Here is a 56,442-nt window from a genome sequence, read left to right on the forward strand (position 1 = left end):
CCCTTTCAACGCCACCTTAACTATTTAACTCATTGAATATCAAGGAGTTTTTCGTTCCGATGTCGCTGGAAGTGGGGCGCATTATAAGGGGATTCGAAACCGCGTCAACCGTTAATTTCAAGAAACCTTAACATCGCTGAAAAGCAAAGCGGGGAGGCCTGACGGCCTCCCCGCTTTTCAGCAACACCGGACAGCTCTACAGCACGCCCGCATCACGCAAGCGCCGCACCTCTCCCGCTTGCAGCCCCAACACTTCCTCCAGCACCAACTCAGTGTGCTCACCCAACAGTGGCGGCGCCCGGCGATACTCCACTGGCGTCTCCGACAACCGTATCGGGCTTGCCACCTGCGGAACGCTACCCGCCAACGGATGGGGAATGCTCACCGCCAAACCCCGAGCCAGCACCTGAGGGTCCTGAAACATCTGCGCCAGGTCATTGATCGGCCCACATGGCACGCCCGCAGCTTCCAACTGGCTTACCCACTCCGCCGTGGTCTTGAACACCGTGGCCTGGCGGATCAAAGGAATCAGCTCCGCCCGGTTGGCTACCCGCAGCTTATTAGTGGCGAAACGCGGATCATCCGCCCATTGTGGCTGCCCGGCCACTTCGGCGAACTTGCGGAACTGACTGTCGTTGCCCACGGTAAGAATGAAGTCACCATCCGCCGTCGGGAAATCCTGGTAGGGCACTATATTGGGATGCGCATTACCTAGCCGGCGAGGCGGGACACCCGTAGTCAGGTAATTCATTGCCTGGTTCGCCAGGCAAGCCACCTGCACATCGAGCAATGCCATATCGACATGTTGCCCCACCCCGGCCTGATCCCGGTGGGCGAGGGCAGCGAGCATCGCCACCGTGGAATACAGCCCGGTAAGGATGTCGGTAAGCGCCACCCCCACCTTGACCGGCCCTGCACCTTCCTCGCCCTCCGGGCGACCGGTCAGGCTCATCAGCCCGCCCAACCCCTGAATCATGAAATCGTAACCCGCACGCTTGGCATAGGGGCCGGTCTGGCCAAACCCCGTGATGGAGCAATAGATAAGCTGCGGATTGATCGCCTTCAGGCTCTGGTAGTCCAACCCATAAGCAGCCAGACCGCCCACCTTGAAGTTCTCGATGACGATATCGGACTTGGCTGCCAGCTCACGCACCAGGCGCTGCCCCTCAGGCTGGGTGAAGTCGATGGTCACCGAGCGCTTGTTGCGGTTGGCCGACAGGTAATAAGCCGCCTCGCTGGTATTGTCACCCGCAGCATCCTTCAGGAAGGGCGGGCCCCACGCGCGCGTGTCATCACCACTGCCCGGGCGCTCGACCTTGATCACGTCAGCGCCCAGGTCAGCGAGAATCTGGCCAGACCATGGGCCAGCCAACACGCGCGAAAGGTCCAGCACCCGCAGATGTGATAGCGCGCCCATGGGCTGGCTCCTTATTAATAGAAGGCCTGGATACCGGTTTGCGCACGCCCCAGGATCAATGCATGCACGTCGTGCGTGCCTTCGTAGGTGTTGACGACCTCCAGGTTGACCAGGTGACGGGCCACGCCGAACTCGTCGGAGATGCCATTACCACCCAGCATGTCACGCGCCATGCGGGCAATATCCAGCGCCTTGCCGCAGGAGTTGCGCTTCATGATCGAAGTGATCTCCACCGCAGCCGTCCCTTCGTCCTTCATGCGCCCCAAGCGCAGGCAGCCCTGCAGTGCCAGGGTGATTTCGGTCTGCATGTCAGCCAGCTTCTTCTGGATCAGCTGATTGGCAGCCAGCGGGCGACCGAATTGCTGGCGATCCAGCGTGTACTGACGCGCAGTGTGCCAGCAGGCTTCCGCAGCACCCAGCGCCCCCCAGGAGATGCCATAACGGGCTGAGTTAAGGCAAGTGAACGGACCTTTGAGGCCGCGCACATCCGGGAAGATGTTCTCTTCTGGCACGAACACATTGTCCATGACGACTTCACCGGTAATGGAGGCGCGCAGGCCAACCTTGCCATGGATAGCCGGCGCACTCAGGCCTTCCCAGCCCTTTTCCAGCACAAAGCCGCGGATATCACCGGCATCGTCCTTGGCCCAGACCACGAATACATCAGCGATCGGGCTGTTGGTAATCCACATCTTGCTGCCGGTCAGGCGGTAGCCGCCATCTACCTTCCTGGCGCGGGTAATCATCGAGCCTGGGTCAGAGCCGTGGTTAGGCTCAGTCAGGCCGAAACAACCGATCCACTCACCACTGGCCAGCTTGGGCAGGTATTTCTGCTTTTGTGCTTCGGTACCGAACTCATTGATCGGGACCATGACCAGCGACGACTGCACACTCATCATCGAGCGGTAGCCCGAGTCGATACGCTCCACTTCACGCGCAATCAGGCCATAGCACACGTAGTTCAGGCCGCTGCCGCCGTACTGCTCAGGGATGGTGGCCCCCAGCAGGCCGACTTCACCCATCTCGCGGAAGATCGCCGGGTCAGTCTGCTCGTGGCGGAACGCTTCAAGTACACGAGGGGCCAGCTTGTCCTGGGCGAACTGATAAGCGCTGTCACGCACCATGCGCTCTTCTTCAGTGAGCTGCTGATCCAGCAGCAGCGGGTCGATCCAGTTGAAGCTTGCTTTACCGGCCATGAGCGAAATCCTCGAAATAGGGGGCAGTTTCTTGTGCCTTTGAGCCTAGGCCTGATCGGCCGCCGGGACAAACGAGGATTGCGCACCAATTAGTGATAATTTGTCACTTCGTAAATCGGCAAAACGCCATATTGACAGCCTTACAAGTGAGGTTGACGTACATGCGCCGCAAGATCCCCAGTACCGCCGCCTTGGTTTGCTTCGAGGCGGCAGCACGCAACGAGAGCTTTACCAAGGCCGCCCAGGAGCTGGCCCTGACCCAGGGCGCCGTTTGTCGCCAAATTGGCGGCCTGGAGGCCTTTCTCAATGTGGAACTGTTCCGACGCTCGCGCCGCGGCGTGAAGCTGACCGAAGCAGGCCTTTCCTATAGCCGTCAGGTTGCCACCCAACTGGACGCCGTGGAGCGCGATACCTTGTCGGTGATGGGCCAGCAGGGGGCCAGCGTGATCGAACTGGCAGTGGTGCCTACCTTCGGCACTCAATGGCTGCTTCCGCGCCTCAAGGACTTCCAGCAACGCCACCCGGAGGTCACGGTCAACCTCACCAACCGAACCCGACCATTCCTGTTCGCCGACACTTCGTTCGATGCCGCAATCTATTTCGGTGATGCTGACTGGTCCGGCACCCAGTCTCACCGGCTGATGGGGGAAAACCCGGTCCCCGTCTGCAGCCCGGCATTGCTGGCCGGGCAGGGCATGCTTGAAGCACAGCGCATCGCCCAACTACCTCTGCTGCAGCAAAGCACGCGCCCCTATGCCTGGCGGCAATGGTTCGGCAGCTTGGGGATGAATGTGGAGCGCGACATGACAGGGCCGCGCTATGAACTATTCTCGATGCTCGCCCAGGCGGCCATACATGAAATGGGGATCGCGCTGATTCCGCCGTTCCTGATCCAGCGCGAACTGGAGGAGGGTAGGCTGGTGGTCGCTAACAGGCATGCCCTCGATAGCGACAAGGCCTACTATCTAATGATTCCGGAGCGCAAGGTGGAATCGGCATCACTACGCGCCTTCCGGGACTGGCTGGTAAGCCAGGCTCACGCCTACACAGCAAGAAAATGAGCAGTGCGACAAATTGACCCTGTAGTCAATTATTTTAAACACCTACAGATATATGGATTTGTCGCATATCCGTAAACTGTTATGCAAGCCAGAAAATACCCTTTAACCCTGCTAAGCGCGCGGCCTTGCGGGTTATTTTGCGACACTCAGCGTGCCGTAAGCGAAATGACTGAAAAATTTTTGTTTTTTTCTCCTAATCTGCCAATAGCCCATGCTTGACGGGCTACAGCCTTACTGCTGCGACAAGCGGTCACAGGGTGACTTGTAGTTTTAACTTCGTTTCGCTCCAGAATCGGTTGAAGGCCCCTTGGTTCGTCTGCAAAATGCTTCGCCCGCCCGGGAACTGGCGGGTCGGCGCTCCACAACCGCCCCAGCGCACCATCCGAAGTGTGCTGGCTTTTACAAAGACAAAAGGTCACCGCAGGAGAAAAGTCGTGCACATTGGTGTTCCTCTCGAGACGCAGACCGGTGAGACAAGGGTCGCTGCGACCCCGGAAACCATCAAGAAACTGATTGGCCAGGGCCATCAGGTCACCGTCCAACGGGGGGCAGGGCTTAACGCCGCCATTCCGGACAGTGCCTATGAGGCCGTGGGTGCTTCCATGGGGAATGCCGCCGACGCCTACGGCGCCCAATTGGTACTCAAAGTGGTCGCCCCCAACGACCAGGAACTGACCCTGATCAACAGTGGCAGCCTTCTGGTGGGCATGCTCAACCCCTTCAACAGCGAACTGATCGGCAAAATGGCCGAACGCGGCATTACCGCCTTCGCCCTGGAAGCCGCACCGCGTACATCGCGGGCGCAAAGCCTGGACGTGCTGTCGTCGCAAGCCAACATCGCCGGTTACAAGGCTGTGTTGCTGGCGGCCCATCACTACCCGCGCTTCATGCCCATGCTGATGACCGCTGCCGGTACCGTTAAGGCCGCGCGCGTGTTGATTCTGGGTGCGGGCGTTGCCGGCCTGCAGGCCATCGCCACGGCCAAGCGCCTGGGCGCAGTGATCGAAGCGTCCGACGTACGCCCGGCCGTGAAAGAACAGATCGAGTCGCTGGGCGCCAAGTTCATCGACGTGCCCTACGAGACCGATGAGGAGCGCGAATGCGCCGAAGGGGTGGGTGGTTACGCCCGCCCGATGCCGGCCAGCTGGATGCAACGCCAGGCCCAGGCCGTGCATGAGCGCGCCAAGCAGGCGGATATCGTCATCACCACCGCACTGATCCCCGGCCGCAAGGCTCCGACCTTGCTCAGCGCCGAAACCGTCGCGCAAATGAAGCCTGGCTCGGTGGTCATCGACCTCGCTGCAGCCCAGGGTGGCAACTGTCCGCTGACGGTTGCTGACCAGGTCGTGCAGGAAAACGGCGTGACCATTGTCGGCCCGACCAACCTGCCTGCCCAAGTGGGTGCCGATGCCTCGGCGCTGTATGCACGCAACCTGCTGGACTTCATGAAGCTGCTGTTCGACAAGGACGGCGCACTGGTCATCAACCTCGAAGACGACATCGTCGCGGCCTGCCTCATGTGCCGCGATGGCCAGGTCGTCCGCAAGAACGGCTAAGGAGCACGACAATGGAAGATATGCTGATTTCCCACGGCATCTACAACCTGATCATCTTCGTGCTGGCCATCTATGTGGGCTACCACGTGGTCTGGAACGTCACCCCGGCATTGCACACCCCATTGATGGCGGTCACCAATGCCATCTCGGCAATCGTTATCGTCGGCGCCATGCTGGCCGCGGCCCTGACCGTTACCCCGGCAGGCAAGCTGATGGGCACCCTGGCCGTGGCCCTGGCCGCGGTCAACGTGTTCGGTGGCTTCCTGGTCACCCGCCGTATGCTTGAGATGTTCAAGAAGAAAGCCAAGAACGAGGGGCAGAAGTAAGCATGAGCATGAATCTGGTAACACTTCTGTACCTGGTTGCGTCGATCTGCTTCATCCAGGCGCTCAAGGGCCTGTCGCACCCGACCACTTCGCGGCGCGGCAACCTGTTCGGCATGATCGGCATGGGGATCGCCATCCTCACAACCGTCGGCCTTATCTATAAGCTGGGGGCAGAGCTTGCTACTGCCGGCATCGGCTACGTGATCGTCGGCCTGCTGGTTGGTGGTACCGCCGGTTCGATCATGGCCAAGCGCGTCGAAATGACCAAGATGCCGGAGCTGGTCGCCTTCATGCACAGCATGATCGGCCTTGCTGCGGTGTTCATTGCCATCGCCGCCGTGTTGGAGCCGCAGTCGATGGGCATCGTTGCCGCCATCACCGACCCGATCCCTACCGGCAACCGTCTGGAGTTGTTCCTGGGTGCTGCAATCGGTGCCATCACCTTCTCCGGCTCGGTAATCGCCTTCGGCAAGCTGTCGGGCAAGTACAAGTTCCGCCTGTTCCAGGGCGCACCGGTACAGTTCGCCGGCCAGCATAAGCTGAACCTGATCCTCGGCCTGACCACCATTGCCCTGGGCCTGCTGTTCACCTTCACCGGCCACTACAGTGCCTTCACCCTGATGCTGGTTCTGGCCTTCATCATGGGTGTGCTGATCATTATTCCGATCGGTGGCGCCGACATGCCGGTGGTGGTGTCGATGCTCAACAGCTACTCGGGCTGGGCTGCGGCCGGCATCGGTTTCTCGCTGAACAACTCGATGCTGATCATTGCAGGTTCGCTGGTAGGTTCGTCCGGCGCCATCCTCTCGTACATCATGTGCAAGGCGATGAACCGTTCGTTCTTCAACGTCATCCTTGGCGGCTTCGGCGGTGACACCGATACGGGTGCGGCGCAAGGCTCCAAAGAGCAGCGCCCGGTGAAGTCCGGCTCGGCCGACGACGCCACTTTCCTGCTCAGCAACGCCGACAGCGTAATCATCGTGCCGGGATATGGCCTGGCGGTGGCCCGTGCCCAGCACGCGCTGAAGGAGCTGACCGAAAAGCTGACCCACAACGGCGTAACCGTGAAGTACGCGATCCACCCAGTGGCAGGCCGCATGCCCGGGCACATGAACGTATTGCTGGCCGAGGCCGAAGTACCTTACGACCAGGTGTTCGAAATGGAAGACATCAACGCCGAATTCGGTCAGGCCGACGTGGTGTTGGTGCTGGGTGCCAACGATGTGGTCAACCCGGCGGCGAAGAACGATCCGAAATCGCCCATTGCCGGCATGCCGATCCTCGAAGCCTTCAAGGCCAAGACCATCATCGTCAACAAACGCTCCATGGCCAGCGGCTATGCCGGCCTGGACAACGAACTGTTCTACCTGGACAAGACCATGATGGTGTTCGGTGACGCCAAGAAAGTGATCGAAGACATGGTCAAGGCTGTGGACTGATACCCACGGCTGAAAACCAGCGGATATAAAGGAAGCCCCGGTCAGAATCTGCCGGGGCTTTTCTTTTATTGATCCGGATCAACGGCTCTACTTCAGGGCTTCTCATACGACCATGGTCGTGGGACGGCAATGGGCGAAATCTCTAGACTGCGCTGCAGTAGTTTCAGTAGCCCGAGATAACAATCCATGTACCGTGATCGTATCCGCTTGTCCTCCCTGCACAGCAAGGTAATGAGTGCGGCTGATGCCGCTGGTCTGATCGAGGACGGCATGACCGTCGGCATGAGCGGTTTCACCCGCGCCGGTGAAGCCAAAGCCGTACCGCATGCACTGGCCGAACGTGCCAAGCAGTCGCCACTGAAAATCAGCCTGATGACCGGCGCCAGCCTGGGCAACGACCTGGACAAGCAACTGACCGAGGCCGGCGTGCTGGCTCGCCGCATGCCATTCCAGGTCGACAGCACCCTGCGCAAGGCCATCAACGACGGCCAGGTGATGTTCATCGACCAGCACCTGTCGGAAACCGTCGAGCAACTGCGCAACCAGCAGCTGAAACTGCCGGACATCGCCGTCATCGAAGCCGTGGCCATTACCGAGCAAGGCCACATCGTGCCAACCACGTCGGTAGGCAACTCGGCCAGCTTCGCGATCTTCGCCAAGCAGGTGATTGTCGAGATCAACCTCTCGCACAACCCCAACCTGGAAGGCCTGCACGACATCTATATCCCGACCTACCGCCCGACCCGCACGCCAATCCCGCTGGTCAAGGTCGACGACCGTATCGGCAGCACCGCCATCCCGATCGACCCGGCCAAGATCGTCGGCATCGTCATCAGCGACCAGCCGGACTCCCCATCCACCGTGCTGCCGCCGGATGACGAAACCCAAGGCATTGCCGACCACCTGATCAACTTCCTCAAGAAAGAAGTTGAAGCTGGTCGCATGACCAACAAGCTCGGCCCGCTGCAGGCCGGTATCGGCAGCATTGCCAACGCCGTAATGTGCGGCCTGATCGAATCGCCGTTCGAGGACCTGACCATGTACTCCGAAGTACTGCAGGACTCCACCTTCGACCTGATCGATGCCGGCAAGCTGAGCTTCGCTTCGGGCAGCTCGATCACCTTGTCCACTCGCCGTAATGCCGACGTATTCGGCAACCTTGAGCGCTACAAGGACAAGCTGGTGCTGCGCCCGCAAGAGATCTCCAACCACCCGGAAGTGGTGCGTCGCCTGGGCATCATTGGTATCAACACCGCACTGGAGTTCGATATCTACGGCAACGTCAACTCCACCCACGTGTGCGGCACCAAAATGATGAACGGCATTGGTGGCTCGGGTGACTTCGCCCGTAACGCCCACCTGGCTGTGTTCGTCACCAAGTCGATTGCCAAAGGCGGCGCGATTTCCAGTGTGGTGCCGATGGTCAGCCATGTCGACCACACCGAGCACGACGTGGACATCCTGGTCACCGAGCAAGGCCTGGCCGACCTGCGTGGCTTGGCACCACGCGAGCGGGCACGGGCGATTATCGACAACTGTGTGCACCCAGACTACCGCGCTGCGCTGAACGATTACTTCGATCGTGCCTGCCAGCGTGGCGGCCATACCCCGCACATTCTGCGTGAAGCGCTGAGCTGGCACGAAAACCTGGAAGAAACCGGGCGCATGCTGGCTAGCTGATCAATTCGTGATCCGGAACAGCGTGTGCTGTTCCGGTCACGCGCTCTACAGGAGCGGCTTTAGCCGGGAATACCGGCACAGCCGGTGCCATCCTCCGTGTCGCCTGTTCCGCGGGCAAGCCCGATTCCGCAACACCCTTACAATCTCCATTAAAAACTGTTCTACTGTACTGGTATTTCTGCGAGTCCCTTCCTCCTGAAATCCCCCCATCAGTCAAAAACGCACCAATATCGTGCAGACCAGTACAGTTGCGCTTGTTTCGGGTGCAACAGTAGGGTTACACAGTTAACTGAGTCATCGTCTTTCAACTGAACTGTATCTACTGTTATGGACGACAGAGGAGGATCATTGGCATCAGTTAAATCACTACCTAATCCCGCCATAAGCGGAAGGATGAAGCATCATGGAACGTACCCTCAGTTCCGGTCTGGTTTTTGAAAGCAACGCCCAGCAATCCAACGCCTCGCTGCCGCTGCGCGCACTGTCCACCCTGCTGCTTTGGCAGCGCCGTATGGCTAGCCGCCGTCAATTGGCTCGCCTGGACGCCCGTCTGCTGGCCGACGCCGGTATCAGCGAGTCGCAGCGTTACGAAGAGCTGAGCAAGCCTTTCTGGCGCTAAGCACCGGCTTGCCGGCTTCGGCCGGCACCGCGAATTCCCGAAACCCGTTGCAGGTAACTGCAACGGGTTTTTTGCATTCAGGCCGCATGCTAGAACCTCTCGCAAACAAATAGGTACAGTTTTGATAATCCAAAAAAACATAGATACAGTTTGTTGGCGCGCTTTTCATTAACATCCAGAAACACCGGCGCGTGATACGCTTGGCTTCACAGTCTGGTAGAACCCACTGTTAAAAGTACCGTGACGAGCTGTGCGAGCGTCCGATAAGCAGAACCACCCGACCCTAGTCCAGGAGTCCACGATCATGTCCCGTAAATACCTGATTGGCGCCGCCCTGATGCTGAGCCTGGCCGGCACCGCAAACGCCACCAGCTTCGTTGTCACCACCGACGCCGTCGTTGGCGCGGTAGCCGCGTCCACCGATGCCACTTCCGATATCTCCTCCTCGTTCAAAGACGACAAGATCGTCAAGGCCGCCCGCGACGATGCCGCTGCCTTTGTTGGCAGCCAGGGCGACATCCGCGGTGCCAAACTGGAAAGCGCCTTCTTGCACATCCGCTCGCAAGCACCCGCGTTGCAGGCCAGCGATGCGCAACTGGCCCAGGCCATCCTGGCACTCTGACGCCAGCTGAGCCCTCTGGCTGTGCTGGTGGCTACCAGCACAGCCATCCAGCCTTTGCGCCCCACCTTTCCAGCTGTTGTAGAGCCCATGCGTTATCTGTTGCCGCTGCTGTTTTCTGTTGCAGGCATGGCCAGCGCCCATGCCATGGATACCACCACGCAAAGCCTGGTCATTACCGGCTATGTCACCAGCCAGGTCACCACTGCACCCTTCGATCGCAAACTGGTCCGCCAGGCGCGCGACGATGCGGCGGCCTTCGTGGCCAGCGACGGCCAGATCCGCGGTGTGCGGCTGGAAGCTGCGCTGGAATCATTACGCCACAATTGTGCACGGCACGCCGTCGGCGACCTGGAACTGGCGCAGGCAATTCTCGTCCAATAACTACACCTGACTCCCTGTATTTTTCGGAGATGCTCCATGCGTAAACCGCTGATTGCCGCTACCCTCGGCATGCTGCTGCTGGCCGACCTGGCCCAGGCACAGACCCTGGTGGCCACCAGCAATATCATCGTGCGTGCCTTTGGCCGCTCGATCGACTTCACCTCGGACACCACCACCTCGATTCGCGACTCCAAAGTGGTGCGCGAAGCCCATGACGACGCTGCAAGCTTCGTCGCCAGCAACGGTGACATTCGCGGCGCCCAGCTTGAGGCGGCCTTCAACACCCTGCGCGAGCGCGTGCCAGAAGCGCGTGGCGCCAGCGACCAGGTATTGGCCGAAGCCATCCTCGCACTGTGAAACGCGTGCGTGCCTGGCTGCTCGGCTGCGCCCTGACGCTGCCCGGCACGCCCGTATTGGCCGACCTGCAGCTTCAGCTGCAGGCAACCGGCCTGGACCCGCAGCAAACCCAAGCCACCCAGGCCCTGCTCGATGAGGCCTTGGGCAAGCTGCCCCCCCGATTCAAGCAGCAGCTGGACCGCCGCGTGCGGGTCAGCTGGAGCGACAGCATGCCGGCAGATGCCTACGGCCAGGCATCGCTGGTGTCCACCCTTGAGCTCAATCGACGCCTGCTGCCCGGTCTCACCGACGGCAGCGCTGCTACCGAACGCACCAACCGCCCCCATGGCACGGTGCGCGAAGAATTGCTGGCCACCGTGCTGCACGAGCTTACCCATATCTACGACCGTGCCCGGCTGTGGCCCGCTGCCGAGCATTCGCTGATTGCCCGCTGCAAGCGCCAGCAAGGCACGCTGGGCAAAATCGGCCTGCCCGAAGCGTGCCGGGGCCAGGCCGAACGCCGCTTCACCCTCAGCGACGACCCGCGTTTGCTCGACCTGGCGGGTTGGCAACAGTACGTAGGCCGTCGTGGCGAGCGCGAGCAGCACAATGGTCAGTTCGTGCGCAGCCCCGACAGTTATGAACTGAGCAGCCCCAAGGAGTACATCGCGGTCAACATGGAGTACTTCCTCCTCGACCCGAGCTACGGTTGCCGCCGCCCGGCGCTGAACCAGTACCTGCGCGAGCACTTCGGCTGGGCACCGCAACAGGACACCTGCGCCAAGGGCCTGCCGTTCATCAATGCCGGCAGCGACTTTGCCCGCCAGCCGCTGGGTGAAATCGACCCTGAGCGGGTCTATGAAGTGGACTACCTGCTGGCCGAAGCCAACCAGAATCTGGTCAGCCGCTGGGGCCACAGCATGCTGCGTCTGGTGATCTGCAAGCCGGGCCGCCCACGCGGGCCGGACTGCCGCCTGGACCTCGACCAGAGCCTGGTGCTGTCGTATCGCGCTTTCGTCAACGATGTGCAGCTGTCCAGCTGGGACGGCCTGGTCGGCAACTACCCCTCGCGGCTATTCGTGTTGCCGCTGGGCCAGGTAATCGACGAGTACACCAAGACCGAGCTGCGCAGCCTGGCTTCCGTGCCCTTGAGGCTAAACCGCGACGAAATCGAGCGCCTCGTACGCCAGGCCGCCGAAATGCACTGGAGCTACGACGGCAATTACTGGTTCCTGTCCAACAACTGTGCCGTGGAGTCGTTGAAATTGCTGCGCAGCGGTACCGCCAACCCACGCCTCAACGACCTCGACAGCATCATGCCCAACGGCTTGCTGGCAGTGCTCAAGGGCAGGGGGCTGGCAGACACCAGCGTGCTGGATGACCCGCGTGAGGCGCTGCGCCTGGGCTACCGGTTCGATTCCTATCGCGACCGCTACCAGGCCATGTTCGAGGTGCTGCGCAAACAGCTGCCGATCAAGCAGGCCCTGGTCGAAGACTGGCTGGCACTGGATGCCGAGCAGCGCCGTCCATGGTTTGCCAAGGCCGACCTGCGCACCAGCGCCGCGTTACTGCTGCTCGAACAGGCCAGCTTGCGCCGGCAACTGCTGCTGGCCCAGGACGAGGTCAAGCAGCGCTACCTGAATGCCGCTGCCTTGAAAGATGGCAGCGTCAGCAAGGCCGATGCGACCCTCAAGCAGATGCTCGCCAACAGCGGCTTTCTCAGCCGCCCGGCAGAACTGCTCGATGCCAAGGGCTACGGGCTGCCGCAGCCCGACGAGCGCAAGCACCTTGAGCAGGTGAGCAGCGAACGCCAGGCACAGTTGTTGCGTTTGAGCACCAGCCTGGACAAAGAGGTGAGGGCGCTGCTGGAGCCGTCTCGGGCCAAGGAAATTGCGGCTGTCGAGGCCAATGTGAAGCAGATTGGCGAACATTTGCGGGCACTGCACAAGGCAGCGGGAGGCCTGCAGCTGTGATGTTGCCTACAGTTTCTCTTCTGCCTCCGAAGGCAAATCCTCATCCAGGTGCAACCAAGGCAACCGGCTACCCACCCAGATATGCCGGTTGGCCCTGACCCGCTCCGGGTGATCTAGCGTCGCCACCGTCACATCGACCGTTTCCGGGCTATGGGTAGTCATCAGCGCCACATGCGCCCCGCACTGCCCACAGAAGTACCGGCTGCAACTGGCCGGCGCCACATAGCAGTTCGGCTCACCCGCCAACCACTGAAACCCCGCGCGGGGCAGGGTGAGCCAGGTCACCACCAACCCACCGCTTACCCGCCGGCAAATCGAACAATGGCAGTGGGCGATGTCTGTCAGGTCACCCACCAGCCGGTAACGCAAGGCGCCACAATGGCAGCCCCCTTCGGTCACATCCTGCATCACCTACCTCTCGTCGCCTTTGCTTCGGCGAAAGCTGGCTGAAAGCTTGCGCTCATAGGATAGCCCCCACTACCGGCACAAGACCGGTCAGCCAGGGCACCCGGTAATTACCGAGCCCGGCCCAATCAACAACAACAATGGTGATTCTGATGTATTCCTGTGCCCGCCTTTCTGCAGTCCCCCTCCGCATGCTCCCTGCGCAGCGCCCGACGCGCTGATCCGCCCGAATCGACATTCCTTTCGCCGCGCCACGCCTGGAGTATTGCCATGCTGACCTTCCTCGGCTTTGCCATGGTCATCACCTTCATGTACCTGATCATGACCAAGCGCCTGTCGGCCTTGATCGCGCTGATTCTGGTACCGATCCTGTTCGCCCTGTTCGGCGGTTTCTCCGCCAAGATCGGCCCCATGATGCTCGAAGGCATCAGCAAGCTCGCGCCCACCGGTGTGATGCTGATGTTCGCCATCCTCTATTTCGCCTTGATGATCGACTCCGGTCTGTTCGACCCGGCCGTGCGCAAGATCCTCAAACTGGTCAAGGGCGACCCGCTTAAAGTCTCTGTCGGTACCGCCGTGCTGGCCCTGGTGGTCTCGCTCGACGGTGACGGCGCCACCACCTACATGATCTGCTGCGCCGCCATGCTGCCGATGTACAGCCGCCTGGGCATGAGCCCGCGGATCATGGCCGGCCTGATCATCCTGGCCGGTGGGGTGATGAACATGACGCCGTGGGGTGGCCCGACCGCCCGCGCCGCCAGTGCCCTGCACGTAGACCCGTCGGACATTTTCGTACCGATGATCCCGGCCATGCTGTTCGGCGTGCTGGCAATTCTGGCCATCGCCTACATGTACGGTAAACGTGAACGTGCCCGCCTGGGTGAACTGCACCTGCCGACTGACGACATCGACCACAGCGAAATTACCGTTTCGCAGTACCCTGACGCGCGCCGGCCCAAACTGCTGTACTTCAACGGTGCCCTGACTGCTGCCCTGATGGTCGCACTGATTGCCGGTGTGCTGCCGCTGCCCGTGCTGTTCATGATTGCCTTCAGCATCGCCATGATCGTCAACTACCCGTGCCTGCAGCAGCAAAAGGATCGCATCGCCGCCCACGCTGGCAGCGTGCTGGCCGTGACCGGGCTGATCTTCGCCGCCGGTATCTTTACTGGCATCCTGTCGGGTACCGGCATGGTCGATGCCATGTCCAAGAGCCTGCTGGCCGTCATCCCCGAAGCACTGGGCCCTTACCTGGCGGTGATCACCGCGATCGTGAGCATGCCGTTCACCTTCTTCATGTCCAACGATGCCTTCTACTACGGCGTGCTGCCGGTACTGGCCGAAGCCGCCAGCCACTACGGCATCACCCCGGTGGAAATGGCCCGTGCATCGATCGTCGGGCAACCGGTTCACCTGCTTAGCCCCTTGGTGCCGTCGACCTACCTGCTGGTGGCCCTGGCCGGCATCGAGTTTGGCGATCATCAGCGCTTCACGCTCAAGTGGGCAGTGCTGGTATGCCTGTGCATAATGTTCGCCGCGCTGCTGATGGGCATTTTCCCGCTGTTCAGTAGTCTTTAATAAACGCGTATTAGTCTGACGCGACGCGCCTCGACAGGGGCGTGTCGCCTTTATCGTTCGAAGGAAAACACATGGAATGGCTGACCAGCCCGGAAATCTGGGTTGCCTTTTTCACCCTTACCGCGCTTGAGATCGTCCTCGGTATCGACAACATCATCATGATCTCGATCCTGGTCAGCCGCATGCCCAAGCACATGCAGCCACGCACCCGGATCTTCGGCCTGGCCCTGGCCATGGTCACCCGTATCATGCTGCTGCTATCGATTACCTGGGTCATGCGCCTTACCGCCGACCTGTTCGTGGTGTTCGGCCAAGGCATCTCCGGACGTGACCTGATCCTGTTCTTCGGTGGCCTGTTCCTGCTGTGGAAAAGCTCGCAAGAGATCTACCACGGCCTGGAAGGCGAGGACGAAAACGCCGAAGAGCCGAAAGGTGCGGGCGGCAAGTTCTTCTACACCATCATCCAGATCGCCATCATCGACATCGTGTTCTCGCTGGACTCGGTAATTACTGCGGTGGGTATGGTTTCCCACGTACCGGTGATGATTGCCGCCATCGTCGTTGCCGTGCTGGTGATGATGCTGTGCGCCGGCGCCATCAGCAATTTCATCGACAAGCACCCGTCGCTGAAGATGCTCGCGCTGTCGTTCCTGATCGTGGTCGGTACCGTGCTGATCGCCGAAGCGTTCGAGGTGCATGTGCCGAAGGGCTACGTCTACTTCGCCATGGCCTTCTCGCTGGCGGTGGAAGCCATCAACATCCGCATGCGCACCGCCCTGGCCCGCAAGGAAGGCAAAGAGCATGAGCCGGTGAAACTGCGCAAGGACATTCCGGGTCAGTAAGACCAGGAAGCGCAAACCACAAAGGGTCCTTCGCAGGGCCCTTTTTCATGTCTGATCGGTTTCAAACACATGACAGCCATGCGAAGCTGGCGACAGCTGCGCAAAACAACTAAAGCTTTGAGTGAGCACCGAAAATTCTTCAAACGCTCACGTTTCTTTTCTTGGCCCGCTGGGCCAGTGCAACAGGGGGCTTTCGCCATGCTGACCCTGCTCAACCTGCTCTCGGCCGTGACGCTTCTGGTCTGGGGCACCCACATCGTACGTACCGGCATTCTCCGCGTGTTCGGCTCGAACCTGCGGCGCATCATTAGCCAGAACATGGACAAGCGCCCGCTGGCGTTCATTGCCGGCATACTGGTCACGGCCATGGTGCAGAGCAGTAACGCCACGGCCATGCTGGTCACGTCCTTCGTCGGCCAGGGCCTGATGGCCATGACCCCGGCCCTGGCGATCATGCTGGGTGCCGATGTGGGTACCGCGCTGATGGCCCGGGTACTCACTTTCGACCTGTCCTGGCTATCACCCCTGCTGATATTCCTGGGCGTGATCTTCTTCCTCTCACGTAAGCAGACACGGGCTGGCCAACTGGGCCGTGTCGGTATCGGGCTTGGCCTGATCATCCTGGCACTGGAGCTGATCGTGCAGGCAGCTGCGCCGATCACCCACGCCCAAGGCGTGAAAGTGCTGTTTGCTTCGCTGACCGGCGACATCATGCTCGACGCCTTGGTCGGCGCCATGTTCGCCATGATTTCCTATTCCAGCCTCGCCGCCGTGCTGCTTACCGCAACATTGGCCGGTGCCGAGGTCATCAGCCTGCCGGTGGCCATTGGCCTTGTGGTCGGTGCCAACATCGGTAGCGGCTTACTGGCCTTCATCAGCACCAGCATGCAGAACACTGCCGGGCGCCGTGTGGCGTTGGGCAGCTTGCTCTACAAGCTGATCGGCCTGCTGCTGATCATCCCTGTGCTGCACCCATTGGTGGAGTGGATGGACTCGCTCAGCTTCAGCCCGCAAGAGCTGGTCATCGGCTTCCACCTGCTCTACAACACCCTGCGCTGCCTGCTCATGCTGCCCACGGTCAAACTCATGGGCCGGCTGTGCAACAGCCTGCTGCCCGAGCGGGAAAACGGCAACGGCCAGATCCGACCGCGCCACCTCGACGCCTCGGCACTGGAAACACCCAGCCTGGCGCTTGCCAACGCTGCCCGCGAAACCCTGCGTCTGGGCGATATCGTCGACAGCCTGCTTGAAGCCATGCTGGGGGCCCTGCGCGGCACCCAGACTGCCCTGCCACAGCAGGTTCGCGCCCTGGGTGAGGATGCCGACGCCCTGTACAGCGCCATCAAGCTTTACCTTGCGCAGATGTCGCGCGAAGATCTCAGCGAGCAGGACAACCGCCGCTGGGCCGAGATCATCGAGCTGGCCATCAACCTCAAGCTCGCCTGCGACCTCATCGAGCGCATGTTGCGCAAGGTCCAGCAGCAGAAAACCAGCCAGCGCCGGGAGTTTTCCCAGGTGGGGCTGGAAGAGCTGACCGGGCTGCAAGAGCAATTGTTAGCCAACCTGCGCCTTGGCCTGTCGGTATTCCTTAGCGCCGACCCGGAAAGCGCCCGCTTGCTGCTCAAGGAAAAACGCCGTTTTCGCGCCCAGGAACGGCGCCTGGCGCATGCCCACGTCAGCCGCTTGCAGCGTAAGGTGGTGCAAAGCATCGAAACCAGTTCGCTACACTTGGAGCTGATCGCCGACATGAAGCGGTTGAACTCTTTGTTCTGCAGCAGTGCCTATGTGGTACTGGGCGGCTCCGACACCGGCGGGCTGATGCTCGACAGTGTGCCGGACGAAGCCCGCCTGCCGTGAATGCCTACCTGAGGACCGAAGCTCGCCCATGCGTTGCCTGATGTTCGTTTGCCTGCTGATCTGCAGCCTGCCCTCATTGGCCCTCGACCGCTCGCGGGTTGAGGGCTACCTGCTGCCCAACGGCCTGCAGGTCATTCTAAAAAACGGCTACGAGCGCGACCATGTGGCGATTCGCCTGGTGGTCGGGGTGGGCCTGGACGACTTCGATTGCGAACAGAAAGAGCTGCCGCACCTGCTTGAGCACCTGCTGTTCAGCGGCATCGACGAAACCGGCGAGGGCGGCCTTGAAGAGCGCCTGCAATCGCTCGGCGGCGAGTGGAATGCCTACACCAGCAGCGCCGACACCACGTTTGTCATCGAAGCCCCCGCACGCAACCAGCGAAAAGTGCTCGACCTGCTGCTGGCGGTAATCCGCGACACCCGTATCGATGACAAAGCCCTGGTCACCGCCAAGCGCATCATCGAGCGCGAAGATGGTGGCCACTATGGGCACCTGCAGCGCTGGCTCGACCGCCAGGATATCGGCCACCCTGCCAGTGACCAGCTGGCGACCGAGCTGGGCCTGAAATGTCCGGAGCGCTCCAATATCGACGACATGACCCTGGAGCAGGTACAAGCCTTGCGTGACCGCTGGTACGCCGCCAACAACATGACCCTGATCATGGTCGGCGGCCTCGATCGCTTGCTGCCAGCCTACCTGGAACGCACCTTTGGCGAACTGCCAGCCACCGAGCCGGAAGAACGCCGCAACCTGGAAAGCATTACCCAGCAGGCCGAGCAGCGCCGCGACCTGACCCGGGGCTGGTTGGGCGATAGCGTCAAGCTGCATTGGTTGTTCATCGAGCCGGTCCTGGACAACGACCATCAGGCCACCCTCGACCTGCTGTCGCGTTACCTGGACTGGGCGCTGTACGACCAGCTACGCCTGCGCAACGGGCTGTCCTACGGGCCATCGGTGCAGCGTGAAAGCTTTGGCGATACCGGCCTGCTCAGCCTCAATGCCGACCTGGAACGCGACGACATCGACAAGGCGGTGAAGGTGATGCGGGCGTTGTTCGAGCACCTGCGCAAGGAAGGCCTCGACCCGGACACCTTCGCCCGCGTCAAGGACGCCAGCGTTGCCAAGGAAAGCTGGAGCACCCAGGGCAACAGTGCCTTGGCCGACTACTATTGGGGGGCGCTGAACGACTACACCGACGGGCGCTTTGCCAACCCGGTGCGCAAGTTGCGACAGGTTAGCCTGGAGCAGGCCAATGAGGCGCTGAAGGCATTGCTGAAGGAAGAGGGTTACTTGCGTATCGAGAAGCCGTTGCTTGGCTATGACGAGCTGTACGGGCTGGCCGCGCTGGTGGTGGGGGTGATATTGGCGGCCGGGTTGCTGCGCTGGCGGCGGCATGGCCCGCAACGGCCGAGTGGTGCTACACGAGAACGGTAGATCAGCGGTATCCTTTTGCCAGTACCGGCCTCTTCGCGGGCATGCCCGCGAAGAGGCCCGGCACAGCCACCTCATCCTTTCTGTTGTAGCCCCTAATGCCCCAAATACCCCGCATAGTCCTGCGCATCATCGAACTGCTCAAACGCTACCCCGGCATCATCGCGCTCTGTGGTTTCCTCTCTGGTATCGGCAGCTTCATCCTGGTCGACCGCCAAGCTGGCCTGGCAAGCTGGGTAGCCGTGCTCATGCTGATCAGCTGGGTCTGGCTGATGCTGGAGAACACCCTGACCGGCCTGTTCGCCCGCACCTTCAATCGCGAAATCCCGCAGCCGCTGCTGCGCTACGCGACGCAGATGATCCACCAGGAAACGCTGTTTTTCGTGCTGCCGTTCTTCTTCATCACCACCACCTGGAACAGCGGCCAGCTGGTGTTTACCGGTTTGCTCGGCGCCGCAGGCCTGATTTCGATCATCGACCCGCTGTACTACAAGTGGCTGGCGCCTCGGCGCTGGCTGTTCCTGGCGCTGCATACCCTGACATTGTTTGCCGCCCTGCTGACCGCGCTGCCGATCATCCTGCACCTGACCACCGCGCAAAGCTTCAAGCTGGCCCTGATCGCCGCCATGGCCCTGTCGTTCCCCAGCCTGGCCAGCAGCTTCCCGATCAATACCTGGCGGCGCGGCGTCGCCTTGGTGCTGGTTACCCTGTCGGTGGGTGCCGGGGGCTGGCTGCTGCGTTCCTGGGTGCCGCCGGCCACCCTGTGGATGACCGAAGTGGCGGTGAGCACCGAAGTGCTGAATCGCCAACCGGGCGACTCGCTGGACGAAATAGCCGCCAGCCGCATTCGCAGCAGCGGCCTGTATGCCTACACCGCCATCAACGCACCACGCGGCCTGAACGAGCGGATTTACCACGTGTGGCAGAAGGACGGCAAAGAGGTCGACCGCATCGCTCTGGACATCCACGGCGGGCGCAAGGAAGGCTACCGGGCCTGGACCCACAAGCAGAACTTCCCGCCAAACCCGGTGGGCAAATGGCAGGTGCGGGTGTTGACCGAGGATGGCCAAGTGATTGGCGTGCTGCGCTTCAAGGTGGTCGATGACGCGCCGGCGCAGTGATTGAATGGGGGCCGCTTTGCGGCCTCCAAACCCAACAGACAGCACATAATCACCAAACAGCCCATGCCTGCTGCGCTATGATCAGCCCCAAAGCCTTAGCGCCGAGTCAGTAGCATGGAGCCAATGCCCCCCCCCAGTGCCACCCTGGACACCAGCAGCCAACCGGCCTGCCTGCGTATAACCGGTGACTGGACCCTGGCGCACTACGCCAGCCTCAAGCGCGAGAGCGAACGCCTGCGAGCGCAGTCCACCCCCGACACCGTCGCCGACCTCAGCCAGCTGGGCCGCCTGGACACTGCGGGCGCCTCGTTGCTGGCCGAACTGCTGGGTTCCGAGCGCCTGTCCCACTGCACCCAAGACCTGCCCAAAGCCAGCCGTGCGCTGCTCAAGACCGTTTACTGTTCGGTGCAGGACTACTGCATCCCGGTCAAGGAACCCGAGCGCAATGTGCTGATCTTGCTGCTGGAACGCATCGGCCGCGCCGTCGGCACGTTGTGGCAGGACAGCATGCAATTGCTGGGCTTTGTCGGCGTGATCCTCGAAACCTTGCTGCGTCGAGCCCTGCAACCACACCGCTGGCGCATTACCCCGGTTGTGGCCCACATCGAGCAGACCGGCCTGGACGCCGCCCCTATCGTCGCCTTGCTGACCTTCCTGGTGGGTGCGGTGGTGGCCTTTCTCGGCGCCACGGTGCTGGCCGACTTCGGTGCAACGGTCTTCACGGTCGACCTGGTGGCATTCTCGTTTCTGCGCGAGTTCGCCGTGCTGCTCACCGCCATCCTCATGGCCGGCCGCACCGCCAGCGCGTTCACCGCGCAGATCGGCTCGATGAAGGCCAACGAGGAAATCGACGCCATCCGCACCCTGGGCCTGAACCCGATGGAACTGCTGGTGGTTCCACGGGTACTTGCACTGCTGATCTCACTGCCACTGCTCACCTTCGTCGCGATGATTTGCGGCATTGTCGGTGGCGCAGTGGTATGCGCCCTGACGCTGGATATCTCACCGGCCATGTTCCTTTCACTGCTGCAAAGCGACATCGGCGTGCAGCACTTCCTGGTGGGCCTGGCCAAGGCGCCGTTCTTCGCCTTCCTTATCGCGGCCATCGGCTGCCTGGAAGGCTTCAAGGTCAGTGGCAGCGCCGAGTCGGTAGGCGCGCATACAACATCGGCAGTGGTGCAATCGATTTTCGTGGTCATCGTGCTGGACGCGGTGGCTGCCCTGTTCTTCATGGAGATGGGCTGGTGAGTGGCCAGGAAACCGTTATCGAGGCGCGCGGCATCTGCAACCGCTTCGGCCGCCAGGTGGTGCATGAAAACCTCGACCTGGACTTGTACCGCGGCGAAATCCTCGCCGTGGTAGGCGGTTCGGGCAGCGGCAAGTCGGTGCTGCTGCGCAGCATCATTGGCCTGCGCCGGCCCAACGAAGGGCAGATCAAGGTGTTTGGCCAGGACCTCGCCGGCCTGCGTGAAGCGCAGCGTTCCCTGGTCGAGCGGCGCTTTGGCGTGTTGTTCCAGAAGGGCGCGCTGTTCTCTTCGCTGACCGTTACCGAGAACGTGGCCTTGCCGCTGATCGAACACGCCGGGCTGTCCCGCGCCGACGCCGAACACCTGGCAGGCGTTAAGCTGGCCCTGGCCGGGCTGCCGATATCCGCCGCCGACAAGTACCCGTCTTCGCTGTCGGGGGGCATGATCAAACGTGCCGCGCTGGCCCGAGCCCTGGCTCTGGACCCTGACATCCTGTTCCTCGATGAACCCACCGCAGGCCTGGACCCGATCGGCGCTGCCGCGTTCGACCAGCTGATCCTTACCCTGCGCGATGCCCTTGGCCTGTCGGTGTTCCTCATCACCCACGACCTCGACACCCTGTACACCATCACCGACCGCATCGCGGTGCTGTCACAAAAGAAGGTTTTGGTGGCCGGCCCGCTGGCTGAAGTCGAGCAGACCAACGACGCCTGGATTCAAGAATACTTTCATGGCCCCCGCGGGCGTGCAGCCGAGCAGGCCGCCACCCGTGCCGGGCAGGAGCGCTGAGCAATGGAAACCCGAGCCCATCACGTACTAATCGGCCTGGTCACCGTCCTGGTGGTGGCCGGCGCCATGTTGTTTGGCCTGTGGCTGACCAAGTCCAGTGTCGATGACGCGTTCAAGGACTACGAAGTGGTGTTCAACGAGGCCGTTTCCGGCCTGTCCCGTGGCAGCCCGGTGCAGTACAACGGCATCAAGGTGGGCGATGTGTCCACCTTGCGCCTGGACCCGAAAGACCCGCGCCGGGTACTGGCCCGCGTTCGTCTGAGCGGCGATACCCCGGTGAAGGAAGACACCCAGGCCAAACTGACCCTGGCCGGCGTAACCGGCAACGCGTTCATCCAGCTCAGCGGCGGCACGCCACAGAGCCCCGAGCTGAAGGGCAAGGACGGTAAGCTGCCGGTCATCATCGCCTCGCCGTCGCCCATCTCGCGCCTGCTCAATGACAGCAGCGACCTGGTCACCAACATCAACATGCTGTTGCACAACGCCAACCAGATGTTCTCCGAAGACAATATCGGCCACCTCAGCAGCACCTTGGCCAACCTCGACAAGACCACCGGCGCCTTCGCCGGCCAGCACGGCAGCATCGCCGAGGCCATTGAGCAACTGGTGCTGGTAGGCAAGCAGGCCAGCGCCACCCTGGTCGAAACCCAAACGTTGATGCGCAATGCCAACGGGCTGCTGGGCAGCGAAGGCAAACAGGCGATCGGCAGCGCCGAGCAGGCCATGCAGTCGCTGGCCGAAAGCACTGCCACCATCAACAATCTGCTGAAAAACAACAGCGAGGCCATCGGCGACGGCGCCCAGGGCCTGAACCAGCTCACACCTGCCATTCGCGAACTGCGCGAAACCCTTAACGCACTCAAAGGTATTTCCCGGCAACTGGAGGCCGACCCCAGCGGCTACCTGCTCGGCCGCGACAACAACAAGGAGTTCCAGCCATGAAACCGTCGCTGCGCCTGCTGGCCCTGGCGGCCGCGCTGAGCCTGGCCAGTGCCTGCTCGATCCTGCCCAAGAGCGAGCCCGTCGACCTCTATCGCTTGCCGGTTAACCAGCCCAGCCGCACCGCAGCGCCGCTGGACTGGTCATTGCGGCTGAACAAGCCGCTGGCCAGTGAAGTGCTGGCCGGCCCGCGCATTGCCGTGATTCCACAGGGCGATGTGGTCAGCAGCTACAAAGGTGCACGCTGGAGCGATGCCGCCCCGGTGCTGCTGCGCAATCGCCTGCTCGATGGCTTCCAGCGTGATGGCCAGGTACAGCGCCTGAGCGCCGACGACAGCAACCTGCAGGCCGACTACGAGCTGGCTGGCGAGCTGCAGGCATTCCAGAGTGAGTACCGCCCGGGCGGCGCGGTGGAGGTGGTGATTCGCTATGACGCTCGGCTGGTTCAGGGCCGTAACCAGCGCATCCTCGCCAGCAAGCGTTTCGAGGTCCGCCAGCCGCTGGCCGACAAGCAGGTGTCAGCGGTGGTCGCCGGTTTCGGCCAGGCCAGCGACCAGCTGGTGGGGCACGTTGTGACCTGGACCGTCGACCAGGCCAGCCAGGCACAGCGCAAAGTTCAGGCGAAGAACCAGTAGCAGACGAAGATCGCTGCGACCACGCCAGAGAACTCGGCCAGCAGTGCGCAACCGACCGCGTGGCGCACGCGCTGGATACCCACCGCGCCAAAGTACACGGCCAGCACGTAGAAGGTCGTTTCAGTACTGCCCTGGATGGTCGCCGCTACCAGGGCCGGGAAGCTGTCTACACCCTGCGTCTGCATGGTCTCGATCAGCATGGCCCGCGCTGCGCTGCCGGAGAACGGCTTGACCAGCGCTGTGGGCAGGCCCTCGACGAAGCGGGTGTCCAGGCCCAGCCAGTTCACCGCATGGCGGATACCGTCCAGGGCCAGCTCCAGCGCGCCTGAAGCACGCAGTACACCCACCGCTACCAGCATCGCCACCAGGTAGGGCAGCAGGTTCTTGGCCACATCGAAGCCTTCCTTGGCCCCATCGACAAAGGCTTCATACACCTTGACCCGCTTCAGGGCGCCAATCACCAGGAACAGCATGATCACGCCAAACAGTGTGAGGTTGCCCAGGACCGACGACAGGCTGGCCAGCGCGGCGGCCGACAGGGTGCCGAGAAACGCCATGAAGCCTCCCAGCAGCAACGCGCCGGGAATGAAGTAGGCGAGCACCACCGGGTCCCATAGACGCAGGCGCTGCATAACCGCCACCGACAGCAGCCCGACCAAGGTCGAGACACTGGTGGCCAGCAGGATGGGCAGGAACACCATGGTCGGGTCTGGCGCGCCTTGCTGGGCCCGGTACATGAAGATGGTCACCGGCAGCAGCGTCAGCGACGAGGCGTTGAGCACCAGGAACAGGATCTGCGCGTTGCTGGCCGTAGTGCTGCTGGGGTTGAGCTCCTGCAGCGCACGCATGGCCTTCAGGCCAATCGGCGTGGCGGCATTGTCCAGCCCCAGGCCATTGGCCGCGAAGTTCATGGTGATCAGGCCCAGGGCAGGGTGGCCGGGCGGCACTTCCGGCATCAGGCGGGCGAACAGCGGGCCCAACACCTTGGCCAGCCATTCAACGATACCGGCCTTTTCGGCGATCTTGAGAAAGCCCAGCCACAGGGTCAGTGTGCCGAACAGCAGCACCATCACCTCGACCGACAGCTTGGCCATGGCGAAGATGCTTTCGACCATTGCCGCGAAGATCCCGGCATTACCACCTACCAGCCATTGGGCCAGGGCGGACACTGCCGCCACCAGGAAAAAGCCAAGCCAAAGGCCGTTGAGCATCCGCGTATTCCCCCTGAAAAATGCCCGAATGATAGCGGAAGTTGCTTGTACCGGGGCCTGCGATCCAGACAGACAACAAAAAGCCCCGACAAGTCGGGGCTTTTTGGGACAGCAATCAGGTTCAGCGCTTGGCGGCTTCGCCAACCACTGCGGCTTCCTGTTTGTCGGCCATCAGCGAGGCGTAGTACTTCTCGCCCTTGGCAGCGTCGTACATGCCTTCCCAGCGAGCGATGACCAACGCAGCCAGGGCGTTGCCTACAACGTTCAGCGCGGTACGGGCCATGTCCATGATGCGGTCGACACCGGCGATGAAGGCCAGGCCTTCGAGCGGGATGCCCACGCTGCCCAGGGTGGCCAGCAGCACCACGAACGACACGCCCGGCACACCAGCGATGCCTTTGGAAGTGACCATCAGGGTCAGCACCAGCAGCAGCTGCTGGCTCCACGACAGGTCGATACCGTAGAGCTGGGCGATGAAGATGGCCGCGATGCTCTGGTACAGGGTCGAACCGTCGAGGTTGAAGGAGTAGCCCGTCGGTACCACGAACGAGCAGATCGACTTCGGCGCGCCGTACTTCTCCATCTTCTCGATCACGCGCGGCAGCACGGTTTCGGAGCTGGAGGTGGAGTAGGCCAGAATCAGCTCATCTTTCATGATGCGCATGATCTTGATCACCGAGAAGCCGAACACGCGGGCAACCAGGCCCAGCACCATGAAGGCGAAGAAGGCGATGGCGAAATACACCAGCAGTACCAGCTTGGCCAACGGCAGCAGCGAGCTGAAGCCGAAGTTGGCCACGGTCACGGCAATCAGGGCGAACACACCGATCGGGGCATAGTTCATGATCATGTGGGTGACCTTGAACATGGTTTCCGATACGGCCTGGAAGGTGCGTACCAGCGGGTCGCGCAGCTCGGCCTGCAGGCTCGACAGGCCCAGGCCGAACATGACCGAGAAGAAGATGATCGGCAGCATTTCGCCACGCATCAGCGCTGCGAAGATGTTCGACGGAATCAGGTTCAGCAGGGTCTCGATGAACGCGTGCTCATGCTGTACCTCGGCCGCAGTGGCCTGGTACTTGGAGATGTCCACGGTACCCAGGGTGCTCATGTCGATGCCGGCGCCCGGGTGGAACAGGTTGGCCAACACCAGGCCCACGACGATGGCGATGGTGGTCACCACTTCGAAGTAGATGATGGTCTTCAGGCCGATGCTGCCCAGTTTTTTCGCATCGCCAACCCCGGCGATACCCACGATCAACGACGAAATCACGATCGGGACGACGATCATCTTGATCAGGCGAATGAAGATGTCACCGGCGGGCTGGAGGACGTTGCTGATCCACCATGCCTTTTCTGCACTGAAATGATTCAGTAGCGCGCCGATTGCAACGCCCAGGACCAGACCGATGACGATCTGCCAGGCGAGGCTCAGTTTTGCCTTCTTCATGTCTTTACCCTTTGTTCTAGTGGTCATGGCACCCGACGAAAACACGCGTAACAGAGCCATCGGCAAGGCCTCTGGCTTCAAGCGCACCCATCTGGCGACTTCATGTAAGGACACCGCAGGCGAGCGACAGGGCGCTCTGACCAGCGAAAAAGGCGGCAACTATTGCGATGGGAAAGGGGGAAATCTAATGCCGGAAGCGCATGACCCATGCCGATCATGCATAGTGATTCATGCCAAAACAGAGGGTTCGCAAGTGCTTGATTTATAACGTTCGGAATCCCGAACAAGACCAAACCGCCATTTTTCGGCAGATTTGACCGTACACAAAGGGCATGAAAGATGGCTTGTTCGACAATCCGAATGGCCGAAATACCACTTGAAGAAGGGCTCGCAAGGCCGAAAAAAATTTGATGTACGGTCGAGACAAAATGTGTCTCAAGGATGAAATCGCGCAAGGAAGAGGGCGTTTCCTACATGGCTCCTCGGAAGTCAGGTCTGGCCAGGTATCCCTTTGACACCGCCGACCTGATACTTCCGATTCCGCCTTTCCTGACCCGGCCCATCGCTGGAGGCACTCCCTGTACCCCTAGGCCACTCCGATCCTGAAACAATCAGAACAGCCCGGCCCCTTGGTCATGTGCTGCCCCTCCTCGGGGCGGCGCATCATAGAAGGCTGAAATATAGAAAGGTTCAGCTTCTATTACGTGACAGTCGATGACCTTTCATCCGTACCGGCAATAAATGCTCAGTACCAGTTCGGGTCACGCTTAAGCTGCTCCTGCAGCATCGCCTTCATGCCGTCGTCAGGGTCGCCCAGCCAGCGATATTGCGCGTGGCGTGTAGGCGACTTGTCGCTCGGCAAGCCTTCGGGTACCTCCACGAGCATCCCGTAGGCATCCTCCTTGTCCCAGCTGAACGCAACGATCAGCCGCTTGTAGGTGCAGTTGTCCTGTGCCTCGCACAACGCACCGACCAGGTACTTGTCGCCATCTTCGGTAGTGGCGGACATCTGCTGCTGGGAACTGCCGGTCAGATTGACCACCCAATCGGGCAGGCGTTCCTCGCCTTTGATCGTGTCCTGCCAGGTTTCCCGGTACTCCGGGTCCGAGCCGAGCAACTGGTCGACCCGGACCTGGCCGTCATTGGCCGCCATCGCCGCCGCGCTGCCACCCAGCATCAGGGCGGCAGCCAGGGCTGTAAAAAGCTTCCTGCCCATCTTCAACCTCGTCCACGTCCAAAGAAGAAGGAGGCTACGAACAACACCAGGAAGACAATGAACAGGATCTTCGCGATACCCGTCGCAGCGCCCGCGATACCACCGAAGCCCAGTACGGCAGCGACAATGGCGATGATGAGGAAAGTGATAGCCCAGCTCAGCATGGTGGTTCTCCTTTCTTTTTCAGAATCGGTGCGGCCGGCAGGTCAGAAGACCCAACGGTCCTGGGGTACGACATTTTCCAGGGTGGCCGGTGAGGCGGAGGCCTGGCCGGCAGGCGATGGCTCAGCTGCCTTGACCAGGGTATTGGCACGGGTCGCCTGAATCTGCGTCAACAGCGCAGTCTGCGCTGCCACTTGCTCAGCCACACGCGCGGTCTGCCAGCTGTAATAGAAAAGGCCAGCGGCCAAGGTCAGCAGCAGCGCCATGCCGACAGACAACATCTGGCGCAGGGGCAGGGCGACGTTCTGCGAGCGGTTGACGGATTGGCGGTTCATGCCGGCTCCTCCTGCTGTAATTTTTGTTCAAACCTGAACAGGTAATTGCAGCCTGCATGCCAGCCTTTTGATTTTAAAAAATACGTTTAAAATCAATAACTTATAATTAACATAAACATTCGACAGGGACGTATCCTGCACGATGCCGCCCGAGGGGTCGTGCGAATTGCACGATCAGCCTTCCGCTTTCGTCGCCACTTTGAGCAGGTCGGCATCCACCCCGCGCACGCCAATGATCTGCCGGGCGATCTCCACGGCGATGGTTTTCTGCTCAGCGCTGACAACCTCGCCCGACAGCCGCACCATGCCCGCTTCAATGGCAACTTTCAGCTTCAGGCCATCGAGGTTACGGCTGAAGCGGTAGCTGTTCTGGATCTTGTCGATGATCCAGCTGTCGCCTGGCTGTGGACCCGTTGGGGCCCCTACCGGTGTTTCGCGGGCCTTGGCCATGGCGGCGGTATCGAGGCTGACCAGGTTGTTGACCAGGTACACTCCGTCGGTGGTACGCGCTATCACGCCGGCCAGCTCCTTGGCTTCGGCGCTGTCGACCTTGCCGCGCAAGGTCACCACGCCTTCGCTACTTTGTACTTCTATAGGCGCCTTCTCGGTGGTGCGGCTCCACAACAGCCGGGCACGGATCACCGCCGCCAGGGTGGCGTCCTCCAGGCGTTGGGCGTAGGCACGTAGCGCCAACGGACGCTCAACCAGTCGGGCGTTGACCTGCAGCTGGTTTTCCACGTGTTCGATGCCCCGTGTGGCACGGGCCACATCTTCGGCCAGCTGCCGCTCTACCTCGTTCTCCACCTCGCCGGAAAGCCGTGCATGCTTGCCGTCTACATCAACCCTGATACGGAACGGGTCAAGCATGCGGTTCAAAGACAGGGCGGTTTGCAGGGCGCCTTCCAGGCGCGCGTCCCGCACAGGGTCGGCGATAGCCGGGGTGAAAACGGGCAGCAGGGCGGCTGTGAACACGGCTGTACGCAAGGAAAAGAGCATGGCAGTGCCTCCTTTTTTGGGCAAAAGGTAAAAACCTTCGCAACCAATGTGCCACTGCATACCTCTAAGCAAATCAATGGTATTTCACGGCCTGCAGTAAGCATCAGGCCATTGGCTAGCATGCAAAGGGCAGAATCCTTCAGAATTGACCATGCAACTTGCCCGATTTTTCCCACACTAAATGAAGATCTATCCCTAAGGAGCGCAGGAAATGGAATCAGCCCAGGACAACCAAGGCCGCATTCTGCTGGTGGATGACGAGTCCGCGATCCTGCGCACCTTCCGCTACTGCCTGGAAGACGAAGGCTACAGCGTGGCCACAGCCAACAGCGCGGCCCAGGCCGAAACGCTGTTGCAGCGCCAGGTGTTCGACCTTTGCTTCCTGGATTTGCGCCTGGGCGAGGACAACGGCCTGGACGTACTGACGCAGATGCGCATCCAGGCACCCTGGATGCGTGTGGTGATCGTGACCGCGCACTCGGCAATCGATACAGCGGTGGATGCCATCCAGGCCGGCGCCGCCGACTACCTGGTCAAGCCATGCAGCCCCGATCAGTTGCGCCTGGCCACCGCCAAGCAGCTGGAAGTGCGCCAGCTTTCTGCGCGCCTGGAGGCCCTGGAAGGCGAAATGCGCAAACCCAAGGACGGCCTGGACTCGCACAGCCCGGCCATGATGGCGGTGCTGGAAACTGCCCGCCAGGTCGCCACCACCGACGCCAACATCCTCATTCTTGGCGAGTCCGGTACAGGTAAAGGCGAGTTGGCCCGGGCCATCCATGGCTGGAGCAAACGTGCCCGCAAAGCCTGCGTGACCATCAACTGCCCGTCGCTGAACGCCGAGCTGATGGAAAGCGAACTGTTCGGCCACACCCGTGGCGCCTTTACCGGTGCCAGCGAAAGCACGTTGGGGCGGGTCAGCCAGGCTGATGGGGGTACGTTGTTCCTCGACGAGATCGGCGACTTCCCGCTGACCCTGCAACCCAAGTTGCTGCGGTTCATTCAGGACAAGGAATACGAGCGCGTGGGCGACCCCGTGACACGGCGTGCAGATGTACGCATCCTGGCCGCCACCAACCTCAACCTGGAAGAGATGGTGCGCGAAAGCCGCTTCCGCGAAGACCTGCTATACCGCCTGAACGTCATCACCCTGCACCTGCCGCCCCTGCGCGAGCGCAGTGAAGACATCCTGACCCTGGCCGACCGCTTCCTTGCCCGCTTCGTCAAGGAATACTCCCGCCCCGCCCGGGGCTTCAGCGACGAAGCGCGCAACGCCCTGCTCAACTACCGCTGGCCCGGCAACATTCGCGAACTGCGTAACGTGGTAGAGCGGGCCAGTATCATCTGCCCGCAGGAGCGCGTGGAAATCAGCCACCTCGGGATGGGCGAACAACCGGCTGGCAATGCCCCGCGTGTCGGTGCCGCGCTGAGCCTGGACGAGCTGGAGCGCGCCCACATCGGCGCGGTGCTGGCTGCCAGCGACACCCTCGACCAGGCCGCCAAAACCTTGGGCATCGACGCCTCCACCCTGTACCGCAAGCGCAAGCAGTACAACCTATGAAGTGGCCGCCCATGAAGCTGCGCACGCGGCTTTTCCTGAGTATCTCGGCACTGGTCACGGTGGCCTTGCTCGGGCTGCTGCTGGGCCTGGTCAGCGTGCTGCAGATGGCTACCGCGCAACAGCAGCTGGTGCGTGACACCACCCACGTCCTGGAAGTGGGGCTGAAGTTGCGGCAGAACCTTGGCGAACAGTTGACCCTGATCCTTGATGAAGGCACGGCCCCGGAAAACCTCCGGCTGCTGCAAGAAAACTTCCAGGCCTTGCTGAACCAAGGCCTGGAGCAAGGCGGAGAGCGCACCGGCTTCAGCAAGGCCGGCAGTAACTACCAGACGTTCCTGCAAGCCTACCGTGACAGCCCCGCGCCCGCTCGTAGCATGGGTGTCGACCACCCCTTGGGGGCCGCCTTCAACCAGGTGCGTACCGACCTGATCGATTCCCACAAACAGGCGCTGGACCTCATCACCCGCAGCGAGGAATACAGCCGTGACCGCGCCCTGCTGGTCAGCGGTGTGCTTGGCCTGATGGGCCTTGTGGTGCTGGTGCTGGGCTTCATTACTGCGCACAACATCGCCCGACGTTTTGGCCAACCGATCGAAGCCTTGGCCAAAGCAGCCGACCAGCTGGGCAAGGGCAACTTTGACGTCACCCTGCCAGTCACCCAGGCCACCGAGCTGAACCAGCTGACCCGCCGCTTTGGCATCATGGCCGATGCCTTGCGCAAGCACCAGGCCACCAACGTCGACGAACTGCTGGCCGGGCAGCAGCGCCTGCAGGCCGTGCTCGACAGCATCGACGATGGCCTGCTGATCATCGACCGCCAGGGCCGCCTGGAACACCTCAACCCGGTGGCGCAGCGCCAGCTGGGCTGGAATGATAGCCGCGTGGGCAGCAGCCTGGCCGAAGCCCTGCGACGGCCGGAGCTGGAGCAGCAGCTGCGTCAGGTGCTGCGCGGTGGCAATCTGGACCGCCCGCCGGAAGACCTGACCATGGAGGTGGATGAAGAAACGCGCTTGCTGACCTACAGCCTGACCCCGGTGAGCCACCCGCAAGGGCCGATCCTTGGCGCGGTGATGGTGCTGCACGATGTGACCGAGCAACGGGCCTTCGAACGCGTGCGCAGTGAGTTCGTACTGCGCGCGTCCCACGAACTGCGCACCCCGGTAACCGGCATGCACATGGCCTTCGGGCTGTTGCGCGAGCGAGTCAAGTTTCCGCCTGAGGCACGCGAGAATGACTTGCTGGAAACCATCGGCGAAGAAATGCAGCGGCTTACCCAACTGATCAACGACCTGCTCAACTTCTCTCGTTACCAGAGCGGGCTGCAGAAACTCGACCTGGCCCCCTGTGCCATCGACGAATTGCTGGAGCGCGCACAACTGCGTTTTGCCGAACAGGCGGCAAACAAGCAGGTTGAACTGGTCAAGGCACTTGAACCACCGCTCCCGCGTATTCAGGCCGACGTTGCGCAACTTGATCGGGTTCTGGACAACCTGCTGCACAACGCCATCCGCCATACCGCCAACGGCGGGCGCATCCGCCTGCATGCGCGGCGGCATGCCGAGCGGGTGATCATCAGCGTCGAGGACACAGGCGAAGGGATTGCCTATGGGCAGCAAGGGCGCATTTTCGAGCCGTTTGTGCAGGTAGGGCGCAAGAAGGGCGGTGCAGGGCTAGGATTGGCGCTGTGCAAGGAAATCGTGCAGCTGCATGGCGGGCGCATGGGCGTGTTTTCCCGGCCAGGACAGGGGACACAGTTCTACATGGCGCTGCCAGTTTGAGTATCGCCTGTGCCGGCCTCTTCGCAGGCGCAGGACTTCTCAATGTTCAACCCGACGCGGCAACTGCCCGCGGGTCACCAGCTCGGCAAACTGCCGGGCGTTTAGCGGTCGGGCAAACAGCCAGCCCTGGCCGTAATTGACCCCTTCACTGTTCAGCAACACCGCCTGGTCCTCGCATTCGATGCCTTCGGCAATCACCCGCAGGTGCAGGTCATGGGCCATGCGAATGATATGCGGGGCAACCCCGCTGCTGGCGGCATCGTGGCCCAGCGCATCGATGAAGGCCTTGTCGATCTTCAGGCAATCCACCGGCAGGGTTTGCAGATAGGCCAGGCTGCAATAGCCGGTACCGAAGTCGTCGATCAGCACCTGATGCCCCACGGCGCGTAGCGCCTGCAGGTTGTCACGTGCCACCACCACGTCGATCAAGCCGCGCTCGGTCACCTCGAACGCAATCTGGCTAGCGGCCACCCGGTGCAGGGCCAGCAGGCGCGCCGCCACCCGGCCAATACGCGGCACCATCACATCGCAGGCGGCCAGGTTCACCGATATGTACAGTTTGGGGTGCGACCGCAGCAGCTGCCCCAGCTGTTCGAGGACGCGCTGCAGGACAAAGTCAGTGATCTGACATATCTGCCCGGTGTTTTCCGCCAATGGGATAAACAGGTCCGGGCTGGTCAGCGTGCCATCCGGGCGGCGCCAGCGCACCAGAGCCTCGGCGCCTACACAGCGCCGTGTGTCGAGTTCGAAGATCGGCTGGTAGAGCACCTGCAGCTCTCCACGGCGCAAGGCATTCTGCAACTCCGAGCTCATCGACCGCCGTTGCAGGATCAACTGCAGCACCAGCCAGCCGATGCAGCAGGCAGCCAACACGCTGCCAGGGAACAGCAGCCAGAGCATGCCATTCATTCTCAACGGCAGGCTGGCCCGTGGGGCAATCAGCACCAATTGGTAATCCGGCGACTTGGTGGGCATGCGGTAGATCAGCCGGTCACTGAGTTCGAGCAACGACTTGTGGCTGGTCGACCAGGCCGAGGGCGGCGGCCACACCTGTGGCGGGCCGAGCACGGGTATGGCGCGGGCACCGTTGTCCAGCACCACTACCAGGCTGCCGCCCGGTGGCAGGTCGACCACGTCGGTCAGGTGCCCACGCGAGGTGGAGACCACGAACTTGCCCCGGCCCAGCATCAACGCAGCCAGGTTCTCGTTCGGCTCGGTCGTGGTGTTCAACCAGTAGCTGTAGGTCGGCCCTTGGATGTCGGGTGCCCGCAAAGGCTCGAATGCCCGCTCATCGCCACGGTTGGAGCAGGCGACGTCACCATCCACATAGGCCGCTTCATAAATGAACCGCGAACTCAGGCCAACCTGCTGCAACGCCGCCAACATCGCCGGGCTGCAGCCACGCAAGGGTTGGGCCTGCAGCAGGTCGACCCCTTCGCGCAACTGGCCGAATACCTGCTCGAGGCGGTCGAGAAAACGCTCGCCCTGGGCGTTCATCTGTTCGCTCTCGCTTTGCTTCATCTGCTGCAGGGCAATGCCGATGCTGGCAGTAAGCAAAAGTGCTGCGCTGGCCAATGCTGCCAAGGTGGCCAGCATCCAGGGACGGTAAAAAAATTGGCGCAGCGTAGAAATGAGAGCTGACATCGAAGGCATCCAGTTGATTACCAAGGTATAGCAACTGGATCAAGAATCATCCTCGCCGTTTAGCGCCTCGCTGCGGGCTCAACGCATCCGGTTGAGCACCTGCAGCATCGCTGCCGTCTGCGCATCGGGCATGCCGTCGAAGCGCTGGGGACGGAAGCGCATCTGGAACGCAGCAATCACGTGGCGGGTGGCGACATCCAGCACCCCGGTCTGCTCGACTTGGTAGCCAAACCGCGCCAGTTCCTGCTGGTACCAGCCCACGCTTGGCGGGTTGACGCTGAAGTAGGCCTGTTGGCGCGCCACGGCATTGGCATCAGGCCAGATACCCAGCCCGGCATCGGCCAGGCGCTTCCATGGGAACAGCGGCCCCGGGTCCAGCTTGCGTGATGGTGCGATATCACTGTGACCAATGATGTGCCGAGGCTCGATGTTGTTACGTTTGACGATGTCCTTGAGCAGCGCGATCAGCGACTGAACCTGCGCTTCGCTATAAGGGTGCCAGACCCGGCCATTCGGCGTGTCGGTGAAGCCCGGGTTGACGATCTCGATCCCGATGGACGACGAGTTCAGCCAGGTGCGCCCCTGCCATTGGCTGTCGCCGGCATGCCAGGCACGACGGTTTTCATCCACCAGTTGATACACCGTGGCCGGACCGTCGCCGATCAGGTAATGGCTGCTGACCTCACCCTGGGTAAGCAACGCCAGGGAGCGCTCCAGGGATGCATTGGTGTAATGCAGTACAACGAACTGGATGCGGTTGTCCTGGTTGGCCGAGGGGTGGCTGCGGTCGATGCGCAACCCCGTCGAACATCCGGCAACAGACAACAGCAAAAAGCAAATCAGCGTTTTTTTAAGCGTGGAAAGCACGTCAGTGGCCTCAGCGAATGAGGGCTACAGTATAACGTGCTCCCCATGGCCGCGCTTACCGTGGATCAGTGTTAGCAAACGCTAGCTCTGCTCGACGCGGTTACGTCCCAGCTCCTTGGCCCGGTACAGCGCCGCATCGGCGCGCTTGAGCACCTGGTCGCCACGCTCGCCAGAGCGAAACGCCCCCAGGCCGATAGAGGTGGTGATCACCACCCGCTCGCCCTTGAAGTGGAACGGGCAGGCCTCCACCGTGGCGCGCAGTACTTCCGCCATCTGGGCCGCTGCCGCGGGTGAAGTCTGCGGCAGTAACAGGACAAACTCTTCGCCCCCGAAACGGGCAATGAAGTCACGACCACGCAGGCGTTTGCGCAGCTGGTCAGCAACAATCTTGAGCACCTTGTCCCCGGCCAGGTGCCCATAGCTGTCGTTTATGCGCTTGAAGTGGTCCAGGTCGAGAATCGCCATGGCCAGATGGCCGCCGGCCTCTTGCCATTCGAGTATTTCGCGTTCTACCCGCTCGCTCCAGGCCGCACGATTGGGCAAGCCGGTGAGCGGGTCGAGCAGGGCTTTTTGCCGTTGCTCTTCCAGGTGTTCACGGTAGCCGAGCGCTTCATGCTCCATGTTCGCCACCCGTTCCGACAAGCCTTGCAGGCGCCCTGCCAGCTCCTGCTCGCGGCGATCACGCTCAAGCTTGTGCTCGTCCATGGTGACCAATAGGCCTTCCAGCCGGTTTTCCAGGATGTGCTTGAGGCTGTCCACATCGGCGGCGCCTTGCACGCTGCTTTGCAAGCCGTCGACGTGCTCGCGCAGCTGGGTATCCAGTTCGCGGGCAGCGCTGCTGTTGTCGGCATGGCCGGCGCTGGCCTCCTGCAGGTGGCTCTGGAAGCCTTCCAGGCGTTCGTTGAGCTGTTGCAGGTAGGTTTCGAATTCGTGCTGGCCGCTGTCGGTTATTGCCAGCATCAGCACAGCCAGGTCATCCAGCACCGGGATCAGCTCGTACCAGTTCAGGCCACGGGCAACCCGCTCGCGCATTTCCAGCGCCTGGGCCTTGTGCCGCTCGGGCAGGCTGAGGTCATCAAGCAGGCCGATCAGGGTCTGCTCGATGTGCGCGGCAACCTGGCTGTAGGGTGGCTCGACGGCATAGGGCAGGGCATAGGGGCCATCTTCGCCGAACGTCTCTTCGAGCGTGGGTGCCGGTTGTGCTGCTGCCATAGGTTCGCTGGCGGTCGCGTCAGGCTCCAGTACGTCCTCCTGCAGCGGGTGCGGGACGGCGAGTGTTTCAGCCGTTTCGATCAGCGCTGGGCCCTGTAGCTCCGGCTCGGGTTCCGCCGCTACGGTCGCTTCGGTGACAGGGGCCGGCAACGGTTGCAGCGCATCCACATCGTCGGGCTGCGGGGCTTCAAGAGGGGGCTGCGCAACCTGAGGCGGCGCTTCGGCAGCAGGCACTGCCACCGGCTCAGGGACTGGCTCGCCTTGCGGGTCATCCTCGCGGCTACCGAACAAGCGCTGCAAGAAACCAGGCCGGGCTTCATCCTCCGTTTTACCAAGCGCCGACAGGGCACGGCCCTGCAAACCACTCAACTCGCCCAGCAGCGGCGGCAGATCGCGGGACTGGGCAACTCCACCCTCGAGCTTCTTCGCCAGTTTTTTCAGCGGACGCGAGATATCGCTGGGCAGCGACAGACCTTGCAATTGGCCAACCAGCGCGGCGAGCGCATCGCTGACCTGGTTCATGCGGGTTTCGCGGCGCTGTTCGGAGTCCAGCACCGCCTTTTCAAGGCGCGGGATCAAACCGGCGAGGCCGGCGTCCATGTTGTCACTGCGGATGACTTCGCGCATTTCCTTCATGCACGCGTCCACCACCTTGTCACTGCCTTCCGCAGCCAGGCTGCTGCGCACCAGGCCACGACGAAGCAGGTCGAGACGGGCGTCCCACCGGCGTTCGAGCTTTTCTTGCTGCTCGATGCTTTTAAGGTATTTTTCTTTCCAGCGCTCAGCGTCTTCAGTCATGCCCGGGTCCGCAAACGGTGATGGCAATTAGCTCAAGACCGGCAGCGTATCCACAGTCAATGCATCAGGCAATCGAATCTCGACTGCAACGGGAAGGTGGTCGGAAATTGGCCGCGCCAGCACCTCGACACGCTCCAGCGTGAGGCTTGGGCTGAGCAGGATATGGTCCAGGCAACGCTGTGGTCGCCAGCTGGGGAAGGTGGCCTCGACTTGCGGGGCAATCAGGCCCAGGTCGCGCAGCGGCGAGTGCTCCAGCAGGTCGGTGGCATGGGTGTTCATGTCGCCCATCAGCACCTGATGACGATAACCACCAATCAGCTCGCGGATATAACCCAGTTGCAGGGCACGCGTCCTGGCGCCGAGCGCCAGGTGCATCATCACCACGATCAACGCATCCTCGCCCTCACCAAAACGCACCAGGATCGCCCCACGGCCGGCCGGGCCTGGCAACGGGTGGTCTTCGAGCACCTGCGGCTTCAGGCGGCTGAGCACGCCATTGCTGTGCTGGGCGAAACGCCCGAGGTTGCGGTTGAGTTGCTGGTACCAGTAGGGGAAGGCCCCCAATTGAGCCAGGAGCTCGACCTGGTTGATGTAACCCGAGCGCAGGCTGCCACCGTCGGCTTCCTGCAAGGCCACCAGGTCGAAGTCGCCCAGCAGTTCGCCGATTTTCTGCAGGTTGCCGGCACGCCCGTTATGCGGCAGCAAGTGCTGCCAGCTGCGGGTCAGATAATGCCGGTAGCGTTCGGTGCTGATGCCAACCTGAATATTGAAACTGAGCAGCCGCAGCCGACCATCCTCGGGCAGGCCAGAGGCCTGCAGGTGATGCTCGTTGACCTGCGGCTGGTGCAGGCCAATGCCACGCGTGGCTCGGAAGCGGGGCATGGGTTACGCCGCTTACTTAGCGGCGCGCTCCTTGTCGATCAGCTGGTCGGCAACGTTCAGCACGCCTTCCGGCCCGCCAGCGGTGCCCAGGTCGAAGCGGTACTTGCCGTTGACGACCATGCTCGGTACGCCGGTGATTTCGTACTTTTTCGCCAGCTCTTTGGCCTGGTTGACCTGGCCCTTGATGGCGAATGAGTCGAAGGTGGCGAGGAACTTGTCCTTGTCCACGCCTTGGGTGGCGAGGAAGTCGGCCATGTCGTTCTTGTCGGTCAGGCGTTTGTGTTGGTTCTGGATGGCATCGAACACCGCCGCGTGAACCTTGTGCTCGACGCCCATGGCTTCGAGGGTGAGGAACATCTGGCCGTGGGCGTCCCATGGGCCGCCGAACATGGCCGGTACGCGCTTGAAGTTGACGTCCTTGGGCAGTTTTTCGACCCATGGGTTGATGACCGGTTCGAAGTGGTAGCAATGTGGGCAGCCGTACCAGAACAGCTCGACCACTTCGACTTTGCCAGGCACGGAAACCGGAACAGGGTTGCTCAGCTCGATGTATTCCTTGCCGGCGACAGGCTCGGCGGCCTGGACGGCAGTCATACCGAACACGCTGGCGGCGACCAGCGCAGCGCTGAGAATCAGTTTACGCATGCTTTACTCCTGAGCAGTCATGGGTCGCCACGACGCGACCTGCACTAGGACAGGCCGGGAAGGGCTCGAGTTCTGTAGTGTAACGGCTGCGGACTGAAAAAAGGGCGGCCCGGCCGCCCTTTCATCATTGGCCTACAACATTAACTGAAAGTTAATGCAGGCCCTGGATGTAGCTGGCCAACGCTTCGATGTCGTGGTTGCTCAGCTTGCCGGCGATGGTGCGCATGGTCATCGCATCGCCATCGTTGGTGCGGTTGCCTTCGCGGAAGTCCGTGAGCTGCTTGGTCACGTACTGCGAATGCTGCCCGCCCAGGTGCGGGAAGCCAGCCAGGGCGATGCCCGCGCCATTCGGTGAGTGGCAGCCTGTGCAGGCCGGCATGCCTTTTTCCAGGTCGCCGCCGTTGAACAGCGCACGGCCACGCTCGACCAGCTTGGGATCGGCGGCCCCCACGCTGCCTTTCTGGCTGGCGAAGTAGGCGGCAATGTCAGCCAGGTCCTGGTCGCTGAACGCGGCCAACATGCCGGTCATTTCCAGCACGGTGCGCTTGCCCGACTTGATGTCGTGCAGTTGTTTTTCCAGGTAACGCTGGCCTTGGCCGGCCAATTTAGGGAAGTTCGGTGCCAGGCTGTTGCCGTCGGGGTTGTGGCAGGCGCCACAAACGGCCGTCTTGGCCTGGCCGGCGGCGGCATCGCCTTTGATAGGTTGCGCAGCAGTGGCCGCACCTGCGACACCCAGGGTCAACAGCAGACTCACGACTAGTTTGTTCATCAGCTAATCCAACACGGCTAAGGGTGAAATGTTATGTATCGGGACTGCCGCTCATCCAAAGGATGACCAAACGGTAGTCCTCGGCACTGCAGTCCATGCACAATCCACGCGGCGGCATAGCCTTGAAACCCTGGGTCACGTGCTTCACCAGTACCTCCATGCCTTGCGCCAGCCTTGGCTCCCATGCTGCCCGGTCACCCCGTCTGGGTGCCTGTGGCAACTGCCCGGTGTGACAGGCCGCACACGTGCGGTTGTACAACACCTCGGGATCCTGTGTAGCCTGTGCGCTGAAAACCGGCAGGAACATACCGACAGCAAGCAGCCATTTCGCCATGCGGAACGACCTTCAGGGTTGGGGGCCGCGCTGCGTTCTGTTGCGCGAGCTATTGTTCGACACCCCATGCTCCTTCCCCTTCGCTGGGAGAATGAGCACACAAAAACTGGGGCATTATATACTTCCGCCATCCAAACGGAAACGACACCGCTTGCCAGGCTCGGGCCTTCAGAGTCAGGCAACACCCACATCGGATATCCCATGCAAGTCAAGAACCCCATCCTCGGCCTCTGCCAGAAAGCCAAATTCGCCCTCAGCGCAGCCAAGGTCGAACAATGCCCGGACGACCAGGGTTACGAGGTGGCTTTCGCCGGCCGCTCCAACGCCGGCAAATCCAGCGCCCTCAACACCCTGACTCATGCCAGCCTGGCGCGTACCTCGAAAACCCCCGGGCGCACCCAGCTGTTGAATTTCTTCAGTCTGGACGATGAACGGCGTTTGGTCGACCTGCCGGGCTACGGTTATGCAAAAGTGCCGATTCCGCTCAAGCAGCACTGGCAGAAACACCTGGAAGCCTACCTGGGCAGCCGTGAGTGCCTGCGTGGCGTGATCCTGATGATGGACGTGCGCCACCCGATGACCGACTTCGACAAAATGATGCTCGACTGGGCCAAGGCCAGCAGCATGCCGATGCACATCCTGCTGACAAAGGCTGACAAGCTGACCCACGGCGCGGGCAAGAACACCCTGCTCAAAGTGCAGTCGGAAATCCGCAAGGGCTGGGGTGATGGCGTGACCATCCAGCTGTTCTCGGCGCCCAAGCGCCTGGGCGTGGAAGACGCCTACCGGGTGCTGGCAGACTGGATGGAGCTGGAAGACAAGCCGGTAGCCTAAGACTAGAGCATCCCTGTGGGAGCGGGCTTGCCCGCGAAGATTCCAGCGCGGAGCATGGCCTGGGCTTCGCCCAGGTTTGCGGGCCAGCCCGCTCCCACAGTGTACTTCGCCAGGTTCAAGTCAAATTCCGGGCAAAAAAAACCCCGGACTTCGTATGGGGAGGGGGAAGTTCGGGGTCCAAGTCCGGACCGCTAGGGCGGGGTCCAGATATCTGCCAACACTTAACACAACATAGGAGCATCGAAGGGCTTCACCAGCCATTCAGTTACTCTGAGTTCCGCTTCACCGGTTTAGTTCCAAACCCTTGAAAACTATTTGCGATAGTTTCATGAAACTTCAGCACCCATGGCACTGAGCGGTGCCAGGATCCGCGTCACTACGTCGCAGATCCTACACAGCTTTCCCCGCTCAATCAGTGAGCTTCGTCCCAATTCGCGCCAATTCCTGCTTCCACCAGCAGCGGCACATCCAGTTCCGCCGCCTTGCTCATGTGCTGGCGAATTTCATCTTTCACCTGCTGAACCAGGTCTTCACGCACCTCAAGTACCAGTTCGTCGTGTACCTGCAGGATCACCCGGGCATCCAGCCCGCTCTCGCTCAGCCAGTTGTCCACATTGACCATGGCCCGCTTGATGATGTCGGCCGCGGTGCCTTGCATCGGCGCGTTGATCGCCGTGCGCTCGGCGCCTTTGCGCAGGGCCGGGTTCTTGGCGTTGATGTCCGGCAGGTACAGCCTGCGGCCGAACAAGGTTTCGACAAAGCCTTGCTCGGCGGCCTGGGCGCGGGTGCGCTCCATGTAGGCCAGCACGCCCGGGTAGCGGGCGAAGTAACGGTCGATGTAATCCTGCGACTGTTTGCGGTCGACACCGATCTGCTTGGCCAGGCCGAAGGCGCTCATGCCATAGATCAGGCCGAAGTTGATGGCCTTGGCCTTGCGGCGTTGGTCGGTTGTGACGTCTTCCAGGGCCACACCGAACACTTCCGCCGCCGTGGCGCGGTGCACGTCCAAGTCATTGCGGAAGGCGTGCAACAAGCCTTCGTCCTTGGCGAGGTGGGCCATGATGCGCAGCTCGATCTGCGAATAGTCCGCCGCCAGCAGCTTGTAACCGGGGCTGGCGATGAAGGCCTGACGAATACGACGGCCTTCGGCAGTGCGGATCGGGATGTTCTGCAGGTTCGGGTCGCTGGACGACAGCCGGCCGGTGGCAGCTACCGCCTGCTGGTAGGAGGTATGGATACGCCCGGTGCGCGGGTTGATCTGGCCCGGCAGCTTGTCGGTGTAGGTGCTCTTGAGCTTGCTCAGGCTGCGGTACTGCATCAGCACTTCTGGCAGCGGGTAGCCTTGCACGGCCAGCTCGTCGAGCACGGCTTCGGCAGTGGATGGCTGGCCTTTGGCCGTCTTGCTCAGCACCGGCATGCCCAGCTTGTCGTAGAGGATCGAACCCAGCTGCTTGGGCGAGCCGAGGTTGAATTCCTCACCGGCCAGCTCATAGGCGCGCTGTTCCAGCTCGGCCATCTTCACGCCCAGTTCACCACTCTGTACCTGCAGCAGTGCGGCATCGACCAACGCACCCTGGCGCTCGATCTTGGCCAGCACCGGCACCAACGGCATTTCGATGTCCATCAGCACCGGCTGCACACTCGGCGTCTGCGCCAGGCGCGCTTGCAGGGCGTGATGCAGGCGCAGGGTGATGTCGGCATCTTCGGCGGCATACGGACCGGCCTTGTCCAGGTGGATCTGGTTGAAGGTGAGCTGCTTGGCGCCCTTGCCGGCGATGTCCTCGAAGGCGATGGTGGTGTGGTCGAGGTACTTCTGCGCCAGGCTGTCCATGTCGTGGCGGGTAGCCGTGGAGTTCAGCACATACGACTCGAGCATGGTGTCGTACGCCACGCCGCGCATGTCGATGGCAGGCGAGCCGTTGGCCAGGATGTTGATGTCGTACTTGGCGTTCTGCCCGACCTTGGCCTTGGCCGGGTCTTCCAGCAGCGGCTTCAGGGCGAGCAGCACGGCCTCGCGGTCCAGCTGGGCCGGCGCGCCTTCGTAATCGTGGGCCAAGGGCACATAGGCTGCTTCATGTGGCTCGACGGCGAACGACAGGCCAACCAGCTGTGCCTGCTGGGCGTCCAGGCCGGTGGTCTCGGTGTCGAAGGCAAACAACGGCGCCTGGCGCAGCTTCTCCAGCCAGGCATCGAAACGGGCCTGGTCGAGGATAGTCTCGTACCTGGGCTCGGCCTTGGCGGCTGGCGCCTCTACCGGTGCCACGTCATCACCGGCCTTGGCCGCGTCACGCTGCACCTCGGCGACCCAGCTCTTGAACTCCATCTCGGTGTATAGCGACAGCAGCGCTTCACGGTCCGGCTCGCCGCACACCAGTGCATCCACTTCGACATCCAGCGGCACGTCGACCTTGATGGTGGCCAGTTCATAGGACAGGAACGCCGCATCGCGGTGCTCTTGCAGCTTGGCCGGCAGGGTCTTGGCGCCGCGAATGGCCAGCGCCGGGACCTTGTCCAGGTTGGCGTACAAGTCGCTGAGGCCGCCGCCGATGCCGGTCAGCAGGCCCACGGCGGTCTTTTCGCCCACACCCGGCACGCCTGGAATGTTGTCGACCTTGTCGCCCATCAGGGCGAGGAAGTCGATGATGTGTTCCGGGCCGACGCCAAATTTCTCGTGCACGCCAGCCACGTCCAGCACGCTTCCGGTCATGGTGTTGACCAAGGTAATGTGCCCGTCCACCAGCTGCGCCATGTCCTTGTCACCGGTCGAGATGATCACCGGGCGCCCTTGGGCCGCGCTGCTGCGGGCCAGGGTGCCGATGACGTCGTCAGCCTCGACACCCTCGACGCACAGCAACGGGTAGCCCAGCGCCCTCACGCTGGCATGCAGCGGCTCGACCTGCACGCGCAGGTCGTCGGGCATGCTGGGGCGGTTGGCCTTGTACTCGGCGAACATGGCATCGCGGAATGTGCCGCCTTTTGCGTCGAACACCACCGCGAACAGGCTGTCGGGGTATTGCTTGCGCAGGCTCTTGAGCATGTTCAGCACACCCTTCACCGCACCGGTCGGCATGCCCTTGGACGTGGTCAGCGGCGGCAGCGCGTGGAAAGCGCGGTACAGGTAGGAGGAACCGTCCACCAGGACGAGGGGCGCTTGGCTCATGAGCAGAATCAACCTTTTCGACGGGTCCGGCGCTAGAATAGCCAGAATCATTGACGACAAAGGGACTAGGTTATCATGCGTACACTCAATCGCCTGTTACTGCTCGGCCTGTTGGCAACCATGCCTGTCGTTACCCTGGCGGCGGACGACGCCCCCTCGGCCGATCCCGAGGTGACCATTCGCACGGAAGGCGACAAAACCATCCAGGAATACCGGCAGAACGGCTTCCTGTATGCGATCAAGATCACGCCGAAAAACGGCAAGCCTTATTTCCTGGTACGCGCCGATGGCTCTGATGGCAATTTCATTCGTTCCGACCAGCCGGACATGCTGATTCCGTCCTGGAAGATCTTCGAGTGGTAATCTGACGCGCACCGTTCACATCAACCCGGCACTTCCCGGCGGAAGTGCCCGTATGGGCAATTTTTCATCATGTCAGTCTTCACCCCCGTGACCCGGCCTGAGCTGGAAACCTTTCTGGCGCCGTACGAGCTGGGCCGTTTGCTCGACTTCCAGGGCATTGCCGCCGGCACCGAGAACAGCAATTTCTTCGTCAGCCTCGAACAGGGGGAGTTCGTCCTGACGCTGATCGAGCGTGGGCCGAGCGAGGACATGCCGTTCTTCATCGAGCTGCTCGACACCCTGCACGCTGCCGACATGCCGGTGCCCTATGCCATTCGTGACCGCGACGGCAATGGCCTGCGCGAACTTTGCGGCAAGCCTGCGCTGTTGCAACCACGCCTGTCGGGCAAGCACATCAAAGCGCCGAACAACCAGCACTGCGCCCAGGTCGGCGAGCTGCTGGCGCACATCCACCTGGCCACCCGCGAGCACATCATCGAGCGCCGCACCGACCGTGGCCTGGACTGGATGCTGGCCTCGGGTGCCGAGCTGCTGCCACGCCTGACTGCCGGGCAAGCCGCACTGCTGCAGCCGGCGCTGGATGAAATCACCGCGCACAAGGCGCAGATCCTGGCCTTGCCACGGGCCAACCTGCATGCCGACCTGTTCCGCGACAACGTGATGTTCGAAGGCACCCACCTGACCGGTGTGATCGACTTTTACAACGCCTGCTCGGGGCCGATGCTGTATGACATCGCCATCACCGTGAACGACTGGTGCCTGGATGAACACGGCGCGATCGATGTGCCACGCGCCCAGGCGCTGCTGGCGGCCTATGCGGCGCTGCGGCCGTTCACGGCGGCCGAGGCCGAGCTGTGGCCGGAAATGTTGCGGGTAGGGTGCGTGCGCTTCTGGCTGTCGCGCCTGATTGCGGCGGAATCGTTTGCCGGGATGGATGTGATGATCCATGACCCGAGCGAGTTCGAGGTGCGTCTGGCACAGCGCCAGCAGGTGGCTTTGCACCTGCCGTTCGCCCTCTGATACCGGGTCTGCTTCTTCGCGGGTGAACCCGCTCCCACAGGTACAGCGATAGGCTTGAGACTAGCGCTATCTCTGTGGGAGCGGGTTTACCCGCGAATAGGCCGGAACAGGCTTACAGCTGTTCCAGACACCCAACCAGGTCACCGCCCAACTTCTCCAGCAAGCGCTCATAGCCCTTGCCATCCACCGGGTCGGTACCGCCCAAGGCATCCAGCTCGGCCAGGCGCACCGGCAGCCCGGCGGTCAGGGTCTCGGCCAGTCGCGGCCGCAGCGGCGGTTCGCTGAACACACAGGTTTTACCCACTTCCTGCAGGCGCTTGCGCATGGCAGCAACATGCTGCGCGCCCGGCTGCACCTCGGAGGCCACGCTGAACACGCCCGTGTGTTTCAGGCCGTACTCGGCCTCGAAGTAGTCGAACGCTTCGTGGAACACGAAGTACGGCTTGCCGGCAATACTGGCCACTCGCGCCTTGATTCGCCCATCCATCGCATCCAGGCGCTCATCGAACGCCTTGAGGTTGCTCTGGTAGCGGGCAGCGTTGGCCGGGTCAACCTGAGCCAGGTCAGCGGCTATTTTCGCCGCGATCACCCGCGCATTGACCGACGACAGCCACAAATGTGCATCGAGGCTGCCCGGGCGGTGATCGTGGTCATGGTCGTCGTGATCCTCTTCCTCATGGGAGTGGCTGTCCTCGCCAAAATGACGCAACTTCATGCCCGTCAGCGACTGCACTGCCACCGTGGGCTTGCTGCGGCTGCCCAGCACCCGTGGCAGGAAGTTCTCCATGTCCGGGCCGATCCAGTACAGCAAGTCGGCATCGCCTACCCGCCGCACGTCGGAAGGGCGCAGCGCGTAGTGGTGGGGTGAAGCGCCTGGCGGCAACAGCACGTCAGGGCTGCCAACGCCATCCTGCACGGCGGCGGCAATCTGCTGCAGGGGTTTGATACTGGTGAGCACACGCACATCGGCCTGGGCAGAAAATGCGATGAAAGCGACAAACAGGGCTAGGAATCGGGACACGGTGGATACTCGAGTCGTCAGAAACAGGTAACATAATAACGTCTCCATCCAGAACCGTCGCTGCCCATGTCCATCACGCCGCTGGCCAACCGTCCTCACGATCACTCCCATTGCGTACACAGCGCATTGGCTGAAGCCGACGCCTTGTGCACCCGCCAGGGCCTGCGCCTGACCGCGCTGCGCCGCCGTGTGCTGGAACTGGTGTGGCAAAGCCACAAGCCGCTGGGCGCCTACGACATCCTCGCCGTGCTCAGCGAGCAGGACGGCCGCCGCGCCGCCCCGCCTACGGTGTACCGCGCGCTGGACTTCCTGCTGGAAAACGGCCTGGTGCACCGCATCGCCTCGCTCAACGCCTTCATCGGCTGCAGCCACCCCGAGCACGTGCACCAAGGTCAGTTCCTGATCTGCCGGGCCTGCCATGTGGCCATCGAGCTGGAGCAAAGCAGCATCAGCGAGGCCATCATCAACAGCGCCAAGGGCGTGGGCTTCATGGTCGAGACCCAGACCGTAGAAGTGGTCGGCCTGTGCGGCAACTGCCGGAGCGCGGCATGAGCGATGCGCTGATCCGCCTGGAACAGGTGGGCGTTACCTTTGCCGGCGAGGCGGTACTCGACAGCATCGACCTGTCGGTGGCACCCGGCCAGATCGTCACCCTGATCGGCCCCAACGGGGCGGGCAAAACCACCCTGGTGCGCGCCGTGCTCGGGTTGCTCAAGCCGCATCGCGGCAAGGTGTGGCGCAAGCCGAAACTGCGTATTGGCTACATGCCGCAGAAGATCCAGGTCGATGCCACACTGCCGCTGTCGGTGCTGCGCTTCTTGCGCTTGGTGCCCGGCGTAGACCGCGCGGCAGCCTTGTCGGCGTTGCAGGAAGTGGGTGCCGAGCAGGTCATCGACAGCCCGATCCAGACTATTTCCGGCGGCGAGATGCAGCGCGTGCTGCTGGCCCGTGCGCTGCTGCGCGAACCTCAGTTGCTGGTGCTCGACGAGCCGGTGCAGGGCGTGGATGTGGTCGGCCAGACCGAGCTGTACAACCTCATCACCCGCCTGCGCGACCGCCACGGCTGCGGCGTGCTGATGGTGTCCCACGACCTGCACCTGGTGATGAGCGCCACCGACCAGGTGGTGTGCCTGAACCGCCACGTGTGCTGCTCGGGCCACCCGGAGCAAGTCAGCAACGACCCGGCCTTCGTCGAACTGTTCGGCCAGAACGCCCCGAGCCTGGCCGTTTACCACCACCATCACGACCACAGCCACGACCTGCACGGCTCGGTCGTCGCCCCCGGCACCCATGTTCACGGAGAGCACTGCAAGCATGGCTGATTTTCTTCTTTACGCCTTGCTTGCGGGTTTGTCCCTGGCAGTAGTTGCGGGCCCACTCGGCTCTTTCGTGGTGTGGCGGCGCATGGCGTATTTCGGCGATACGCTGTCCCACGCCGCGCTGCTGGGCGTGGCAATGGGTTTCGTGCTGGACGTAAGCCCGGCCTTGGCGGTAACCGTGGGCTGCCTGTTGCTGGCAATCCTGCTGGTCACCTTGCAACAGCGCCAACCGCTGGCCTCCGACACGCTGCTGGGCATCCTCGCCCCCAGTACCCTGTCGCTGGGCCTGGTGGTACTGAGCTTCATGCACGATGTGCGCATCGACCTGATGGCCTACCTGTTCGGCGACCTGCTAGCCATCAGCACCCCCGACCTCGCCTGGATTCTCGGCGGCAGTGCGCTGGTCCTGCTGCTGCTCGCCGTGCTGTGGCGGCCGTTGCTGGCAGTTACCGTGCACGAAGAACTGGCGATGGTCGAAGGCCTGCCCGTTGCGGGCCTGCGCATGGCATTGATGCTGCTGATTGCAGTGGTGATTGCCGTCGCCATGAAGATCGTCGGTGTATTGCTGATCACTTCGCTGCTGATCATCCCCGCCGCTGCGGCGCAACGTCACGCACGCTCCCCCGAGCAGATGGCCCTGGGCGCCAGCCTGCTCGGCGTTACCGCCGTTTGCGGTGGCCTGGCCATGTCCTGGTTCAAGGATACCCCCGCCGGCCCGTCGATCGTGGTCTGCGCTGCGGTGCTATTCTTGCTGAGCCTGGCCCTGCCAAAACGCTGAAAGACAGGGCGTGTGATGGCACGCCTTGCAACCTTTTGCCGGGTAAAGGGTCTGTAAGACCTGTTTTCGAGCGTGCGCACCTGGGTGTAGACTTGCTCGCTTTTTGCGCAAATAGAGAGTCGCAGGAATGAAGCCGTTCGCCTCCCGTTATCTGCTTGTTGCCGCGTTTTCCCTGTTCCTGGCTGCTTGCTCCAGCGCGCCGGTCGAACAGGCCGCTGTACCTGCCCAAGCCGATGCCTGGCAGCAGTTGCAACAAAACATCGCCAGCAATGAGCTGGCCACCGCCGAAGACCAGCTGGCAGCCCTTCAGGCCCAGTCGCCGGATGACGCGCGCCTGGAGCAATACCAGCGTCAGTTGGCCGAAGCCTATCTGCAACGCAGTCAGATCGTCCTGCAAAAGGGCGATGTGAACGCAGCAGCTACCGCCCTGGCCCGTGCCCGTGCACTGATGCCGCAAGCCCCGGCGGTGACCGGTGGCGATCCCCTGTCCCAGGCACGCAAGGCCGAGCTGGAGAAGGCAGAAGCTGCCTTGAAAGCTGCTGAAGCGAAGCCCAAGGCACGCATCATCGACCCTACAGCGCCAAGCACGGTGGTGGCCTTGAAGACCACCGACAGCCGCGCCATGCGCCGCCAGCTCGATGACATTGCCGCCGACGTGGTGAGCTATGGCTGCGAAGTGGTGTTCCAGGTGCCGCGTACGGACGATGCCCCTTGGCTGAAGACCTTGCTGGAGAAACGCGTGCGCAAGATCGACAGTGGTTTCGAGCTGAAGCAGAAGCATGAAATTCAGCGCTCGCTGCCGGCCCAAGTGGTTTTGGTGCCGCACCCGCAATAAAACTTTAGAGCCCTATCGCCGGCAAGCCAGCTCCCACAGGTAGTGCACAGCGCCCAAGGCCTGCGCAGTACCTGTGGAAGCTGGCTTGCCGGCGATGGGCTGCAAAGCAGCCCCTTAGGCCGGCACAGCCTCCGCAGCAGCTTCCCGCTCCCACACCCGATGCCCCTCAACCGCTTTGACAAAGGCATCCACGGCTTTTTGGTCATCCGCCAGCAGCAAGCCCTTGTCTTCCTTAAGTCCCAGGCCGGTCGCCAGTTCCTTGGTCAACACCATAGCCTTCAGGTGCTTGTAGCCTTCCAGCAAGAAGTGTTTGGCTAGCCCGCTGGCTGCCAAGGCATCCGTCGAAGCCTTACCTGATGGCACGACAATCCCGTCGAACATGATCGATGGCATCCCCTCCATCGATGCCTCCACCGGCAGTTGCTTGCCATCCGTCGCCTTTACCGGCGCCGAGGTCGGCCCCAACAGCATCGGCCGGGCACTGTGCGCTTCCAGGGCCTTGATCAGTTTGTCCACGCTTGCAGCGTCCACGCCATTGGCCACCAGCACGGCAATCTTGCGCCCCTTGATACCCACCGAACCTGGGTGGTTCATCTGGCTCAAGGCCGGTGATTGCGCCAGCTGGCTGCCCTTCACCTGCACCGTACCCGCTTTCGGCGCAGGCAGGCCCAGGTTGGCTGCAACTGCCGCCGCCAGCTTCAAATCGATATTGGCGAGAATTTCATTCACTTCCCGGGCGCGGATATGTTCGCGCTCCACTTTGCCCAACTCGAAGCTGTAAGCCTTGATGATGTGCTGCTGTTCGGTCGGGCTCATGCTCTGGAAGAACAGCCGGGCTTGCGAGAAGTGATCACCGAACGACTCGCTGCGCTGACGAATCTTGTGCGCATCGATACGCTCCTGGTAGCTCTCGAAACCACCGTCCTGCGCCGCTGCCGGGGTTTCCTTTGGCCAACCACCGTCGATCGAGTTTGGCTCGTAGGACGCCCGCCCCTTGTGCACGACGTGCTGGTGCAGGGCATCACGCTGGTTGTTGTGGTTAGGCGCTACCGGGCGGTTGATCGGGATCTGGTGGAAGTTCGGCCCGCCCAGGCGGCTGATCTGGGTATCGGTGTACGAGAACAGCCGGCCCTGTAGCAGTGGGTCATTGGTAAAGTCGATTCCAGGCACGATATGGCCTGGGCAGAACGCCACCTGTTCGACCTCGGCAAAGAAATTGTCCGGGTTACGGTTCAGCACCATCTTGCCCAAGGGCGTTACGGGCACCAGCTCTTCCGGGATGATCTTGGTCGAGTCCAACAAGTCGAAGTCGAACTTGTGCTCGTCGGCCTCCGGCACGATCTGCACGCCGAGTTCCCATTCCGGGTAATCGCCGGTCTCGATCGCCTCCCACAAGTCACGGCGCTGGAAGTCAGTGTCCTTGCCCGCCAGTTTCTGCGCCTCATCCCACAGCAGCGAATGCACGCCCTGGCGCGGCTTCCAGTGGAACTTGACGAAACTGGCCACGCCCTCGGCGTTGATCAGGCGGAAGGTATGCACGCCAAAGCCTTCCATCATGCGCAAGCTGCGCGGGATAGCCCGGTCGGACATGGCCCACATCACCATGTGGGCCGACTCCGGCACCAGCGAAACGAAATCCCAGAACGTATCGTGGGCCGAGCCACCGGTAGGAATCTCGTTATGCGGCTCGGGTTTGACCGCATGCACAAAATCGGGGAACTTGATGGCATCCTGGATGAAGAAGACCGGCATGTTGTTGCCGACCAGGTCGAAGTTACCTTCGTCGGTATAGAACTTGACCGCGAAACCGCGCACATCACGCACGGTATCCCCCGAACCACGGGGACCCTGCACGGTGGAAAAGCGTACAAACACCGGTGTGATCTTGTCGGGATCTTGCAGGAAACCGGCTTTGGTCAGATCCGCATGGTTGCCATAACTCTGAAAGTAGCCGTGCGCCCCGGTACCACGGGCATGCACGATGCGCTCCGGGATGCGCTCATGGTCGAAGTGGGTGATCTTCTCGCGCATGATGAAGTCTTCGAGCAGCGACGGCCCTCGTGCGCCAGCCTTGAGGCTGTTCTGGTTGTCGGCAATCTTCACGCCCTGGTTGGTGCGCAGGGCCTGGCCGGTAGCGTCGCTGCGGAAGGTTTCCAGGCTCTGCAACTTGGCATTGGTATTGGCCCGGTCCGGGGTCTGGGTGCCAGCGGCTTCACTCTGCTTGGGCGCGTCCGTTTTCTTGCTGGGCATGGTCGTCTCTCCTCATCAGTCTTCAGGCGTGCCCGTTGCGGGCTTGTTCAACTAGTGACTGGAAGGCTTTGCCGAGCGTTCAATCAGGATTACCGGTTGTCGCGATATGCCCGATGGATTGGTGCATTACGAAATAAATGCTAAGAACAGCTATGGGAAAAGGCTAAAATGCGCGACCCCAGCTAACCGCTGACCCAAATTTCATGCGCCCCACAAGGTTCGCTACGTGATCGAGTTCCAACAGGTACATAAAACCTACCGCGTTGCCGGTAGGGAAATCCCCGCACTGAATCCGACCAGCCTGACCATCGAAGATGGCCAGGTGTTCGGCCTGATCGGCCATTCCGGCGCCGGCAAAAGCACCATGCTGCGCCTGATCAACCGCCTGGAAGAGCCCTCCGGCGGCAAGATCATCGTCGACGGCGAAGACGTCACCGCGTTCAACGCCAGCCAGTTGCGCGGCTTCCGCCAGCAGGTCGGGATGATCTTCCAGCACTTCAACCTGCTGGCCTCCAAGACCGTCGCCGACAACGTCGCCCTGCCACTGACCCTGGCCGGCGAGCTGTCGCGCAGCGAAATCGACAAACGTGTCACCGAGCTGCTGGCCCGTGTAGGCCTGCAAGACCACGCCAAAAAGTACCCGGCGCAGCTGTCCGGTGGCCAGAAGCAGCGCGTCGGCATCGCCCGCGCCCTGTCCACCAACCCGAAGATCCTGCTGTGCGACGAGGCTACCAGTGCCCTCGACCCGCAAACCACGGCTTCGGTCCTGCAATTGCTGGCCGAGATCAACCGTGAGCTGAAGCTGACCATCGTGCTGATCACCCATGAAATGGACGTGATCCGCCGTGTCTGCGACCGCGTGGCAGTGATGGACGCCGGCCAGATCGTCGAGCAAGGCTCGGTGGCCGATGTGTTCCTGCACCCGCAGCACCCCACCACCAAGCGCTTTGTCCAGGAGGACGAGCAAGTCGACGAAGGCGAACAGCGCGACGATTTCGCCCATGTACCAGGCCGTATCGTGCGCCTGACCTTCCAGGGCGACGCCACCTACGCGCCGCTGCTGGGCACCGTGGCCCGCGAAACCGGTGTGGACTACAGCATCCTCGCCGGGCGTATCGACCGCATCAAGGATGTCCCCTATGGCCAGCTCACCCTCGCCCTGATCGGCGGTGACATGGAAGCGGCATTCGCCCGCTTCAAGGCAGCTGACGTACATATGGAGGTACTGCGTTGATGGACGCCCTGAATTTCTTTGCAAACGTCGACTGGGCCGAAATCTGGCTGGCCACCGTCGATACCATGATCATGTTGTTCGGCTCGTTGTTCTTCACCGTGCTGCTGGGCCTGCCGCTGGGCGTGCTGCTGTTCCTCTGCGGGCCTAAGCAGATGTTCGAGCAAAAGGGCGTGTATGCGCTGCTGTCGCTGGTGGTGAACATCCTGCGCTCGCTGCCGTTCATCATCCTGCTGATCGTGATGATCCCGTTCACCGTACTGATCACCGGCACCTCGCTGGGCGTTGCCGGCGCCATTCCGCCGCTGGTGGTAGGTGCCACGCCGTTCTTCGCGCGCCTGGTGGAAACGGCCCTGCGTGAAGTGGACCGCGGCATCATCGAAGCTACCCAGTCGATGGGCGCCACCACCCGCCAGATCATCACCAGTGCGCTGCTGCCGGAAGCCCGCCCGGGCATCTTCGCGGCCATCACCGTAACGGCCATCACCCTGGTGTCGTACACCGCCATGGCCGGTGTGGTCGGTGCCGGTGGCCTGGGCGACCTGGCGATTCGCTTCGGTTACCAGCGCTTCCAGACCGATGTAATGGTAGTGACCGTGGTATTGCTGCTGGTACTGGTTCAAGTACTGCAGAGCGTGGGCGACAAACTGGTCGTGCATTTTTCCCGTAAGTAACCCCAATGGGGTCGGCCCGGCCGACCCGTTCGGGGGCCGTCGCGGCCCTCACAAGGAGTGATTGATGAAGAAGCTGCTTGCTGTCGCTGCCGCTGTCGCGGCCTTCTCGGCCCACGCCGATACCCTGACCGTTGCCGCCACCCCGGTGCCGCACGCCGAGATCCTCAACTTCGTCAAACCACAGCTGGCGAAAGAGGGCGTGGAGCTGAAGGTGAAGGAGTTCACCGACTACATCCAGCCGAACGTGCAGGTGGCCGAAAAGCGCCTGGACGCCAACTTCTTCCAGCACCAGCCGTACCTGGATGAGTTCAACAAGGCCAAGGGCACCCAACTGGTGAGCGTAGCCGGCGTGCACATCGAGCCGCTGGGCGTGTACTCGACCAAGATCAAGAAGCTGGACGAGTTGTCTTCCGGCGCCACCGTGGTCATCCCCAACGACGCCACCAACGGCGGCCGCGCCCTGCTGCTGCTGGACAAGGCCGGTGTGATCAAGCTGAAGGACAACAAGAACATCCTGTCCACCGTGAAGGATGTTGCCGAGAACCCGAAAAGCATCAAGTTCCGTGAGCTGGAAGCGGCCACCATCCCGCGCGTGCTGACCCAGGTCGATGCCGCCCTGATCAACACCAACTACGCGCTGGAAGCCAAGCTGAACCCGGAGAAGGACGCGCTGGCCATCGAAGGCAGCGACTCGCCTTACGTGAACATCCTGGTTGCCCGCCCGGACAACAAAGACTCGGAAGACATGAAGAAACTGGCCGCTGCGCTGCACTCGCCTGAGGTGAAGCAGTTCATCGTCGAGAAATACAAGGGCGCTGTGGTTCCGGCGTTCTGATCCGAAATCCCCGGGGCCGCTTTGCGGCCCTTTCGCGGCACAAGGCCTGCAAAGCAGGCTCGAAATCTCAATCCCGCTTCACAAGCCCGGGCAACTGCGCCACCAGCTTCTGGTTGTTGAACGGCGCACGAATGAAACCACGCTGACGCCCATCCGGCCCCACAACCGCCAGGTTACCGCTGTGATCCACGGTATACCCCGGCTTGCTGGTATCGGCCGGAATGAACGGAATGCTCAAGGCATTAGCCAACTTCTGGGTATCCTCGATCGACCCCGCCACCCCGACAAAGTCCTTGTCGAAATAGCCCAGGTATTGCTTCAACTGGTTAGGCGTGTCGCGGTTCGGGTCCACACTCACCAACACCACCTGCAGCCGGTCAACGGCTTCCTTGGGCAGCTCACTCTTCACCTGGCGCAACTGGGCCAAGGTAGTCGGGCAGATGTCCGGGCAGTAGGTGTAGCCAAAGAACAGCAGCGACCATTTGCCCTTCAGGTCATCCAGTCGCACTGGCTGGCCGTCCTGGTTGGTCATGGTCACATCCGCCACGGTACGGCTCTGCGGCAGCAGGATGATGCCGGCGTCGATCAGCTCGGTAGGGTTGGGCTGGTCGCGGCCATTGAGCACCTTGTTGACAGTCAGGCCCATGATCAGCGCGACCAGGGCAACGAGGATAAAGACGGTTTTCTGGGTTCGGGTCATAGGTTCAGCAACAGGTAGTGGTCGAGGAGCAACGCGATGAACAGCGCGAACAGGTAGCCGATAGAGTACTTGAAGGTACCGATCGCCGCGTGCGGCCGGCTGCCACGGTACAACACCCAGGCCCAATGCAGGAAGCGCAGGCCCAGCGCCAGGGCACAGGCCAGGTACAGCGGGCCGCTCATGTGGATGGCATACGGCAACAGGCTGACCGCCAGCAATACCAGGGTGTACAGCAGGATATGCAGCTTGGTGTAGCGCTCGCCGTGGGTCACCGGCAGCATCGGGATATCGGCCTTGGCGTATTCCTCCTTGCGGTGGATGGCCAAGGCCCAGAAGTGCGGTGGCGTCCAGGCGAAGATGATCAGCACCAGCAGCAAGGGTTCGGCGCTGACATGGCCGCTTACGGCCACCCAGCCGAGCAGCGGCGGGGCGGCGCCGGCCAAGCCACCGATGACGATGTTCTGTGGCGTGGCACGCTTGAGAAAGCCGGTGTAGAGCACCGCATAGCCAAGCAAGGACGCCAGGGTAAGCCAGGCGGTCAGGGCGTTGGTGAACACCAGCAGCAGCGCCATGCCCAACACTGCGAGCGCCAAGGCGAACGACAGTGCGGGCAGTGGCTCGACCCGGCCTTGGGCCAGGGGCCGCTTGTGGGTACGGGCCATCAGCGCATCGATGCGCCGATCCACCACATGGTTGACCACCGCTGCACCACCTGCACACAAGCCGATGCCCAGGTTGCCGAACAGCAGCACGCTCCAGCTCACCCCGGCCCGGGTAGCGAGGAACATGCCTGCCAGCGAGGTAATCAGCATCAGCACCACCACCTTGGGCTTGGTCAGCTCCAGGTAATCGCGCCAGCTGGCCCGCCGTGCACTCAGAAGCGTCGCCACGAATCGTTCCTCATGTGAAGGGAAGTGCCCACGCCGGCCACCGGCCGCAGGCGCCAGCCGTGGCCGACACCCACGCGCAACTTGTCGACCACGCGAATGCGGTAGTTCACCAGCACCATGCTCAGCAGCAACATCGCCCCACCCGCGTTGTGCGCCACAGCCACCACCAGTGGCAGGTGGAACAACACATTGCTGATGCCCAGGCCCACTTGCAGGGCCAGCGCCAACAGTACCAGCCGCGCCAGACCGGGGAGGCCACAGCGGTGCAGCTTCCAGCTGAGCATCAAAAGCACGCAAGTCACCAACAGTGCCCCCAGCCGGTGGCTGATGTGGATGGCCGTGCGTGCATCACTGTCCAGTTGCCCGCCGAGGTAGTTGGGGCCGACGTGTTGGGTCAGATGGAAGCCGTTGCTGAAGTCCGCCGCCGGCCACCACTGGCCATGGCAAGTGGGCAGGTCAATGCAGGCGACCGCTGCGTAGTTGGCACTGACCCAACCGCCCAGGGCGATCTGGCCGATCACCACCAGCAGGGCCAATGCAGCGATCCGGCGCAAGCTCAACGGCAACTTGGGCAATGGCGCAAAAGCCCGGGATAGACGCAGGGATAGCAGGAACAGCAGGCTCAACGTAGTGAACCCGCCGAGCAAGTGCGCGGTAACCACCTGTGGCCACAGCTTCAGGGTAACTGTCCACATGCCGAAAGCCGCCTGGGCCAGCACCACGCCCAGTAACAACACAGGCAGGCGATAGGGCTGGCCATCGCGGGCATGCCGGCGCACCGCCTGAAAGGCGAGCAGGGCAATCACCACGGCCAGCGTGCCGGCGAAGTAGCGATGGACCATCTCGGCCCAGCCCTTGGCCTCTTCCACGGGGTGATCGGGGAAGTGCAGCTCGGCATGGGCCAATTGGGCCTCGCTCTTGGGCACGCTGATGAAGCCGTAGCAACCTGGCCAGTCCGGGCAGCCCAGGCCGGCGTGGGTCAGGCGGGTATAGGCACCGAGCAGGACGACCAGCAGTGCCAGCAGGGTGGCGAATACAGCCAAGCGGAATCCAGGTCTGGCCATGGCAGGCTCCTAGCCGATGTTGGACAGCTTGAGCAGGTGGCGCAGATCGTCCAGCACATGCTTGCCGTTGACCTTGCCGTCGTAACGCAGCACCAGGTTGCCGTGCGGGTCGACGATCCACAGCTGCGGGCCAGGCTCGCCAACCTTCTGCAGGTAGTGC

At 62.0% G+C, this 56,442-nt stretch carries 53 protein-coding genes and 1 pseudogene (1 of these 54 only partly in view); 31 read left to right on the forward strand and 23 right to left on the reverse strand.

Annotated elements, in window-relative coordinates; all coding sequences use genetic code 11:
- Nucleotides 1-196: 196 nt before the first annotated feature.
- Together FHW75_RS00005 and FHW75_RS00010 are read right to left on the reverse strand one after the other, a co-directional pair.
- Nucleotides 197-1,417: a CaiB/BaiF CoA-transferase family protein gene (locus FHW75_RS00005; RefSeq protein ID WP_019099180.1), complete on the reverse strand. Its 1,221-nt coding sequence runs from the start codon at nucleotides 1,415-1,417 to the stop codon at nucleotides 197-199.
- Nucleotides 1,418-1,431: 14 nt separating this feature from the next.
- Nucleotides 1,432-2,613: an acyl-CoA dehydrogenase gene (locus tag FHW75_RS00010; RefSeq protein ID WP_019099181.1), complete on the reverse strand. Its 1,182-nt coding sequence runs from the start codon at nucleotides 2,611-2,613 to the stop codon at nucleotides 1,432-1,434.
- A gap of 161 nt (nucleotides 2,614-2,774) precedes the next feature.
- On the opposite strand from FHW75_RS00010, the gene FHW75_RS00015 reads away from it, so the two are divergent.
- From FHW75_RS00015 to FHW75_RS00060, 10 genes are all read left to right on the forward strand, one after another.
- Nucleotides 2,775-3,674: a LysR family transcriptional regulator gene (locus tag FHW75_RS00015; protein WP_183673001.1), complete on the forward strand. Its 900-nt coding sequence runs from the start codon at nucleotides 2,775-2,777 to the stop codon at nucleotides 3,672-3,674.
- Nucleotides 3,675-4,108: 434 nt separating this feature from the next.
- Complete coding sequence (locus tag FHW75_RS00020; RefSeq protein WP_019099182.1) at nucleotides 4,109-5,230, forward strand: Re/Si-specific NAD(P)(+) transhydrogenase subunit alpha; 1,122 nt, start codon at nucleotides 4,109-4,111, stop codon at nucleotides 5,228-5,230.
- An 11-nt stretch (nucleotides 5,231-5,241) separates the two neighbouring features.
- Nucleotides 5,242-5,556 (forward strand): NAD(P) transhydrogenase subunit alpha, encoded by a 315-nt coding sequence (locus tag FHW75_RS00025; RefSeq protein WP_016484308.1) that lies wholly within the window; start codon nucleotides 5,242-5,244, stop codon nucleotides 5,554-5,556.
- Between the two features lie 2 nt (nucleotides 5,557-5,558).
- Nucleotides 5,559-6,995 carry an NAD(P)(+) transhydrogenase (Re/Si-specific) subunit beta gene (locus FHW75_RS00030; protein WP_019099183.1) on the forward strand — a complete coding sequence of 479 codons (1,437 nt, stop codon included), beginning with the start codon at nucleotides 5,559-5,561 and terminating at the stop codon, nucleotides 6,993-6,995.
- 186 nt (nucleotides 6,996-7,181) lie between these two features.
- Nucleotides 7,182-8,675, forward strand: a complete 1,494-nt coding sequence (locus tag FHW75_RS00035; protein ID WP_016712872.1) for an acetyl-CoA hydrolase/transferase family protein — start codon at nucleotides 7,182-7,184, stop codon at nucleotides 8,673-8,675.
- A 403-nt stretch (nucleotides 8,676-9,078) separates the two neighbouring features.
- Complete coding sequence (locus FHW75_RS00040; RefSeq protein ID WP_003256968.1) at nucleotides 9,079-9,294, forward strand: DUF1127 domain-containing protein; 216 nt, start codon at nucleotides 9,079-9,081, stop codon at nucleotides 9,292-9,294.
- A 304-nt stretch (nucleotides 9,295-9,598) separates the two neighbouring features.
- Entirely contained in the window at nucleotides 9,599-9,916 is a 318-nt protein-coding gene (locus FHW75_RS00045; RefSeq protein WP_016712871.1) for a DUF2388 domain-containing protein, read from the forward strand.
- 87 nt (nucleotides 9,917-10,003) lie between these two features.
- Nucleotides 10,004-10,297, forward strand: coding sequence for a DUF2388 domain-containing protein (locus tag FHW75_RS00050; protein WP_016712870.1), 294 nt, complete (start codon nucleotides 10,004-10,006; stop codon nucleotides 10,295-10,297).
- A 36-nt stretch (nucleotides 10,298-10,333) separates the two neighbouring features.
- Nucleotides 10,334-10,654, forward strand: a complete 321-nt coding sequence (locus FHW75_RS00055) for a DUF2388 domain-containing protein (protein ID WP_012316830.1) — start codon at nucleotides 10,334-10,336, stop codon at nucleotides 10,652-10,654.
- Entirely contained in the window at nucleotides 10,651-12,606 is a 1,956-nt protein-coding gene (locus FHW75_RS00060; protein WP_019099184.1) for a DUF4105 domain-containing protein, read from the forward strand. The genes FHW75_RS00055 and FHW75_RS00060 overlap by 4 nt, the downstream gene beginning before the upstream one ends.
- Before the next feature lie 6 nt (nucleotides 12,607-12,612).
- Here the strand turns inward: FHW75_RS00060 and FHW75_RS00065 are convergent, their stop codons facing one another.
- Nucleotides 12,613-13,014: a GFA family protein gene (locus tag FHW75_RS00065; RefSeq protein ID WP_019099185.1), complete on the reverse strand. Its 402-nt coding sequence runs from the start codon at nucleotides 13,012-13,014 to the stop codon at nucleotides 12,613-12,615.
- Nucleotides 13,015-13,281: 267 nt separating this feature from the next.
- Between FHW75_RS00065 and FHW75_RS00070 the strand changes: the two genes are divergently transcribed.
- The 9 genes from FHW75_RS00070 (at nucleotide 13,282) to FHW75_RS00110 (ending at nucleotide 23,451) form a co-directional block, all read left to right on the forward strand.
- Nucleotides 13,282-14,589, forward strand: coding sequence for a CitMHS family transporter (locus FHW75_RS00070; protein ID WP_016712867.1), 1,308 nt, complete (start codon nucleotides 13,282-13,284; stop codon nucleotides 14,587-14,589).
- A 71-nt stretch (nucleotides 14,590-14,660) separates the two neighbouring features.
- The gene (locus FHW75_RS00075; protein ID WP_016712866.1) at nucleotides 14,661-15,431 is read left to right on the forward strand and encodes a TerC family protein; all 771 of its coding nucleotides are present in this window, start codon (nucleotides 14,661-14,663) and stop codon (nucleotides 15,429-15,431) included.
- 198 nt (nucleotides 15,432-15,629) lie between these two features.
- Entirely contained in the window at nucleotides 15,630-17,288 is a 1,659-nt protein-coding gene (locus FHW75_RS00080) for a Na/Pi cotransporter family protein (RefSeq protein ID WP_019099186.1), read from the forward strand.
- A 28-nt stretch (nucleotides 17,289-17,316) separates the two neighbouring features.
- Nucleotides 17,317-18,723, forward strand: a complete 1,407-nt coding sequence (locus tag FHW75_RS00085) for a pitrilysin family protein (RefSeq protein ID WP_025754197.1) — start codon at nucleotides 17,317-17,319, stop codon at nucleotides 18,721-18,723.
- Nucleotides 18,724-18,818: 95 nt separating this feature from the next.
- A complete protein-coding gene (locus tag FHW75_RS00090; RefSeq protein ID WP_019099188.1) occupies nucleotides 18,819-19,841 on the forward strand; it encodes a DUF5924 family protein in 1,023 nt (340 codons plus the stop codon).
- Between the two features lie 114 nt (nucleotides 19,842-19,955).
- Nucleotides 19,956-21,089, forward strand: coding sequence for an ABC transporter permease (locus FHW75_RS00095; protein ID WP_183673003.1), 1,134 nt, complete (start codon nucleotides 19,956-19,958; stop codon nucleotides 21,087-21,089).
- Nucleotides 21,086-21,877, forward strand: a complete 792-nt coding sequence (locus FHW75_RS00100; RefSeq protein ID WP_016712861.1) for an ABC transporter ATP-binding protein — start codon at nucleotides 21,086-21,088, stop codon at nucleotides 21,875-21,877. The genes FHW75_RS00095 and FHW75_RS00100 overlap by 4 nt, the downstream gene beginning before the upstream one ends.
- 3 nt (nucleotides 21,878-21,880) lie before the next feature.
- A complete protein-coding gene (locus tag FHW75_RS00105) occupies nucleotides 21,881-22,819 on the forward strand; it encodes an MlaD family protein (protein WP_183673005.1) in 939 nt (312 codons plus the stop codon).
- Nucleotides 22,816-23,451 (forward strand): ABC-type transport auxiliary lipoprotein family protein, encoded by a 636-nt coding sequence (locus tag FHW75_RS00110; protein WP_019099191.1) that lies wholly within the window; start codon nucleotides 22,816-22,818, stop codon nucleotides 23,449-23,451. The genes FHW75_RS00105 and FHW75_RS00110 overlap by 4 nt, the downstream gene beginning before the upstream one ends.
- On the opposite strand, the gene FHW75_RS00115 is transcribed toward FHW75_RS00110, so the two are convergent.
- The 6 genes from FHW75_RS00115 to FHW75_RS00140 form a co-directional block, all read right to left on the reverse strand.
- Nucleotides 23,433-24,662 carry a nucleoside recognition domain-containing protein gene (locus FHW75_RS00115; RefSeq protein WP_019099192.1) on the reverse strand — a complete coding sequence of 410 codons (1,230 nt, stop codon included), beginning with the start codon at nucleotides 24,660-24,662 and terminating at the stop codon, nucleotides 23,433-23,435. The genes FHW75_RS00110 and FHW75_RS00115 overlap by 19 nt on opposite strands.
- Before the next feature lie 121 nt (nucleotides 24,663-24,783).
- Nucleotides 24,784-26,112, reverse strand: coding sequence for a glutamate/aspartate:proton symporter GltP (gene gltP, locus FHW75_RS00120; RefSeq protein ID WP_016712857.1), 1,329 nt, complete (start codon nucleotides 26,110-26,112; stop codon nucleotides 24,784-24,786).
- A gap of 745 nt (nucleotides 26,113-26,857) precedes the next feature.
- Nucleotides 26,858-27,328, reverse strand: coding sequence for an inhibitor of vertebrate lysozyme family protein (locus FHW75_RS00125; protein ID WP_016712856.1), 471 nt, complete (start codon nucleotides 27,326-27,328; stop codon nucleotides 26,858-26,860).
- A 2-nt stretch (nucleotides 27,329-27,330) separates the two neighbouring features.
- On the reverse strand, nucleotides 27,331-27,492 hold the full coding sequence (locus tag FHW75_RS00130; RefSeq protein WP_003252966.1) for a DUF1328 domain-containing protein: 162 nt from the start codon (nucleotides 27,490-27,492) through the stop codon (nucleotides 27,331-27,333).
- A 42-nt stretch (nucleotides 27,493-27,534) separates the two neighbouring features.
- Nucleotides 27,535-27,825 carry a hypothetical protein gene (locus FHW75_RS00135; protein ID WP_183673007.1) on the reverse strand — a complete coding sequence of 97 codons (291 nt, stop codon included), beginning with the start codon at nucleotides 27,823-27,825 and terminating at the stop codon, nucleotides 27,535-27,537.
- Between the two features lie 174 nt (nucleotides 27,826-27,999).
- Complete coding sequence (locus FHW75_RS00140; RefSeq protein WP_183673009.1) at nucleotides 28,000-28,821, reverse strand: BON domain-containing protein; 822 nt, start codon at nucleotides 28,819-28,821, stop codon at nucleotides 28,000-28,002.
- Between the two features lie 211 nt (nucleotides 28,822-29,032).
- On the opposite strand from FHW75_RS00140, the gene algB reads away from it, so the two are divergent.
- Entirely contained in the window at nucleotides 29,033-30,379 is a 1,347-nt protein-coding gene (gene algB / locus FHW75_RS00145) for a sigma-54-dependent response regulator transcription factor AlgB (RefSeq protein WP_183673011.1), read from the forward strand.
- Nucleotides 30,376-32,157, forward strand: a complete 1,782-nt coding sequence (locus FHW75_RS00150; RefSeq protein ID WP_019099196.1) for a KinB sensor domain-containing domain — start codon at nucleotides 30,376-30,378, stop codon at nucleotides 32,155-32,157. Before algB ends, FHW75_RS00150 begins: the two co-directional genes overlap by 4 nt.
- Nucleotides 32,158-32,196: 39 nt before the next feature.
- On the opposite strand, the gene FHW75_RS00155 is transcribed toward FHW75_RS00150, so the two are convergent.
- The 7 genes and pseudogenes from FHW75_RS00155 to FHW75_RS00185 form a co-directional block, all read right to left on the reverse strand.
- A complete protein-coding gene (locus FHW75_RS00155; protein WP_019099197.1) occupies nucleotides 32,197-33,801 on the reverse strand; it encodes an EAL domain-containing protein in 1,605 nt (534 codons plus the stop codon).
- Between the two features lie 78 nt (nucleotides 33,802-33,879).
- The gene (locus tag FHW75_RS00160; RefSeq protein ID WP_019099198.1) at nucleotides 33,880-34,668 is read right to left on the reverse strand and encodes an N-acetylmuramoyl-L-alanine amidase; all 789 of its coding nucleotides are present in this window, start codon (nucleotides 34,666-34,668) and stop codon (nucleotides 33,880-33,882) included.
- Nucleotides 34,669-34,749: 81 nt separating this feature from the next.
- Nucleotides 34,750-36,678: a GGDEF domain-containing protein gene (locus tag FHW75_RS00165; RefSeq protein WP_019099199.1), complete on the reverse strand. Its 1,929-nt coding sequence runs from the start codon at nucleotides 36,676-36,678 to the stop codon at nucleotides 34,750-34,752.
- Between the two features lie 27 nt (nucleotides 36,679-36,705).
- Nucleotides 36,706-37,538 (reverse strand): annotated as a pseudogene (locus FHW75_RS00170) (endonuclease/exonuclease/phosphatase family protein).
- Between the two features lie 34 nt (nucleotides 37,539-37,572).
- Nucleotides 37,573-38,205 (reverse strand): thiol:disulfide interchange protein DsbA, encoded by a 633-nt coding sequence (gene dsbA, locus FHW75_RS00175; protein ID WP_019099201.1) that lies wholly within the window; start codon nucleotides 38,203-38,205, stop codon nucleotides 37,573-37,575.
- A gap of 151 nt (nucleotides 38,206-38,356) precedes the next feature.
- A complete protein-coding gene (locus FHW75_RS00180; protein WP_016712846.1) occupies nucleotides 38,357-38,974 on the reverse strand; it encodes a cytochrome c in 618 nt (205 codons plus the stop codon).
- A gap of 31 nt (nucleotides 38,975-39,005) precedes the next feature.
- The gene (locus tag FHW75_RS00185) at nucleotides 39,006-39,308 is read right to left on the reverse strand and encodes a cytochrome c5 family protein (RefSeq protein WP_016712845.1); all 303 of its coding nucleotides are present in this window, start codon (nucleotides 39,306-39,308) and stop codon (nucleotides 39,006-39,008) included.
- 201 nt (nucleotides 39,309-39,509) lie between these two features.
- Here FHW75_RS00185 and yihA point away from each other — a divergent pair, with 201 nt between their 5' ends.
- Nucleotides 39,510-40,142, forward strand: coding sequence for a ribosome biogenesis GTP-binding protein YihA/YsxC (yihA, locus tag FHW75_RS00190; protein WP_019099202.1), 633 nt, complete (start codon nucleotides 39,510-39,512; stop codon nucleotides 40,140-40,142).
- 412 nt (nucleotides 40,143-40,554) lie between these two features.
- Here yihA and polA read toward each other — a convergent pair whose 3' ends face one another.
- Nucleotides 40,555-43,302 carry a DNA polymerase I gene (gene polA / locus FHW75_RS00195; RefSeq protein WP_183673013.1) on the reverse strand — a complete coding sequence of 916 codons (2,748 nt, stop codon included), beginning with the start codon at nucleotides 43,300-43,302 and terminating at the stop codon, nucleotides 40,555-40,557.
- A 75-nt stretch (nucleotides 43,303-43,377) separates the two neighbouring features.
- On the opposite strand from polA, the gene FHW75_RS00200 reads away from it, so the two are divergent.
- Nucleotides 43,378-43,665: a DUF2782 domain-containing protein gene (locus tag FHW75_RS00200; protein WP_013970316.1), complete on the forward strand. Its 288-nt coding sequence runs from the start codon at nucleotides 43,378-43,380 to the stop codon at nucleotides 43,663-43,665.
- A 69-nt stretch (nucleotides 43,666-43,734) separates the two neighbouring features.
- Nucleotides 43,735-44,685, forward strand: a complete 951-nt coding sequence (locus tag FHW75_RS00205) for a homoserine kinase (protein ID WP_016712843.1) — start codon at nucleotides 43,735-43,737, stop codon at nucleotides 44,683-44,685.
- A 112-nt stretch (nucleotides 44,686-44,797) separates the two neighbouring features.
- Here the strand turns inward: FHW75_RS00205 and FHW75_RS00210 are convergent, their stop codons facing one another.
- Nucleotides 44,798-45,754: a zinc ABC transporter substrate-binding protein ZnuA gene (locus tag FHW75_RS00210; protein WP_019099204.1), complete on the reverse strand. Its 957-nt coding sequence runs from the start codon at nucleotides 45,752-45,754 to the stop codon at nucleotides 44,798-44,800.
- A gap of 18 nt (nucleotides 45,755-45,772) precedes the next feature.
- On the opposite strand from FHW75_RS00210, the gene zur reads away from it, so the two are divergent.
- The 4 genes from zur (at nucleotide 45,773) to FHW75_RS00230 (ending at nucleotide 48,638) form a co-directional block, all read left to right on the forward strand.
- Entirely contained in the window at nucleotides 45,773-46,258 is a 486-nt protein-coding gene (gene zur / locus FHW75_RS00215) for a zinc uptake transcriptional repressor Zur (protein ID WP_019099205.1), read from the forward strand.
- On the forward strand, nucleotides 46,255-47,028 hold the full coding sequence (gene znuC, locus FHW75_RS00220; RefSeq protein WP_019099206.1) for a zinc ABC transporter ATP-binding protein ZnuC: 774 nt from the start codon (nucleotides 46,255-46,257) through the stop codon (nucleotides 47,026-47,028). Before zur ends, znuC begins: the two co-directional genes overlap by 4 nt.
- Entirely contained in the window at nucleotides 47,021-47,803 is a 783-nt protein-coding gene (gene znuB / locus FHW75_RS00225; protein WP_183673015.1) for a zinc ABC transporter permease subunit ZnuB, read from the forward strand. The genes znuC and znuB overlap by 8 nt, the downstream gene beginning before the upstream one ends.
- 127 nt (nucleotides 47,804-47,930) lie before the next feature.
- Nucleotides 47,931-48,638 (forward strand): PA5502 family lipoprotein, encoded by a 708-nt coding sequence (locus FHW75_RS00230; protein WP_019099208.1) that lies wholly within the window; start codon nucleotides 47,931-47,933, stop codon nucleotides 48,636-48,638.
- 114 nt (nucleotides 48,639-48,752) lie between these two features.
- Here FHW75_RS00230 and katE read toward each other — a convergent pair whose 3' ends face one another.
- Nucleotides 48,753-50,888, reverse strand: coding sequence for a catalase HPII (gene katE, locus FHW75_RS00235; protein ID WP_183673017.1), 2,136 nt, complete (start codon nucleotides 50,886-50,888; stop codon nucleotides 48,753-48,755).
- A gap of 226 nt (nucleotides 50,889-51,114) precedes the next feature.
- Between katE and FHW75_RS00240 the strand changes: the two genes are divergently transcribed.
- The 3 genes from FHW75_RS00240 to FHW75_RS00250 all read left to right on the forward strand — a co-directional run bounded on the left by FHW75_RS00240 (nucleotide 51,115) and on the right by FHW75_RS00250 (nucleotide 53,628).
- The gene (locus FHW75_RS00240; RefSeq protein ID WP_016712837.1) at nucleotides 51,115-52,122 is read left to right on the forward strand and encodes a methionine ABC transporter ATP-binding protein; all 1,008 of its coding nucleotides are present in this window, start codon (nucleotides 51,115-51,117) and stop codon (nucleotides 52,120-52,122) included.
- Entirely contained in the window at nucleotides 52,122-52,793 is a 672-nt protein-coding gene (locus tag FHW75_RS00245; RefSeq protein WP_010951513.1) for a methionine ABC transporter permease, read from the forward strand. The genes FHW75_RS00240 and FHW75_RS00245 overlap by 1 nt, the downstream gene beginning before the upstream one ends.
- A 64-nt stretch (nucleotides 52,794-52,857) precedes the next feature.
- Nucleotides 52,858-53,628, forward strand: coding sequence for a MetQ/NlpA family ABC transporter substrate-binding protein (locus tag FHW75_RS00250; protein ID WP_016712836.1), 771 nt, complete (start codon nucleotides 52,858-52,860; stop codon nucleotides 53,626-53,628).
- 67 nt (nucleotides 53,629-53,695) lie between these two features.
- Here the strand turns inward: FHW75_RS00250 and FHW75_RS00255 are convergent, their stop codons facing one another.
- The 4 genes in view from FHW75_RS00255 to FHW75_RS00270 are tightly spaced (at most 9 nt apart) and all read right to left on the reverse strand, a layout consistent with a single transcriptional unit that may run on beyond the window.
- Entirely contained in the window at nucleotides 53,696-54,328 is a 633-nt protein-coding gene (locus FHW75_RS00255; protein WP_019099211.1) for an SCO family protein, read from the reverse strand.
- Complete coding sequence (cyoE, locus tag FHW75_RS00260; RefSeq protein WP_019099212.1) at nucleotides 54,325-55,218, reverse strand: heme o synthase; 894 nt, start codon at nucleotides 55,216-55,218, stop codon at nucleotides 54,325-54,327. The genes FHW75_RS00255 and cyoE overlap by 4 nt, the downstream gene beginning before the upstream one ends.
- Nucleotides 55,203-56,282, reverse strand: a complete 1,080-nt coding sequence (locus FHW75_RS00265) for a heme A synthase (RefSeq protein ID WP_025754203.1) — start codon at nucleotides 56,280-56,282, stop codon at nucleotides 55,203-55,205. The genes cyoE and FHW75_RS00265 overlap by 16 nt, the downstream gene beginning before the upstream one ends.
- A 9-nt stretch (nucleotides 56,283-56,291) precedes the next feature.
- On the reverse strand, nucleotides 56,292-56,442 hold the 3' end of the coding sequence (locus FHW75_RS00270) for a hypothetical protein (RefSeq protein ID WP_025754204.1). It continues 431 nt past the right edge of the window; only the last 151 of its 582 coding nucleotides appear in the window; its start codon lies off the right edge, out of view; the stop codon is at nucleotides 56,292-56,294.

It is taken from the genome of Pseudomonas sp. OG7 (genome assembly GCF_014192825.1).
Taxonomy (GTDB): Bacteria; Pseudomonadota; Gammaproteobacteria; order Pseudomonadales; family Pseudomonadaceae; genus Aquipseudomonas; species Aquipseudomonas monteilii.

Bases quoted from the DNA above. Each gene is read 5' to 3' on its own strand.
- FHW75_RS00135 (WP_183673007.1), bottom strand. From the start codon at position 27,825: ATGAACCGCCAATCCGTCAACCGCTCGCAGAACGTCGCCCTGCCCCTG.
- FHW75_RS00075 (WP_016712866.1), top strand. From the start codon at position 14,661: ATGGAATGGCTGACCAGCCCGGAAATCTGGGTTGCCTTTTTCACCCTT.
- gltP (WP_016712857.1), bottom strand. From the start codon at position 26,112: ATGAAGAAGGCAAAACTGAGCCTCGCCTGGCAGATCGTCATCGGTCTG.
- FHW75_RS00035 (WP_016712872.1), top strand. From the start codon at position 7,182: ATGTACCGTGATCGTATCCGCTTGTCCTCCCTGCACAGCAAGGTAATG.
- FHW75_RS00045 (WP_016712871.1), top strand. From the start codon at position 9,599: ATGTCCCGTAAATACCTGATTGGCGCCGCCCTGATGCTGAGCCTGGCC.
- FHW75_RS00005 (WP_019099180.1), bottom strand. From the start codon at position 1,417: ATGGGCGCGCTATCACATCTGCGGGTGCTGGACCTTTCGCGCGTGTTG.
- FHW75_RS00180 (WP_016712846.1), bottom strand. From the start codon at position 38,974: ATGAACAAACTAGTCGTGAGTCTGCTGTTGACCCTGGGTGTCGCAGGT.
- FHW75_RS00140 (WP_183673009.1), bottom strand. From the start codon at position 28,821: ATGCTCTTTTCCTTGCGTACAGCCGTGTTCACAGCCGCCCTGCTGCCC.
- FHW75_RS00065 (WP_019099185.1), bottom strand. From the start codon at position 13,014: ATGCAGGATGTGACCGAAGGGGGCTGCCATTGTGGCGCCTTGCGTTAC.
- znuB (WP_183673015.1), top strand. From the start codon at position 47,021: ATGGCTGATTTTCTTCTTTACGCCTTGCTTGCGGGTTTGTCCCTGGCA.
- FHW75_RS00085 (WP_025754197.1), top strand. From the start codon at position 17,317: ATGCGTTGCCTGATGTTCGTTTGCCTGCTGATCTGCAGCCTGCCCTCA.
- polA (WP_183673013.1), bottom strand. From the start codon at position 43,302: ATGAGCCAAGCGCCCCTCGTCCTGGTGGACGGTTCCTCCTACCTGTAC.
- FHW75_RS00050 (WP_016712870.1), top strand. From the start codon at position 10,004: ATGCGTTATCTGTTGCCGCTGCTGTTTTCTGTTGCAGGCATGGCCAGC.
- FHW75_RS00010 (WP_019099181.1), bottom strand. From the start codon at position 2,613: ATGGCCGGTAAAGCAAGCTTCAACTGGATCGACCCGCTGCTGCTGGAT.
- FHW75_RS00105 (WP_183673005.1), top strand. From the start codon at position 21,881: ATGGAAACCCGAGCCCATCACGTACTAATCGGCCTGGTCACCGTCCTG.
- yihA (WP_019099202.1), top strand. From the start codon at position 39,510: ATGCAAGTCAAGAACCCCATCCTCGGCCTCTGCCAGAAAGCCAAATTC.
- FHW75_RS00185 (WP_016712845.1), bottom strand. From the start codon at position 39,308: ATGGCGAAATGGCTGCTTGCTGTCGGTATGTTCCTGCCGGTTTTCAGC.
- FHW75_RS00070 (WP_016712867.1), top strand. From the start codon at position 13,282: ATGCTGACCTTCCTCGGCTTTGCCATGGTCATCACCTTCATGTACCTG.
- FHW75_RS00040 (WP_003256968.1), top strand. From the start codon at position 9,079: ATGGAACGTACCCTCAGTTCCGGTCTGGTTTTTGAAAGCAACGCCCAG.
- FHW75_RS00255 (WP_019099211.1), bottom strand. From the start codon at position 54,328: ATGACCCGAACCCAGAAAACCGTCTTTATCCTCGTTGCCCTGGTCGCG.
- znuC (WP_019099206.1), top strand. From the start codon at position 46,255: ATGAGCGATGCGCTGATCCGCCTGGAACAGGTGGGCGTTACCTTTGCC.
- FHW75_RS00165 (WP_019099199.1), bottom strand. From the start codon at position 36,678: ATGACTGAAGACGCTGAGCGCTGGAAAGAAAAATACCTTAAAAGCATC.
- FHW75_RS00155 (WP_019099197.1), bottom strand. From the start codon at position 33,801: ATGTCAGCTCTCATTTCTACGCTGCGCCAATTTTTTTACCGTCCCTGG.
- FHW75_RS00265 (WP_025754203.1), bottom strand. From the start codon at position 56,282: ATGGCCAGACCTGGATTCCGCTTGGCTGTATTCGCCACCCTGCTGGCA.
- FHW75_RS00115 (WP_019099192.1), bottom strand. From the start codon at position 24,662: ATGCTCAACGGCCTTTGGCTTGGCTTTTTCCTGGTGGCGGCAGTGTCC.
- FHW75_RS00130 (WP_003252966.1), bottom strand. From the start codon at position 27,492: ATGCTGAGCTGGGCTATCACTTTCCTCATCATCGCCATTGTCGCTGCC.
- dsbA (WP_019099201.1), bottom strand. From the start codon at position 38,205: ATGCGTAAACTGATTCTCAGCGCTGCGCTGGTCGCCGCCAGCGTGTTC.
- FHW75_RS00080 (WP_019099186.1), top strand. From the start codon at position 15,630: ATGCTGACCCTGCTCAACCTGCTCTCGGCCGTGACGCTTCTGGTCTGG.
- FHW75_RS00015 (WP_183673001.1), top strand. From the start codon at position 2,775: ATGCGCCGCAAGATCCCCAGTACCGCCGCCTTGGTTTGCTTCGAGGCG.
- FHW75_RS00250 (WP_016712836.1), top strand. From the start codon at position 52,858: ATGAAGAAGCTGCTTGCTGTCGCTGCCGCTGTCGCGGCCTTCTCGGCC.
- FHW75_RS00210 (WP_019099204.1), bottom strand. From the start codon at position 45,754: ATGGAGACGTTATTATGTTACCTGTTTCTGACGACTCGAGTATCCACC.
- FHW75_RS00230 (WP_019099208.1), top strand. From the start codon at position 47,931: ATGAAGCCGTTCGCCTCCCGTTATCTGCTTGTTGCCGCGTTTTCCCTG.
- algB (WP_183673011.1), top strand. From the start codon at position 29,033: ATGGAATCAGCCCAGGACAACCAAGGCCGCATTCTGCTGGTGGATGAC.
- FHW75_RS00205 (WP_016712843.1), top strand. From the start codon at position 43,735: ATGTCAGTCTTCACCCCCGTGACCCGGCCTGAGCTGGAAACCTTTCTG.
- katE (WP_183673017.1), bottom strand. From the start codon at position 50,888: ATGCCCAGCAAGAAAACGGACGCGCCCAAGCAGAGTGAAGCCGCTGGC.
- FHW75_RS00090 (WP_019099188.1), top strand. From the start codon at position 18,819: ATGCCCCAAATACCCCGCATAGTCCTGCGCATCATCGAACTGCTCAAA.
- FHW75_RS00150 (WP_019099196.1), top strand. From the start codon at position 30,376: ATGAAGTGGCCGCCCATGAAGCTGCGCACGCGGCTTTTCCTGAGTATC.
- FHW75_RS00200 (WP_013970316.1), top strand. From the start codon at position 43,378: ATGCGTACACTCAATCGCCTGTTACTGCTCGGCCTGTTGGCAACCATG.
- FHW75_RS00125 (WP_016712856.1), bottom strand. From the start codon at position 27,328: ATGGGCAGGAAGCTTTTTACAGCCCTGGCTGCCGCCCTGATGCTGGGT.
- FHW75_RS00095 (WP_183673003.1), top strand. From the start codon at position 19,956: ATGGAGCCAATGCCCCCCCCCAGTGCCACCCTGGACACCAGCAGCCAA.
- FHW75_RS00110 (WP_019099191.1), top strand. From the start codon at position 22,816: ATGAAACCGTCGCTGCGCCTGCTGGCCCTGGCGGCCGCGCTGAGCCTG.
- zur (WP_019099205.1), top strand. From the start codon at position 45,773: ATGTCCATCACGCCGCTGGCCAACCGTCCTCACGATCACTCCCATTGC.
- FHW75_RS00245 (WP_010951513.1), top strand. From the start codon at position 52,122: ATGGACGCCCTGAATTTCTTTGCAAACGTCGACTGGGCCGAAATCTGG.
- FHW75_RS00055 (WP_012316830.1), top strand. From the start codon at position 10,334: ATGCGTAAACCGCTGATTGCCGCTACCCTCGGCATGCTGCTGCTGGCC.
- FHW75_RS00025 (WP_016484308.1), top strand. From the start codon at position 5,242: ATGGAAGATATGCTGATTTCCCACGGCATCTACAACCTGATCATCTTC.
- FHW75_RS00030 (WP_019099183.1), top strand. From the start codon at position 5,559: ATGAGCATGAATCTGGTAACACTTCTGTACCTGGTTGCGTCGATCTGC.